The following is a 57,671-nucleotide window of genomic DNA, read 5'->3' on the forward strand; positions in this document are numbered from 1 at the left end:
CTGATCCTCCTAAGCCAATCAAACGCTCGTGTTCCAAATCATTCGATGACGGACAGATACTCGTTTCAGATGCGACGCGTGCCATGGTCGGAGGGCGAACCGATTTCTCATTTTCTGAAATAGAACCCAGACTCCTGAAAGGTCTACGCGGTCACCACGTCTTGTATCGGTTGGAGTGGCAAGATTGAGTTTGCGGCTGTCTTAACGCCGACAGATTACACAGATACCCCGCAGAGCTCAGTCGCAAAAGTCTTGCGGTACGCGCCACAGCTCACATCGCCAGCAATTCCTGATGAATTGCGACCATTGCCCAGGTGTCGCGCATGCAGCACGCAACAAGATCAGCATATACCTTAGGGCTGCAAGCGCAGTGGGAGAATTGAATTTGATGTGTCCTGGAAGTGAATTAGACTAACAACCAACTGTTCAGATAGCTCATTAAGAGGTCATCATGGCAGCCCCATTAGTCCAAAACTGGGAACTGACCGCCGCCATCCAGGACATAGCAGATTGGCTGGTTCAACAGGGCTTAGAGAATGCGCCTGTGGAGCTCTGGCTTGAAGCATTCTGCAACCGTCTTGTTTCGGCAGGGATTCCGCTTCAAAGAGCAAACATCACTGTTCGCGCTCATCATCCTGAGATTGGGACTGTCGCTTTTCGCTGGCACAGGGGTGGCGGTCATAAGCGAGAGAACTTTGTCCGAAGAACGGATGCGCCTGAGGAATACGTTCTAAGCCCAATTTACTATCTTTTGGCAAACAACGTTGAAGAGATCAGACAAGATCTGACAGTCGAAGAACCCGAGCTCAACTTTCCGATCTTCGATGAACTTCGCGAGCGCGGTGCAACTGACTACTTCGCTGTTAAACGGTTTTTCCTTATTCAGGACAATACTACGCCAGTCGATCCAATGCAGGCCTATGAAGGTGCTATAGTCTCGTTGACAACCGACGCGAGCGGGGGCTTCACAAGCGAGCAACTTGATGGTTTGCGTCAACTGATATCTCCACTTTGTCTGACGCTGAAATGTGGGGCTAACCGATTGATGGCTGAAGACATTACAGCCGCATATCTGGGCAAAGACGCCAGTAGGCGCGTTCTTTCCGGGGATATCACCCGAGGTTCATCGGAAACTATTTCAGCGGTGATTTGGTATTTTGACCTGCAAGGATTTACCAAATTGTCAGAGGCGCTTCCCGGGGGCTCAATCATAGAATTGCTAAACGACTACTTCGCGGAAGCTGTTGACGTAGTCGAACGCAATGGCGGTAACGTTCTGAAATTCATGGGAGATGGAATGCTTGCCATCTTCGATATCAATCAAGTTCCGGACGCTCGCCGCGTCGCAATTCACGCGGCCGCGGAGTTGCGAAATACCTTTGAGGAACTCAACCAACGACGGCAAGCTGATGGTTTGCCAACGACCGGCTTCACTCTCTCGTTGCACGCAGGCGATGTTCTTTACGGCAATATTGGCGGTAGGTCTCGCTTGGATTTCACAGTGGTCGGCCCAGCGGTAAATACAACTTCGCGCATTTTAGGCATGTGCAGCGCGCTTGATCAGAACATTGTGGTTTCCGATAAGGTGGCGGGTGACTTAGTGGGCTCCATTCCAAGTCTTGTTTCCCTGGGGCAATACAGATTGCGCGGTGTTGCTGAAAGACAGGAGCTGTTCACGATAGACTAACTGCCGCTATTTGGAAGCTGCCGCAATGGGGTGTTGACCTGCGTCAAAGCAAAGGTAGCCGGATTGCTACTAGGTTGGTTTGCACATGGAACAGAACTGTTGGATCAAGCACCCGCGAAGAGCGGCATTCTTGGTCATAGTGATTGCATTGTCAGGGTGCACGGGCAGGCACCACCAAGGCAATTGGCATGGCCACTGCTTAGAAGGTTGCTATGGACCTCACCACGACGTTGATCGCGAGGTCCATTGCCGAACGCTCGAGTGAACTTGAGCCATACGCGATGCAACTCACAAAACGTTTGGCGACCAGTGTTATTTGGATTGAGATTCAGATCTTGTATCGAAACTGCCCGTTTGATGCTCAGTCCGGTAACATTGAAAAATTTGGCCTTGGCACAATATCTTTGTAGTCCCATGAGGAAGCGGAGAAGAGACCAATGAAACGACGCGAATTTCTATTAGCGGGTACAGCAGCAGTGTTGGCTACTCCTTCCGTCGGACAAGAAGCCCCACTCATCAAAGTCTACAAGACTCCAACCTGCGGCTGTTGTGCCGCGTGGGTAGATCACCTGATTTCCGCAGGATTTCGTACCGATACGCTAGACGTAGGGCAGGAGCAGCTGTGGTCGCTTAAAGAACAAATGAAAATCTCAGATGAGCTTTCCAGTTGCCACACTGCATTTGTTGGGGGCTATTTTGTCGAAGGTCATGTCCCGGCAGAAGACATAAATCGACTTTTGTCCGAACATCCTGAAGGCCTCGGCCTAACAGTTCCAGGCATGCCGATGGGTTCACCCGGCATGGATTTTTCAGACGAACGAGAACCTTATGAAACCTTGCTCGTTGGTCTGGATGGGACGACGAGTGTGTTTGCTCGACACAGCTGAGAGAATGGATGAAGGGCAATCAGATTTTTCAGCTCCATGTCCAACATTAGTTTGCGCTGATTTCAAAAGGATTCAGCTGCAATCGTTGTGTTTTTTCCACATGGCTGGGTCGTGGCCTTCGGGCACATTGGAGCACGGGTCGTTCGCATACCCTCTTAGAATGCTGTACTGTTGGATTTGATCTGCGCTCAACAGTGGTGTTGTTTGCAGGTGCCGGGACAGATGAACCAGTCGCAACTCGGCCCTGGCAGTTTCGGCCGCTTCAACAAGTTTGTTTAGCTCGGCCAATTCAAGCTGGTCACCGGCAAACGCTTCACTTAACGCCGCCTCGGCCTCAATAAACCGCTCGCCTGCGACGACTGCCTGTACGCGCATTTCAGAATGGATCGCCTCAATTTTTTTCACCTGATCCTTCGAAAGTCCAAGTTCATCTTGCAATTCGAGCAAGTGTGCTGGGCCTGGTTTGCCATTCAGCTCCGCAGGTAAGGCAAAACCCCAACCTCCGCCGCGCCGCAGCTCTTCTAAATCGGTCTCAGATAAGCTCTTGATGGTCCTCGATTGCAGACCGGCGTACGGCGTGATTTCAGCGTCGTGAGTGTCACTTTGCGCGATGGCTAATTGAGAGTATTGAATCGTGCAAAGCACTGCTGCGAATAGAAAGTTAGGTATGAACTTGATCATGAATTCTCCTTGTGGGCTTACCAAAAATGCCTTCTTCGACATTGTATTTTAGCCCGGATACTGAACTTCGCACCGTCCCCTTATGGATTTATCGCAGACTTTTAAGACACCATTCATCAACTTTGATTTGCGGATAGCGCCTGATTAATTGAATTTTTTGCGTTCGTACCGTGCTTCCATCATGATGGCTGAAAGATGTGGATTCTCCGGTCCTTTAGTGACTAGATGGGAAACCTGTCTCAAGCTCTACTCAGACAACAAAGCGCCGCCCAGGTCAAAATGCTTCGGGAACATTGCCCGCAGAAAACGAAAAACGATTCTCATCGCTTCGTCGCGGTCAAATGAATCCGGGTGGAGTAGGTAATCGGTCCACATGCCTTCCAGCATTGCGAGTGTGCCGTGTGTAGCGTCCCTAGCAACTTGATTAGGGTGTTCGGCTCCGGCTTCTTTCGCAATTCGAGCGAAAGCGTTGAAAACCAGATTACGAAGCTTGGCGTCGCGGGTATCTGAAAACGCAGCGATTGCTGCTCTATTTCGGGCCTCGCCTCGAAACGCGTACCAAATGGAAACGTTTTTCTCATTGAGAATGGCTTCACTCAAGTCGCCCCGAACAATCTTCTCAATATGTTCCTGTCCGGTTTGTCCGGTCGTTTCCAACAGGTCGTAAATGCCATTGTAGTATTGTTCGGATGAGTAGCGCGCGGCCTCGTCAACCAAATTGTCTTTGCCGCCAAAATGAAGGTGAATCATGCCGCGGGACAGCTCGGCACGTTGGATGATTTCGCTGACGGAGGTCTCGGAAATCCCTTTCTCTGCGACCGAGTCGAGTACTGCCTCGATCAGGGAAAGGCGGTTTCGCTCGCGAATTTCTTGTCGTCTTCCAGTCATTGAATCAGGCGGCTCTGTTTGTTTTCAGTCTCTTGCGGTGCCTTCTAGCGGCCAGTGTGAAATTGGTCATCCCCGGTTGCGAAATTATCAGTTGACACAACTAGTCCAAAAATTCCAGATTTAAATGGACGATTGTCCATTTTTTGATCGACATGGTCGCGCCACCAAAAACTAAGTTCAGCAGGGAAGCATGGCCGGAGTACTACGAAGTGAAACGGGCAAGGGTCTGGCACTGAGCGCGCCTGCGACGCTCTACGTCGGTCTGCTTGTCGCCGTGCCGCTTTGCATTCTCGTCGCCTACAGTTTTTGGACCCAGACCTATGTCGAGATCGACCGGACCTTGACTTGGGCGAACTACCAAGAGGCCTTTACCGACCCATTGGTTCGACATCTAATGATCCGTTCGGTCGCAATTGCAGGTGCGGTGACATTGGCAACGGTTTGTCTGGCCTATCCGATTGCCTACTTCATCGCTTTTCGGACACAGAAGAAGACCCTCTGGTTGTTGCTGATCACTATTCCCTTTTGGAGCAGCTACCTTCTGCGCGTGTTCAGCTGGAAACTAATTCTTGGCTTCAACGGGGTGTTGAACTCGGCCCTGATTTCACTTGGTTTGATACAAGAGCCGCTGACATTCCTGCTCTACAACGAATTCGCTGTTGTCCTTACGCTCGCCCACGCTTGGGCACCGTTTGCTATCCTGCCGATCTATGTGTCGCTGCAAAAGATCGACCGCAGCTTGTTGGAGGCCGCGACCGATCTGGGGTGCAACAAACTGGAAAGATTTGTCCGCGTGACATTGCCCCTGACCGTGCCGGGGATCATTGCGGCCTGTCTGATCATCTTCATCCCAACGGTCGGCGACTACGTCACTCCGGCCTTAGTCGGTGGATCACAAGGCAAAATGGTGGCGAACTTGATCCAGGTGCAGTTTGGCGCTGCCAATAACTGGCCGTTGGGTGCAACCCTGTCTCTTCTTGCCATGCTTTCAGTCGGCTGCGTCGCAATCCTGTTCGTGGTGGTCGTCACCGCTTTGGGCCGGAGGATCAGATGACCCAATCATTTCGTATCTCGTGGTTGCTGGTTTATGCGATTGCCTATCTGGTGTTTCTCTACTTACCGGTTTTGCTATTGCCACTGTTCTCGTTCAACGACGGAACAATCGTAGCCTTCCCACTAAAGGGGTTCACGTTGAAGTGGTACGCGCAGTTGGGGCAGCAGGACACGTTACTACAAGCAATGGTAAATTCGCTGATCGTCGGCAGCGTCACTGCCCTGATGGCAACATCTCTGGGTCTCTTCGCAGCTCGTGCTTACGTTCGGTATCGTTTCACGGGGCGCGAGCTGTCTGAGGGACTGGTCATGCTTCCGCTGGTCATTCCCGGCATCATCGTTGCCAGTTCGATGCTGGTTTTGTTCATCAGCATCGGGCTGAAACCATCGCTGACCACCGTGATCCTTGGGCATGTGTTCGTGGCTCTGCCCTTTTCTGTGTCGATTATGAAATCTGCATTTGACGATTTCGACCAGTCCTTGGAGGAGGCCGCGTTCGACCTTGGTGAAAGCGTCGTGGGTACGTTTCGGCGTGTTACCTTGCCAATCGTCGCGCCGGGTATCATCGCAAGCCTTTTGGTCACGTTTACGGTGTCTTTTGACGAGTTCGTCCTGGCCTTTTTCCTGTCCGGAAACAGCCCGACGCTGCCTGTCTATATCTGGAGCCAGATCCGCTTTCCGGCAAAACTGCCCAACACGCTGGCGCTTGGATCGCTGCTTTTGCTGTCTTCGGTCTTGCTGTTGTTGATTGCCGAATACTTCCGCCGCCGTTCCATCCAATCCTCCGATTGAAGCCAAAGGAAACGATTAAGATGAGCGAACAGAACATCATCGAAATTCAGGGCGTCGAAAAACGCTTTGGTACTTTTGTGGCGGTGTCTGATCTGAACCTAACCTTGAAAGAGGGTGAGTTCTTTTCGCTGCTTGGGCCGTCGGGCTGCGGTAAGACAACAGCCTTGCGCATAATTGCGGGTTTTCAAGATCACGAAGAAGGCGAGATCTGGATCGATGGTCGAACGATGGGGGACGTGCCTGCCAACAAGCGCCCCACTAATATGGTGTTCCAAAGCTATGCGATCTTTCCGCACCTGAATGTCGGTGACAATGTCGGGTTCGGATTGCGCAAGACAAGACTCTCGCGAAACGAAATCAAGGAACGCGTTGCCGAGGCGCTTGAGATGGTTGAATTGGGCGGCCTGCAGGACCGTAAGGCCAACGAGTTGTCGGGAGGTCAGCGGCAACGAGTAGCGCTCGCCCGCGCGCTCGTCATGCGACCCAAGGTTTTACTGCTAGATGAGCCTTTATCTGCGTTGGACAAAAATCTGCGCGAAGCGATGCAATTGGAAATGCGCCGTCTTCAGCAGAAGCTTGGAATAACTTTTGTAATGGTCACGCATGACCAATACGAGGCGATGACCATGTCCGACCGTATAGGCGTCATGTTTGCGGGGCAGCTCAAGCAGGTGGATAAGCCAGAGGTCCTGTATTCCCAACCGTGTAACCGGGAAGTGGCTTCTTTCATCGGTGGAATGAACTTTCTGGATGCCGAAGTGACTGCAGAGAATGCTGAAACGCTTGAAGTCAACGTTAAGGGCTTAGGGAAGATGGAAATCGGGGTGAACCCCAACGTCCAGGTGCATGACAAGGAACTTCTTGTCGGCGTTCGTCCTGAGCAATTGGAAATCAGTGCGGAAAAGCCGGATGGGTACGATGCTCTTGTTCAGGGCGAGGTTTCGGACGTCGCCTTTTATGGAGAGAGTGTCCACTATTATGTGCGCGTCGATGGTCTGAAAGACAGTATCGCCGTCGCAGTACCAAACTACTTTCACACGGTCGATCACACGCGCGGCGATACCGTCTGGCTTGGCGTTCAAAGCGCCTCGGTGATTGACTTGGGTAAACGTGAATCTTTGGGAGGAGACAAATGAGTAAAACAGCATCACTTATGGCAGCAGTAGTTGCCACCTTTGCCGCCAGCCAAACTCTGGCGAACGCCGCTGATCTGACCGTTTTTGACTGGTCCGGATATGAGGATCAGGGTTTCTACGGCGACTATGTCGAAAAGTACGGCGGTGCGCCTAGCTACACCTATTTTGGCAGCGTGGAAGAAGCGTTCACAAAGCTTCAGTCCGGTTTTGAAGCTGATTTGGCCCATCCCTGCACAGATGCCCTGAGAAAGTGGGTAGCAGCAGACATGATCAAGCCGATTGACACCAGCAAGCTGGAAAACTGGGACAAGCTGATGCCCAAGATCAAAGAGGTCGATGGCATCACCATTGATGGGCAGACCTACATGGTTCCGTTCGAATGGGGCAATACTGGTCTTATTTATCGAACCGATATGATTTCGGCAGATGATGTTTCGCTGCAATTGCTTGCCGATCCTGCATATCAGGGCAAAGTCGCCATTCCGGACGCCGCTTCCAGTGCCTTTGCAATGGCGGCATTGGCAACTGGCGCCTCCAGCTATACCGATATGAGTGACGAGGAATTCCAAAAAGCGGCGGACTACCTGCGCGCGATTCATCCGAACGTGCGCTTTTATTGGTCTGACGCAGGCCAACTGGATCAGGCAATTGCCAGCGGTGAGGTCACGCTGGGTTGGGGATGGAACCAATCGGAACTGAACCTGATCTGGAACGAAACGCCAGCGGTCATGATGCGTGATGTAGACAAAGGTATCGCGACTTGGGTCTGCGGCTATGTGCATCTGAAATCTGCCAAGCAGTCGGATGAGCAAGTCTATGACATGCTGAACGCGCTCAGCTCTGCGGCAAGCGGTAAATACATTATTGAAAGCTGGGGTTACGCCCACGCCAACGAAGACGCTTTTGCACAGGCAGACCCAGAGCTGATCGAAACCTACGGGTTTTCGGATGTGGACAGCTTCTTTGAAGGCAGCCTGTTCTTTGACGCTGTTAACCCCGAGCTGGAGGCCAAGATGTTGAAGGAATTCGAGCGCATCAAAGCTGGCTTCTAAGGGCACTCTTACAACACAGCCGGGAATGGAGGGGATGTAGAAGTCCTTCCATTCCCACGAACCAAATTCCAATTTACTTGGAGGAAGCGCGGCAATGTCAGGCGCTGACGTATATTCTGTTCTCTTCGAACCGGTCAAGATCGGGCCAGTAACGGCTCGAAACCGGTTCTACCAAGTGCCCCACTGCAATGGTTTGGGTCATTTGCGACCTCAGGCCGAAGCTGCCATGCGGGCGATGAAAGCTGAGGGCGGTTGGGCGGTGGTGTCCACTCAGGAGGCCGAGATTCATCCGACTTCGGATTTGTCTCCTTATTCTGAAAACCGAATTTGGGACGATCAGGATATTCCTGCACTGCGTCTGATAACCAACTCAATTCATGAGAAGGGCTCGCTCGCGGCAATCCAATTGGCGCATAACGGGCACCATGCCCAAAACCACCTGACCCGAGCGCCTCTGCTGGCCCCATCAGAACTTGTCTTGCAGACTCCATACCCGAAACAGGCAAGGGCAATGGACAAGGCTGACATTCGAGAATTTCGCAAGTGGCATCGCGCGGCGGCTCGTCGCTCGCGCGAAGCCGGGTTCGACATTGTGTATGTCTATGCGGGGCATCACATGACATTGCCTCATCATTTTCTGCTGCCACAGTTCAATGATCGGACGGATGAATATGGAGGTTCGTTGGAGAACCGGGTGCGACTGACTCGCGAGCTTCTGGAAGAAACCAAGGAAGAGGTTGGAGATGATTGCGCCATTGCCCTTCGGTTTGCGGTTGATGAAATGCTCGGGTCAGAGGGTATGCAAGCGCAGGAAGAAGGCCGTGCAGTAGTCGAATTGCTGGCCCAGCTTCCAGACCTTTGGGATGTTAATGTGGCGGATTGGAGCAACGACTCTGCGACGACTCGGTTCGAGCCCCGCGACGGCTTTCAGACCTCATATATCGAGTTCGTGAAACAGGTGACTTCTAAGCCTGTTGTGGGCGTCGGGCGTCTTACGTCGCCGGACTTGATGGCGTCACTGGTCAGGAAGGGCATCCTTGATTTTATCGGCGCGGCGCGACCATCTATCGCCGATCCGTTTCTGCCCAACAAAATTAGGGAAGATCGCATCGAAGAAATACGTGAATGTATCGGTTGCAATATCTGTGTTTCATCCGACTCTCTAGGCGTCCCAATACGCTGCACCCAAAACCCGACTATGGGTGAAGAGTGGCGGAGGAAATGGCACCCTGAGATCATTGAGCGTCGGGTAAACGAGGAAGCCGCGCTTGTTGTCGGCAGCGGACCAGCCGGACTTGAATGCGCCATGCAATTGGCGCGGCGGGGCTACGAGGTAACTCTGGCGGAAGCAAAGCAAGAGTTCGGCGGCCGTGTGATGCAGGAAGCTGCCCTGACCGGGCTATCCGCTTGGAAGCGCGTGACAGATCACAGAATCTACGACCTGCAACAACGCGGGAACGTTCAACTGTTCACCGACAGCCGTTTGTCAGCCAGTGAGGTCATCGAGTTGGGTATACCGAACGTCTTTGTTGCAACTGGCGCAAAATGGCGGCGAGACGGGCGCGGGAAATCTGCATTTCACGGTGCACCAATCGGTTTAGGTTCTCAGATTTTCACTCCGGATGACATTGTGGCCGGAGTCATGCCGCAGGACGGCCCGATTGTGGTCTACGATGATGATCAAGCCTATCTCGGTGGAGTCTTGGCTGATCATTTGGCTCAGGTTGGGCGAGAGGTTGTCTTTGTAACGCCGGCCTCAATAGTTTCGCCGTTTACCGAATTGACGTTGGAGCAGACTAAAGTGCAACGCAGTCTGTTGGAAAAAGGCGTTCGTCTGAACCTGTCCCAGACCTTGGCCGGTGTCGCGCCCGGCCAGGCGACATTGCAGTGCGTCTACACGGGGCGAGAGAACTCCATTGAATGCAGCTCCGTGGTACTGGTGACGCAGCGAATGCGAGAAACCACTCTTTACGACGAGCTTTGCGGTTTGACAGCAAGTCCGCTGAAAACGTTGGAATTAATCGGAGATGCCGCAAACCCCGGCTTGATCGCGGATGCTGTATATTCGGGTCACATGGCTGCCCAGAATTTCGAACGTAACGCGGACGACATCGACCGTGAGTTCTTCCGCCGGGAAGTCATTTCCCTTGAATCTGCATGAGGTGCGCAATGCCAAAAGATGACCTGCAAGTAATGCGCGATTTGATGGACGCGCAACAGGAAGGGTTCGCCCTGCCTCGTCACTTCTATACGTCTCAAGCAGTATACGAGAACGATATCGGCGCGTTCTGGAACCGTAACTGGATCTGGGTCGGCCATGTTAGTCAGGTCGCAGAACCGGGGGACTATTTCCTGTTCGACTATGGGCCCGAGTCCATCATCATCGTTCGGGATCGCGAAGGTGAGGTGCGCGCGCATCTGAACGTTTGCCGCCACCGGGGATCGCGAGTTTGCATTGAACGGAAAGGCAAGGCACGCAATTTCATCTGCCCCTATCATGCGTGGACTTTTGATCTGAACGGCAAGCTACGAAACGGGCGTTCAATGGGGTCGAATTTCGACCCGGGCCAATACGGATTGTTCCCGGTTCAGGTGAAGATATTCCAAGGTCTGATTTTTGTCTGCGCAGCTGAAGACGCCCCGGCGCTAGATGCTGCGTTGGTGCAGTTGGCCCCACTGTCAAAACCATTCGAATTTGAAAACCTGAAGGTCGCTCATGAAGCCTCATACCCGGTTCCAGCAAATTGGAAACTGGCGTTGGAGAATTACCTGGAATGCTACCACTGCGCGCCGTCTCATCAGGACTATTCGCGCAGCCATTCGTTGAAAGACCCCGCTCAGGTTCTGGAGTTCAGCGGCGCACTTCATCAGCGGATGAAAGAAGCCGGAGTGCCCGTTGAGGAGCTGGACCTGACCGGAGATAACGCGCTCGCCCCGGGTGCAGATGTCTATTGGCGCCGCTACCCGCTGTTTCCCGGCTATTTGACCGGTAGTAAGGATGGCGCTTCGCTGGCGCCGCCTTTGGGTGAACTGAAAGGTCACGATGGCGGTGCCACCGATCTGGGGATCGGGACGCTGAACTACTTCCTTGTTTATGCAGATCACGTGGTTGGCTACCGGTTCGTCCCACGCGCGCTGCAGGAAACGGATATTCAGATCGTCTGGTATGTGCGCGGCGACGCAGAAGAGGGTCGTGACTACGATAAGGACGCGTTGATATGGCTCTGGCATGTCACGTCTCTTGATGATGAGCGGATCATCCGTCACAACCAAGAGGGCGTGAACTCCCACCGCTTCGTGCCGGGACCGCTGTCCGAGATGGAATGGAGTATTCCGGGTTTCTATCGAAATTACTTCAGCATGATCTGACACGCTCAGAATTCGGAGAAATACTATGACAGAATTAACGAAGCGCAGATCAAGACGGCGCGGGGGTGGGCGCGAAGCACGTGCAGCCGTGCGAACCAGCAACGTCGCTTCGCAAGCAATCTGGCCGGGCATTTCGGGGGGGCGCTACAAGCCCCTTTCAGATGCTGACATGTCAAATATTCACGAGGCCGCCCTTAGCATTCTGGAGCGTACGGGCGTCGGTGATCCAACGCAGGAAGTTCTTGATCTCGTGCTGCCTAAAGGGGCGACGGTGAACGAGCATGGTAGACTGTGCTTCCCTCGCGCGTTGATGGAAGATCTTTTGGCTAAGGCGGCCAGTGAGTTCTATGTCCATGCACGCGGATCGCGGGCCGGTAAGGATGACATGCACTGCACCAAAGACAAGGTGTACTATGCGAACTCCGGCACCGCTGTGACAACGTTTAATGCGGAAACTCGCAGTTACCGGCCGTCGACACTCAAAGACATTTACGATTTTACCCGGTTGGTTGACCGGCTCGACAACATCCACATGACCGGTGATACAGTTCTGGCAACGGATGTGCCGCAGGACTACGAGCACGACATGAGCATGCTCTACGCCATTCTGGCGGGTAGCGAAAAACCATCTTGTCTGACGTTCCGCACCCGAGAGCACATTCAGGACGCAATCCATCTTTTCGATCTGGCATCAGGCGGCGAGGGTAAATTCCTCGAGAAACCCTCGGTCATTTTTGGCGGTTGTCCCATAGTATCCCCGCTCCGGTTTGGGCGGGAAAACTTGGAGATCCTGATTGATACAGCGAAGATGGGGCTTGTCTGCGATTTGGCTGTTCCGCCACAAGCTGGGGCGACGTCGCCTGCGCCTCTGGCCGGGACTTTGGCGCAAGCCGTAGCCGAGACCCTATCTTGCGTCGCAATTGCCAATCTGATTAACCCGGGCACCCCCGTCGTCTTTGCAGCTTGGCCGTTTATTACTGATCTGCGAACTGGTTCATTCACGGGTGGCAGTGGTGAGCAGGCGTTGATATCCGCGGCAGCTATCCAAATGGGCAATTTCTACAACCTCCCGACCAGCGTCGGTTGCGGCATGACGGATTCCAAGATCCCTGACGCACAATACGGTCTGGAAAAGGCGTTAACTTTCGCATTGGCGGCCCATGCCGGGGCCAACAGGCTCTGCGAATTTGGCGGTATGCTTGGCAGCCTGATGGGCTGCAGCTTTGAGTCCATGGTCATCGACAACGAGGCAGCGGGCATGATCTCACGAACCCTGCGTGGTATCGAGGTGAGCGACGACACACTGTCGGTCGACGTCATCCACGAATGTGCAATTGATCCCGGTCATTTCCTCGGCAACACGCAGACCTTGCAATACATGGAGACTGAGTATGTCTATCCAACCCTGATGGATCGGGAGCTAACCGATACTTGGGAAAAAGCCGGTCGTCAGGATATGTTTGAACGGAGCCGGTCAGTCGTGGACGATATTCTGTCCAATCACTATCCAAACTATTTTGGCAGCAAGGCGGATGCGGAGGTTCGGTCCAAGTTCCCGATCAAATTGCCACCAGAGGTGATGCGGGCAGGGTAAACGCAGCGCACTTAAGCGAAGGTATCGCAACCATGAAAATTGCGATGGCGCGCCGAGGTGGTTCCTAAGGTTTAAACGTACCCTGCTGCTTTAGGTCTTCGGTTGCCAGCCGGATACCTTTTTCAAGGATGTCGAACATCTGGCTCAACTCACCTTCCGTAATGATCAGAGGTGGGGAAAACACGCACATGTTGATAATCGGCCGCAGGATCAACCCGTTCTCCTGACAATGATGATCAATCAGGGCGCCGACAGATTTATCTAGGTCCAGTGCATTATCTGCTTTTGCGTCTGCAACACATTCGACGCAGCCAACCAGCCCCATGCCGCGCGTATCACCGACGAGCGGCAAATCTGCCAGCGCCCGGAGGCGCTCTTCGAAGAGCGGCGTGATTGCACGGACATGTTCCAGAACGCCGTCGCGCTCCATGATTTCAATCGTCTTCAGGCCTGCCGCCGCGCTCACTGGATGGCCTGAGTAAGTGAAGCCGTTTGAAAACGTAGCGTTCTGTGCATTATTTCCGCTTACATCTGCAATCAGCCGGTCAGAGATGATACAAGCCCCCATGGGTACGTACCCAGACGTCATGCCTTTGGCGCAGGTTATGATGTCGGGCTTAATCCCAAAGACGTCTTCGGATGCAAACCAATGCCCAAGTCGCCCAAACCCGGTGACGACCTCGTCTGAAATGTAAAGGACATCGTACTTCCGGCAGATTTCAAGACAGCGCTGATGATACCCCCGCGGCGGCACGATGACGCCTCCAGAGCACAGGATCGGTTCTGCGATGAAAGCGGCGACTTTGTCTGCTCCAGTCTGCAGGATCATGTTTTCCAGATCCGCTATTTTTTCGTCCAGAAAATCGTCGACCGTCTGATCGGAGCGACGTGTATACGGATTCACATTCGGTAGGAAACGCGTCAGGTGACTTGCCTGGTCCAGCCAACCTTTGTCGCGCTCTTTTCCGGACACTGACGCCGCCAGATAAGTCGATCCGTGATAAGCTTTCTGTCGCGATATCACGATTTTCTTTTGAGGTTTTCCCAGCAGGTTATTGCGGAACTGTACAAATCGCAGCGCACTATCCACGGCCGTTGAACCACCGGTCGTGAAGAATACATGGTTCAAATCTCCCGGCGTTCTCTTGGCGATTTCATGTGCCAAACGGGCCGGAGTTGAGTTGGCGTTGTTGAAGGGCGAAAAATACGCCATCTCTTTCGCCTGCTGAGCCATAGCATCGGCAATCTCGGTGTTTCCATAGCCCAATTGAACGCACCACATGCCAGCAGGGCCGTCTATCAGGCGCTTTCCGTCCTCTGTGACGACATGAACGCCAAGTCCGCTTTCGGCAAAGGTTCGTTCATTTTGACCAAGGTGTGACATACCTTCCCACGGGTGCAGGAAATGTTCGTTGTCCCATTCTCGTATGGACTGAAAGTCGGAGTTGAAAAGGGTCATGCAGCACCTTAATGTAATATAGATCACAAAATGAACAAGCATTCATTCAATGTCAATCCTTGAACTGTCGTATTGCTAAATGCGAGAAGACAAAGGCGACTAACCCAGCGAAGGAGAAATAAGATTACTCTCGAGCGTGATACCCCAACCAATGCCCGAGATCTGGGTAAATTGCAGAACCGAAAGCTGCTGATCCAATCGGCTGCGGACGCCATTTATAGATACGGAATACGCGGAACAACTTCGGCAAGAATCCAAGAGTTGTCGGGACTATCGCAAGGGATGGTCAACCTACACTTTGGTTCCAAGGAAAAGCTGCTTCTTGCGGTGGCTGAGGAGTTGTCAGTCCGCTACGCGGAGCAGTGGAAGGCCATTGCAGTCCATCCAGAGTTAGACCCGGCAGACAAGCTAATCTCTATCATAAGAGCAGATTTCGACCCTTTGGTCCTTAATGCGCGGGACGTCGCGATCTGGTTTTCCTTTCGGGCTGAAGCGCTCTCAAACCCTCACATATTTCCTTTTATCGACTCGCGAGACAAAGGTTTCCGCGCGGTGATCCTGGAGTTGTTGGAACAAATAAAGCGCGAAGGCGAGTACGAGGATGTAAGCGCCAAACTTGCAACAGACGCGTTGGTTGCTTTGTTGGAAGGGCTTTGGACCGACTACCATTTGCACTCAGATATTTTCAAACCCTCGGAGGCTTTGAAGATCTGCCTGTTTGTGCTGCAGTCGATGTTTCCTAAACACTTTAAGCCGTCAGAGATTGACGAGAGGTGCTGTAGCACTGGTTAGGGTCGCCGTTGCAAACAGGATCAGGACAACGGCCAACAATTCTACCGAAGTTAACCGCCGGAAAATAATTGACACGCCGCGCTTCTCAGCCCTGAGAGCCGGAACAAGCCGCAGCTTGTTCAGCGCCGCTACGTCAAGAAGCATTCTGAAAACCATTTGTTTCATCATATCGAACTTTTTGGCTGTTCAGAACTCAGGCTGCCGACAACCGTTAAAGCTGCCGGCAGTCTTCAATCGTCAACTCGTCATGATTATTGGGCTATGGCGATTATCAGCCAGACTTCGCCATGAAGTCCGCGAACGCTTCCTTATAGTCTGGATGCCATCGGCTAAGAGGTGGGCGATTTTCAATGATGTCTCCAGCGCTCCAAGCGATGCGTTTCTCATCAGTGTCGCGTGAAACGTCATTGTCGGGGCAGAGGATGTAGAAATCCCCGCGGTTCACGCTTTCGACAAAGAAGTCGACAGTCTGCTCAGCGGTCCAGGCAGATGCAGGCTTCTCGGGCGCGGAGATCATGCCGGTATAGACGAATCCAGGGATCAGTAGATGCGCGGTAATCTGATGACCTGGACCCATTCTGAGCTCGTGGGACAGTGCCTCGGTAAAGGCTTTGAGAGCCGCCTTTGAGACATTGTAAGCCGGGTTACCTGGCGGGGTCGTGATGCCTTGTTTGGACCCTGTATTGATGATTGCGCCTGGTCTGCCACGGGCGATCATGTTTGGCGCGAAGATCTGGGTGCCGTGGATCGAACCCCACAGGTTTACACCCAGCATATTGTCCCAAGCCGCAGCGTCCCCAATGGTCGATGATTTGCCTCCGACACCGGCATTGTTCATCAGGATATCTGTCCCTCCGTAGCGGTCTGCCACCATCCGCTCCAACGCCTCTAACTGCGCACGATCACGGACATCTGTCTCAGACGTCATGACATCGGCCGCGCCAACGGCCGACACTATGTTTGCCGCGGCCGCCAGTTTCTCGGTGTCTCGATCAACAACAACAATGCGCATTCCCATTTGCGCGAACTTCACTGCGGCGGCGAGGCCAATGCCGGAAGCACCCCCGGTGATCACGGCCACAGAGTCTGAGGTAAATGCGGGGTGTGTCATCGGCCAAGCTCCTCCTAAGCCTGTCTTGGATCGAAAGGTCCGAAAAATCCAAACCTGCCTGATGGTATTAGGCAGCGTTGGCAACGTTAGTTTTCAGCTTCATCATACCTTCCATATCGTAGGCGGCGAATAGCACCTCGGTTGCCTTTTCCGTTTGCAAGCTTGTCGGAATGACAGGGTCTTCCATACCTCTCTTGTCCACTTCATTTTGGAATTTTTACTACCTAGGTGTGGTATTGGTTGAGTTTTGCCAATTAGAATGCACTTTTGATTGAGTTTGGTGCGTTCCAGTTGATCGAGCTAAGCTAAGTCAATCGAAAATTGAGCGTGTATGGTGAACCGTGCAAACTTATGGGCAAATCGTGTAAACTTATGCGCAATTGCTGTGCAAAATTATGGGCGACGACACCCAGATTTTCTGAATAAAATCAATGATAGGAATGAAGCGTTATGCGCGTCCCTACAGTTGTGTAGGTTTGCGCATAACACTTCGCGCACCCCATAAGTTTACGTAGTTCGCCCATAGTTTTGCGCTGCGCGTTTGTCTGCACTAGCGGCGAATTCAATCAGTTTATGGCTTAGTCGTCGCGGTTATGGCCCTTTGCATTGCTCAATCCCGCAAAGGGCCTCCCTAAGGAACCTTGGATTCTCGCGAAGGTCTGCGATGCGCAGAAAGCAGACTTTGCAAAGTCCGGTTGACCACATTGTCCACCAAAGGCGACAGTTCTGCTTCGCGACTGGGCTATACATAGCCCTCAAAGCGTATTGTTTGCGGGACTTCAGTTGCACCGTTTTCCTGAGCGAGTAGGGCGCGTGCTGACGAAAAGGTAGCAAGCGCAAAAAGAACAAGAAGGGCCTTTATCATCGTAGCGCCTCGGATCCGGGTTTTGAACTTGGGCCGGGGTTCACAAATGATCGCCCCGGCCAGCGTCAGGGCAAACGAGGTAGTTCTTGCCCTGAAACATCGTACTTTCGTCTAGTTGAGAAGATCACCGACGATGCCGACGGCATCGACAACAGTAGACAGATCATTCGTAACTTCGAGGACTTCGCCATCGACCTGAATGTAGCGGTTTCCTTTGCCGGGCTCCCCCAGCTTCCATTTGGAAAGGTCCCCAATATCCTCGAACTCCAGGTCAGATGGGAGCTTGGCACCGCGCGTGTAGCGCTTGATCTGTCCAGGTGGTACAGCTTTTGGGCCTTTGCCGGGTTTGTCTTCTATCTGAATGCTGACATCACCGTTCTTGCCCCCCTTGTTCGGCTTTTTACCCTTGTTGTCTTTGGCATGGGCATCGCTGCCTCCAAGGATGAAAAACACAACTGCTAAGGCTGCAAGAATTCCGTATGCAATCTTCATAGATTGTTCCTTTGCTTCCCAACTTCATTCGACCGGCGTTGAAAATTCCGGCACGCGCTTGATCTCTCTTAGTTGCCCTTTGGCACACCCCTTAGTGACTGCCTTCACCCCGCATTAGAAAACGATCCGGGTTCTTAGACCGAACAGGGTAATCCGGTCCTGATCGGGATTTAGAAGCGGGTCGGAAATGAATTGTACCGATGGCGTGATCTGCAGTCCGGGTGAGATTGAAAAGCGGTAGAAAGCTTCAAGCGTGAACTGATCGCCATCTATGCCTCTTGCTTCGGCCCAGTTTAGGCCCAGACCGGCCAAATCGGTGTTGCGACCATAGTAACCGAGACCGGCAGAAATCGACCGTTCATAAAGCGCTGCGGTTCCCTTCGAGGCCCCTGCACGGAAGAACGGCATCCATTTATTGTCAACAAACCATGCGGCGGAAAACGCTGCGCCGTAATCTTCTGCTCGACTGCCATCGTCAGCCGCATCCGCATGCCAGAGGGTCAGATGGATATTGTCGAAGTAGATGCGATCAAAGCCGGACGTGTACCCAAGTTCGAGCGACTTGAAGAGATTGCCGTCGCTAAACACATCAAAGTTTGGATCGGACGGGTCGGCGTTTGCGTCTGATACGCTGGCAACGGCGTAGAGGTTCTCGCTCAGCTTTACCCCACCGGCAATACCAAGGCCTTGGTTGGGCGTGTTGATTGTCGGGTTGGTATTGAAAGACAGGTTTTGAAAACCACTGTAGGGGCTTACCAACCCGTAGATATCCACAAAGTCCGTTACATCAATCTGGCCGACTTGCAGCGCCCACGACCCATTCTCAGCCCTTTGGGTCCAGAACAAATTGGTCAGAAGCAAACCGTTGTCATTGAAGGCTGTTCCCGTGATTGAAAGGGCTCCGCCATCCAGCCCGAGAAATTGCGGAGCAACGTCAGTATAACTGTGCCTGTCTTCGATCTTGAATGTCAGAGACCCCCGTTCAGTTGCCTGCCAACTGCCGTAGAACCGCGCAATTCCGCTGGCTGCTTCGCCGGTTCCCAGATCAGCATCCGTGGTTTGGCCCAATGCCAGGTAGTCAATGTTGAACCGAAAACCACCCTCAGCCAGTCGGTCTTTCCACTGAAACCAACCCGGTGCGATGTTGCGTGGAAAATCGGAACGATATTGCGGATCGGTGAGCCCGTCTCCGGGCGCAAGATCGGCTTCGACTGAAGATGGCCCGGATAGTCCCTGAGCCGACGCTGCGCCAGCAAATGCAATGCTCAATGCGGCAACCAGAAGTCTTATCATTTTGACGCCTGTGCCCCACCGGTCTTGCGATTTCCTGCCGCGCGGATGAGATCAGCAGCACGCTGCTTCCATTCCAACCTGTCTGCCTCGGTTTCCAGAGTTTCGACACGTTCCGCCTCTAGCTGGAAAGTCGCATTCATAGGCATGAGGCCATCCACAACCATCATATTATGAACGGAAGGATCGATAGTCAGCGTGCCTGTCAGCCGAACGGGTTCGTGGAAATAGCTAGGCGCCCAGTCCCCGTTCAACCGCACACGGATCATCTGGTTAGGCGGAGGTGGAGGCATGTGGCTGCACATCCCTCTTTCTGGCACCAAATACGCCACAGGCCGGCCGTCCGGATCGCTTGGAGCAGGAATGGCAAAGCCCGCGAGTGTGATTGTTCTGCCGTCGAATTGCGGGTTTCCGCTCGTTCCAGCCTTTCTTCGACGTTCAGTCACAACCTCGCGCTGATCGAGTAACCAGTCGACGTCAATTCCGTCTGACACCAAGGCGTCTTCGGTCTCTGCTAAAAGCAATTGCCATTTCTGCCGTTCTTCGGCGCTGCCAACCTCCTGCTGCAACCTGCCGCGTATACGCACAACGAAAAGAACATCGTCGAACTGTTCGGGGCTGAGTTCACGATAGGGGTCATCAAAGACCTGCGCAGACGGATCTGGCAGATCTGCCCAGTCCAACGCGGTTCCAGGCGTCGCCGCAGCATCATAACCGCACAAAACCAACCCTGCGAATACTGCGGAGCAAAACCAATTTCGCATGAATGCTCTCCGGCTGCTTTATCTGGTCAATCCAGTGTGTTTTTGTAGATCACACCGTCCTTCATGATCAGGCGGATTGTTTCCGGGCTGTCCGGCCTCGGGTCCGCACCGAACCACTGATCGCCTGTTCCAACGACAGAGAAGTCTTCGAGGGGGTTGCCGTCTATCAGCAGGATGTCGGCATAGGCGCCTTCTTCGATCACACCCAGTTTGCCTTCCGGATAGGGGTTCATGAAATCACCGCTAAGTGCCGCGATCTCGCCACCTACCGAAGTTAGGGTTACCATCGACGCATAGGGGCCGAAGAAATGGTTATTCAGATGTTTCTCGTAGGCGATCTGGATGTTGCACGCTTCGACCGAGCCGACGCAATCGGTTTGGAAACCGCGCGGCGCCGGGCATTCCTTCATACTTGGAATGTAGGCTTCGAAGGTCGCCGAGGCCGATTTGGCCTTCCTCAAACTGTTGGGGTTGTTTTTCACGGAAGGAACATCAAGTAGGCCTGGATCAAATGCTGTGATGTTCGTCGTGATGTACGCTCCTTTTTCTTTCATCAAAGCAGAAATCTCGCAGTCAAAGTGAAATCCGTGTTCAATGGTTCTGACCCCTGCATTCAGGGCATTGATGATCGCTTCTTTGCGGTAGGAATGTGCCATGACATAGGTGCCGTACTCGTTGGCAACCTGAACAGCGGCCTCGATCTCTTCTTTCGAACCGGCGAGCAACTGCCATGGATCGAATGCCGAAATCACCCCACCTGATTGCATGAACTTCAATTGCGTGGCACCCATGCGCAGGTTGTTGCGGCCATACATGTAAATTTCGTCAACACCGTTGACCTGTTGGGCCATATTCAGAGTCCCAAAGTTGGTCACCCCACCCGGCGGAGATGTGAAGGATGCGAAATCGGCGTGACCACCACGTGTTCCGAGAAATGCCCCGGAAGGATAAAAGCGGGGGCCGACGATCTGGCCGGCGTCAATTGCGCGCCGCAGCCCGCCGCCAGCGCCCCCGGCATCGCGAACGGTCGTGAAGCCCTGCATCAGGTACATTTCGGCCATCCGGGTCCCGTGGATGGCGAAATCCTCCCAGGTCGAGTTGGTTTCCATCTCGGCAATCGATGGCCCCATGAGCATCAGGTGCGCGTGATTCTCTATAAAGCCCGGTGTCAGAGTGCGCCCACCGCCGTCGATAACCGTCGCGCTCGGCGCATCAATGGCATCGGTTGAGACGGACTTGATCAGATTGCCCTCGACCAGAACACTGGCATTTTCAATGCGTTGCTCATTCACACCGTCGAAGACATGCACGTTGGTAAACAGCGTTTGGGGTTCTTCTTGATCCTGAGCCTGCGCGGTCGCCGAAAAAGAAAGAACTGCCGCGACAATTGCCGTCGAGCAAAGAGACATTCGTAAGCCGGACATAAGTACTCCCTTCATATTCATGTTTTGCCAACTATAGTCTGGAATTCATTGGCTCGGTTGCCCCTTTTGAATTAGGATGTACGAATGTGACTGCAAAAATGGCCACTTCTTAAAGCTAATCCAACAAGGGTTATGAGCTTGCCTTTCAACTCCACCTCCCGAGAGCATAGCGAGGGCTTTGTTCGCCTCTCTTTAGCCGCTCCCTTTCTGCAATATCTCACCGAACGTAAGATCAATCCGCAACCAGCATTGGATCAGGTCGGCTTGAAAGCTGAACTGATGACTAACCTATCCGTGTACGTTCACTCCGAGTTGGTTTACGGCTTGGTAAATGCTTTCTCAGAAGTATCAGGGGATCGATACCTAGGACTGAATGTAGGGGAAGCGTTTGACCTACAAGGATGGCCGCCCTTCGCTCAAGCCTTGCAATCTACAAAAACGCTGTTCGAGTTTTTTACCCGCTTTGTTGAGCTCGTGCCGCAGGAGTCCAATTCTGTGCGGCACAGCCTTGTCATTGAAGCAGACAAAGCGACTTATCGTATCGAGAGGCAACAGGAACCAACCGTCCCACCCATTCAGGTGACCGGTTTTGGTGCCGCAATCTATGTACGCCTATTGCAGACCGTCGTCGGAGATTCCTGGGACTCTTCCCGTGTGCGATGGGAAAGCAGATACATCAATGGGCTGCCTATCGACTACAAAGGGATCGAGGTTGGCCTTGGGACTGATCCCGGAATGCAAATTAGTTTTCCTGTGGAATGGTTGTTTTTGCACCACGTCTCTGAGGGTTCTGCCAAGCCCATAGCATCACTTCGACAAGATGAAGAAGTAACCGTGGTGGCAGCTTTGCGATCTGTCTTACGCGACAAACTGGATGAAACCGATTTGGGACCAGAGATGGTGGCTGGAATGCTGGGAATTCAACCGGAACGGTTTCTGAAAGCGCTTCAAAAACAAGGCACAACGCTACCGCGCGAAATCAAACGGCTGCGTATCGATGTCGCCAAGGAGCACCTCAAACAAAACCAGATGACAATTGCAGAGATCGGACTGATGCTCGGCTATTCTGACAAGTCCCATTTCACTCGCTTTTTCCGAGGTCAGACCGGAATGACACCGACCAAGTTCCGAAGCAAGTAAATGTGGTCGAGCCAAATGAACGCTTCGAAGATTAGGTCCTCGTGGGATCAGTTCGGAGAAGTTGTAGTGCGACGTTGAACAGGTTAGTCGACGACATGAATGGTTGGTTGCCACCGCCGATACAACCTCTGCAACTGGCCGTTTCGTTGTGTATTTCGGAGTTAGCAAAGCTTGGTTGCGAAGGTCCGCTTCGGGCTGGGAGGCGTCCTTCGAGCAATACCGGAACGCTATCTGATTGATCTACACGGTGGTTGTTTCGGGCTTTGAAAATGGGAGAGCAAGCTCTATTGAACGGCCCGCGCAAGAAGCCCCTGATAACGCAGATCTCCTCGAATTGGCTCCAGATCCGGGTCCGATTGAAACCACAGCAACAGGTTGGTGGCCGCCTTGTCGATCCACAGGTCCAGCATCTCGAAAGCGAGATCAATTTCACCCAGTTGAGCATAGGTGCAGGCGGCATTGTAGCGCATATGGTTGTCGTCTGGGTCGATCTCCATGGCCCGAGTCAGCCAAGATTTAGCCCGGTCGGGTTCGCCTATTCTGGCAAGAGCTGCTGCGCCCAGTTGAGCAGGCCTTGAGTTTTCAGGGTGTTGCCTGAGAGCTTCCTCAGCTCGCTTAATACCGATCTGCGCATAACGTGTCGCTGTTTCCAGCTGTCGCAACGAAAACAGAGCTTCGGACAACCTCAAAGGCGCTTGATAGTCGTCCGGACGAACTTCTGTTGCCCGGGTGTAGTGAACTACGGCACTCTCAAAATTGCCAATCGTTTCGAAGAATCGAGCAGAATAGAACAGAGCTTCGTAACTGTCCGGATCGATTGAAAGGGCTTGTTCGAAAGCTGAAATTGCTTCTTCCCGCCTGTCGTCAATCCACATTGCAGCTCCGCGGGCCGCATAGGCATCTGCCAAATCAGGATCAATGGCCAATGCCTGGTCAGTAATTGAGAGTATTTCCGCTACAGTAATGTCTGCGCCATGATGTGTTTTCAGCCACGTCGCGCAATTGGCCATTCCTGCGTAGGCTCTGGCATAGCCCGGATCAAACTCTACAGCTTGCGCAAACAGTTGCCTTGCACTCAGCAACGACGACTTGGTGCGGTTTCGCAGAAATTCGGCCCCGCGAAGATAGGCATTATACGCGTCCGTACTGTCTGTCTGCTCCCGTTCGATGGCCTCTTTTTCTTCTGGCAACAGAGTGACCTTGAGCTGATCTACAACGGCTTGCGTGATCTCGTCCTGAACAGCGAAGATGTCCGTCAGTTCTCTGTCGTACCGTTCCGCCCAGATCGGTTGATCTGTTGCGCCGACGACTAGCTGGACAGTGATCCGAACTCGATTTCCGGCCTTTCTCACCGACCCTTCAACCAGATAGGCCACCCCCAGATTTCTTGCGGTCTCCTCGAGGTTCAGCGCCTTGCCCTTCAGCGTGAACACAGTGTTCCGGCTGATGACCGAAAGACCAGAAACCTTCGAGAGGTCGGTGATGATATCTTCGGTAATCCCATCACTGAAGTACTCTTGCTCGGGCTCGTTGCTAACATTGGCGAAGGGAAGAACCGCGACAGAAGGAATGTCGGAGACACGTGTGACCTTCGCATCGCTCTGACGCTGGGATGTCGAGGCCGAAGCCCCGTCGAACAACTCGACGAAATACACGCGCAGCAGTTGAGACGCATTCTTGACCGCTATTTCACCTTGGTCGGCGAATTTCACATCCAGATTGCTTCCGATCTGACTGCGAGCAGTGGCCGAGCATGCAATTCCACCTGGCTTGGCCAATCCTTCCAGTCGGGTCGCTAGTATCACTCCGTCGCCATGGAAATCGTCACCATCCACAATCAGATCCCCGACATTGACGCCTATGCGGAACTTGATCTGGCGGTCTTCAGGAACCCCGGTATTGCGACCTGGCATACCCCGTTGGATTTCTACCGCGCACCGAACTGCGCTGGTAACGCTTGAAAACTCGACTAGGAACCCGTCTCCCATCACCTTGAAAAGGCGGCCACCATGTTTGGCCAGTGTCGGGTCGAAGAACTCGCGACGATGATGCCTCAGTGAAGCCAAAGTGCGTTCTTCATTGGCCTCCATCAAGCGCCCGAACCCGACAACATCGGCGGCGAGTATTGCGGTCAACCGGCGTTCGACTGGCTCTTCGTTCATTGGCACCTTCGAGTTGAATCACTGGAACTCTAGTGCTCCCAGTCCGAAATTGCCAAGGTCGATACCGCAATGGGATCTGATCAAAACTGGAGACGACCTTTGCTGCAATTGGACGGAGGGCAACCAATTCCGTTTACTAGCCTTTCAGTTGAAGTGGTTGAACGTCTGGCTCTTGTAAGAAAAAGCGTCATGCCAAATGACTTGTGTGGATGGCTCCCGCAAAGCAAGGCTTAAATGGGATTTCGTGTACCTTTTCAGAAGCGGTCTTGTGTCCGGCCTGTTTGCGCGGTTGGGACCGCTGGCCCTGATGGGATCCGCAGATCAGGTTCCTATCTGCTTTGCGGGCATTGGCACCCGAGTCATTCGGCGGAGTATCCTGATCGTTGCGGCTGAAGTGTGCACCATCACATCGTCGGTCTTGCTATCTCGTTGTTCCTTTTGTTTTCAGGCCTTATGCGGCATGTAGGGTTCGTTTCTGGTCAGTACGGCCCACATGATCCGAGCCGTCTTGTTCGCCATGGCGATGGTCGCAAGGCGCGTAGGCTTTCGTTGCAGCAAGTCCACGAGCCATGGATCGGCGCGGTCCGGATGATTGGCAACCTGTCGGACACGTGACGTCATGCCGACCACGATGAGCTGGCGCAGATACCTGTCACCCATTTTCGTGATCTTTCCCAACCGTTCTTTTCCACCACTGGAATGATTGCGTGGCGTGAGCCCCAGCCAGGCGGCAAACTCGCGACCACTTCGGAACTGGTGACCCGAACTCCGCCGCAAGGCTACGAAGCATGTTGATCAACTGAGTGCGCTGGCGGACCACGAAGTCACGTGCCCGGTGTAGGGACAGAAGCGCCTGCTGTTCTTCGGACTTGATCTCGACAAACCGCATCGTCGGACGTGTCACCGCCTCGCAGATGGCCTCTGCATCAACCGCATCGGACTTGCCACGCTTCACATAGGGTTTGACATACATCGGCGGCATTAGCCGGACGGTGTGACCCAGCCTCGACAACTCCCGCGCCCAGTAGTGGCTCGACGCGCAGGCTTCGACGCCGATGAGGCAGGGCGCAAGACGGTCGAAGAACGACAGAACCTGCGACCGGCGCAAAGGCCGATTGAACGCAATCCCGCCGTCCTCCGTGACGCCGTGTACATGGAAGATGGTCTTGGCCAGATCAAGGCCGACAGTGGTAACTTGCATGGGGTGGCTCCTCTCCATCGCAGATTGTGACACCTGCACTATGGCGCATTGCGACGCCGGGGAGCGGGAGCCATCCACCCCATCTGCTTCGGGCTGCCATCAGCCAATCACGAGTACCGCAGAGAATGACTAACTCGTGCCCTGAATACCGGGTGCTCCATTACGCACTAGAACCCGAATTATTCGAAGTCAGCCATAAACGTGACGCAAGGGAGGATGGTCTTTACGGAAGTCAACCTGCGTGATCCTGCATAAGAGTCCTAGCTTAGAACAACGTGTTTGTTGTTTCACTGGAGAGTGCACAGTGACGTGACCGCAGATGCTCAAGTGAGATTCAGGACTGGATCATTGTCAAAGCGGATCGGTCTACACGCTAGTTTCACGCCTTCCGGCCTCATTCGTCTTGTAGCACCGAGCCCGCTTCGGGGCGGAGAAGTACAGACAATACTCGGCGGTGAATACGATCTAGATCGTAATCGGTTAGTTCTAAACCCTCAGTCATCCGCGCTTTGAATGATTGAAAGTCTCCGCGAGTAATCTCGTCACGGTTTTTGTCGTCTCCGGCAAGTTGCTGCGCGAGTTTTTCCTTTCGGAAGTCCAGGAGAAAACGGGAAAATCGAGCGTTCAATTCGGAGTATTGAGGGGACTCCTCGATAGGCGATTTGTTTTTCATCAATTAGGTATCCGATAGCCATGGAACTGCCCGAGCGGTTTTGCTGGGCAAGTACAACATTCTGGTCAGCTTTTGCGTGTGACGCGTATGAGACGATTTGGTTCCATGGCCATAGTCTTGAGATTTTCAGGTTTTGGTCAATAGCGCGAATGTTATCGATGGTCGCCCAACGCAGAACAGTCTCAAAACTCTACAGTAATCTTTTTTATTTTATTTCAAAGCCTTAAGAATCTGTGGGCATTAAAGACCGTTCAACTGGGCGCAAAAATCAACCTTATGGGCTATTTATGCCCACCCAAACAAAAAACCACGAACGGCTTGGGCTATCCGCACTTGGAATGCCCGCAACTGCGGCAGGTCATGCAACCCTCGATCATCACCATGTCATACTGGCCACAGGACGGGCAGGCCTTGCCGCGTGGTGCATCCATGTTGACGACCTGCGCCTGAGGGTCTGATTTCAATCCCATGCCCTCACCTTCGAGGAAGCCAATATTGATCATGTGCTGCTCGATCACACCGCCAATCGCCGCCAAAATGGACGGGATGTATTTCCCTTGCACCCAGGCCCCGCCACGCGGGTCGAACACGGCTTTCAGCTCTTCAACCACAAAGGACACATCCCCACCGCGACGGAACACGGCCGAGATCATCCGCGTCAGTGCAAGCGTCCAGGCATAATGCTCCATGTTCTTCGAGTTGATGAACACCTCGAAGGGGCGGCGGCGACCTCCGATGACGATATCGTTGATGGTCAGATAAATCGCGTGCTCGCTGTCGGGCCATTTCAGTTTGTATGTGGACCCTTCCAACGCCTGCGGACGGTCCAGCGGTTCAGACATGTAAATCACGTCTCCGCCATCAACCTCATGCGGTGCATCTGCGCTTTCTCCGGGCGCTTTGTCGTCGCTTTCCGAAACGGTCAGGACCGAGCCGGTCACATCATTCGGGCGATAGGTTGTGCAGCCTTTACAGCCCTGATCCCAAGCCTGCATGTAGACGTCTTTAAAGGCATCAAAGCTGATATCCTCGGGGCAGTTGATCGTCTTGGAAATCGAACTGTCGATCCATTTCTGCGCCGCCGCCTGCATCTTGACGTGATCGGACGGAGACAAAGTTTGCGCGTTGACGAAATAGTCCGGCAGTTCTGTGTCACCGAACTTGTCGCGCCACATCTGCACCGCGTAATCCACGACCTCTTCTTCGGTCCGCGAACCGTCTTTCTGCAACACCTTGCGCGTGTAGGCATAGGCAAAGACCGGTTCGATTCCCGACGACACATTGCCCGCGTACAAAGAGATCGTCCCAGTCGGCGCAATCGAGGTCAGAAGCGCGTTGCGGATGCCGTGTTCGCGGATCGCATCACGCACATCCTCGTCCATCTGAAGCATCGTGCCGCTGGCCAGATATTTCTCGGCGTTGAACAGGGGGAACGCCCCTTTTTCCTTCGCCAAGTCGACCGACGCCAGATACGCGGCGCGGGCGATTGCGTGCAACCAGCGCTCGGTCTGACGCGCCGCCTCGTCCGAGCCATAGCGCAAGCCCAGCATCAGCAGTGCATCCGCCAGACCGGTTACGCCAAGACCGATGCGACGCTTGTCCTGGGCCTCGGCCTCTTGCTCGACCAGCGGAAATTTCGAGGCATCCACCACGTTGTCCATCATCCGAACAGCGGTGGCGACAAGCTTTTGCAAAGCCTCCTCGTCCAGATGGGCTGCGTCCTCAAACGGGTCCGCGACCAGCCGCGCCAAGTTGATCGAGCCCAACAGACACGCGCCATAAGGTGGCAGAGGTTGCTCGCCACACGGGTTGGTGGCGGCGATGGTCTCCACGTAGCTGAGGTTGTTGGCCTGATTGATGCGGTCGATGAAAATCACGCCCGGCTCGGCATAGTCATAGGTCGCCTGCATGATCTTGTTCCACAGATCACGCGCCTGAACGGTGTGATAGACCTTGTCGTCAAACACCAGCTCCCACGGGCCATCGGCCTTGACGGCCTCCATAAACGGGTCCGTCACCAAGACAGACATGTTGAACATGCGCAGACGGGCCGGATCGGACTTTGCGGTGATGAACTGTTCGATATCGGGATGGTCGCAGCGCATGGTCGCCATCATCGCCCCGCGGCGTGATCCTGCGGACATGATCGTGCGGCACATCGCATCCCACACATCCATGAAACTCAGCGGGCCCGAGGCATCCGCTGCAACGCCTTTGACGTCGGCACCACGTGGTCGGATGGTCGAGAAATCATACCCGATCCCACCGCCCTGCTGCATGGTCAGCGCGGCCTCTTTCAACATGTCGAAAATACCGCCCATGCTGTCGGGCACTGTGCCCATGACGAAGCAGTTGAACAGAGTCACCTGCCGCGCGGTACCCGCGCCCGCCGTGATCCGCCCCGCAGGCAGGTATTTGAAGTCCTCTAGCGCCTGATAGAACTCTTCTTCCCAATGAGCAGGGTCCTTTTCGACCCGCGCCAGATCGCGGGCAACACGCCGCCAACTGTCTTCGACCGTCTGATCGATGGGTGTGCCGTCCGCTTGTTTAAAGCGGTATTTCATGTCCCAGATCTGCTCGGCGATGGGGGCGGCAAAGCGGCTCATTGGTGATTCCCTGTTCTGAAAGAGGTATCCAGAGTACCCTAAATCACACCCAGACCACAACACCTTGATGACTGCGTACGACGAGCTACAATATAAAGATCGGCCTTGGGACGACTCTGTGGGAAAACTGTGGATAAGTACGTAAACCTCATAAAACTGTCGGTCGGATCGGAAAACGTCGACACACTGATGGCCTGGCAAGACAGCAGAAAGCCCCTGTATCAGGACGGCTGTCCGCGTCATGTGACCCGCATGTGGCCCAAGCGTGAGGCAGAGATTCTAAATGGCGGCTCGATCTATTGGGTGATCAAAGGCGTGATCCAGTGTCGTCAGCGCATCCTGCGATTGGATGAGGTGATCGGAGAGGACGGCATCCGCCGGTGTGCCATTGTGCTAGACCCCGAGGTCCATCGGACTCAGAACGCCCTGAAGCGCCCGTTTCAGGGATGGCGTTATCTCAAGCCTGAGGACACACCAGCTGATTTGCCCAAAAACCGCGAGCAGGACGATGCCCTGCCCGATGATTTGAACCGCGCGCTGGCAGAGATAGGCGTGCTTTAACGCAGCCGATCCAGCAGGTCAGACAGAACCGCCTTCTCTGCAGCGTCGTACTTCGCAACCCGGCTACGCCACAGCGTGGCCTGCGATTGCAGGATCAGACCGTCAGACAGGATCTTCAGGTGGTTGGCCCGCAGCGTTTCGCCGGTCGAGGTGATATCGGCGATCGCCTCTGCGGTTTCGTTCATCACCGTGCCTTCTGTCGCGCCCTGGCTATCGACCAGCGTGTAATCCGCGACGCCTGAATCGGTCAGGAACTCGCGCACCAGCCGGTGATACTTGGTCGCAATCCGAAGGCGGTGGCCATGGGTTTTGCGAAACGCCGCCGCCGCAGCATCAAGATCATCAAGCGTATCAACGTCCACCCAGCAGGCCGGCGTTGCAATGATCAGATCCGCCTTGCCGAAGCCCAGCTGCGAGATCTCTTCCAACTGCTGTTCCCAACGCGGCAGTTTCTCGTGCACCAGATCAATACCGGTGACACCCAGATGAATCCGCCCCGCCGCCAGTTCGCGCGGGATTTCTCCGGCAGACAGCAGAACCAGCGAGACCCCATCGATCCCTTCGACCTTGCCTGCATATTCCCGGTCTGATCCGCTGCGGGACAAAGCAATGCCGCGCTTTTCGAACCACGAGAAGGTCTTTTCCATCAACCGCCCCTTCGAGGGCACGCCCAGTTTAAGGCTCATTGCGCGCCCTCCTCGATCTCCAGCATCAAGTCGGGCCGCAGCACGCCCCCAACGGCCGGGATTTCGGCCCCGTTGCCCAGTTGCCGGGTCAGCGCATCATAACGCCCGCCGGTCGCGATCGGAGGCAGATCGGGTCGGCCTTCGGCGTAAAAACCGAAAACGAACCCGTCGTAATATTCCATCGAGGTCCGGCCATAGGCGGCCTCGAAATCCAAGCGCGCGACGTCGACACCACGCGCCTGCAACGCAGCCACGCGGGCCTCCAGCCGGTCCAGCGCCGACGTGATCTGCGGCAAATCCACAGCCACGTCGCGCAGTTGTTCCAACGCAAAGGGCATGGTCTCGCGTACATTCAGCAGCGTTTCCAGGCCGACAAGCTCACTATCAGAAATCGGCGGGGTCTCACGATCCTCGCGCAAAGCTTCGATACGCGCCTCGATTTCCGAGGCCCGACGTTTTCCGATCATAGGTGCGTCAAACACCATCGGTTCGGTGGCGTTCAGCAGATCAGACCGCAACTCGGGCTCTGGCGTTCGGCCCGCATAGCGGTCCAGCAAAACACGGAACCGGCGTGGCCGCCACAGATGGCGCATCAGCGCGGCCTTGCGACGTTCGGTCGTGCGCAACCCGGCCACAGCGGCCGTCAGGATACCAATATCCCCGGTGGCCGCACGCAACGGCAAGCCGCGCAGTTGCAGCGCAAAAAGCGAGAAGACCTCGGCATCGGCCCCGGCAGGATCGTTCCGGTCGAACACCTCATAGCCAACCTGAATGTATTCATTGGCCCGGTCCGGGTCGTGTTCCTGCCGCCTGAAAACCTCACCCGAATAGGTATAGCGCGCGGGCTCGGCCCCATCGCTCATGTGCATCTGCACCACTGGCAAAGTGAAATCCGGGCGCAGCATCTGTTCACCACGCAGGGCGTCCGACGTCACATAGGCGCGCGCGCGAATGTCTTCGCCGTACAGATCCAGCAGTGTTTCTGCCGGCTGCAACAGGGGCGTGTCCACGACCTGAGCGCCAGCCGCCTCAAACCGGACACGCATCATTGCGGCGCGGGCCTGTATCTGGGAACGGTTGGGCATGGGTCAGTCCTGACTGTCCAGAATTTCGCGCACCTTCGCGACAAGATCACCGCGCGGCACTTCGAACTGACTGGGGCGTTCTTTCCATTCCTCCAGCGTCGCGCTTTCGGCGATTTTGGCACCAAGGATCAAGTCCTTGATCTGCACGATGCCATTGGCTTTTTCGTCACCGCCTTCGATCACCGCAATCGGAGAGTTCCGCTTGTCCGCGTATTTCAGCTGATTGCCGAAGTTCTTGGGATTGCCCAGGTAGACCTCGGCGCAAATGCCAGCATTGCGCAGTTCAGCCACCATGGCCTGATAGTCGGCCATACGGTCGCGATCCATCACGGTGACAACCACAGGCCCCTGAGCCTGCGCGCCGATCCGGCCTTTTTCGCGCAACGCGGCCAGCAGACGGTCAACGCCTATCGAGATACCGGTCGCAGGTACTTCCTGCCCGGTGAAGCGTTTGACCAGATCGTCATAGCGACCACCGCCAGAGACAGACCCGAATTGTCGCTTGCGGCCTTTCTCGTCGAAAATCTCAAAGGTGAGTTCAGCCTCATAGACCGGCCCAGTGTAATAACCCAGACCACGCACGACCGAAGGGTCAATCTCGATCCGGTCCGAACCATAGCCACCTGAATCCAGCAGCGCGCCAATCTGTTCCAACTCGGCGATGCCATCCGCGCCGATCTTGCTGTTGCCCACAGCGGCGCGCAGGTTGGCCAGCGTCCCAGCAGTATCCGCAGCCTTTGAGGTCAAAAACGCAATCACGGGCTCGGCCTGATCGTCGCTCAGACCCACGCCGTCGATAAACGCACCTGAGGCATCCAACCGGCCCTTGGTCAGCAACTCACGCACACCAGCCTGACCCACCTTATCGAACTTGTCGATGGTGCGCAGAACGTTGTCGCGCGCGGCGGCGTCCTCGCCCAGACCCATCGCCTCCAACACGCCGTTCAGAACCTTGCGGTTGTTGACCCGGACCAGATAGTCGCCACGCGGAATACCTACAGTCTCGAGCGTGTCCGACAGCATCGCACAGATTTCAGCGTCTGCAGCCATCGAGGCCGTGCCGACCGTATCCGCGTCGCACTGATAAAACTGACGATAGCGCCCCGGCCCCGGCTTTTCGTTGCGCCAGACCGGACCCATCGCATAACGGCGATAGGGCGTCGGCAGATCGTTGCGGTGTTGTGCGTAGACGCGGGCCAACGGAGCGGTCAGGTCGTAGCGCAGGGCCATCCAATCGCCATTGCCGCCCTCGTCAAACTCCTGCCAGGCAAAGACGCCTTCGTTTGGGCGATCCACGTCGGGCAGGAACTTGCCCAGCGCCTCGACTGTCTCAACCGCGCTGCTTTCCAAGGCGTCAAACCCGTAACGATGATAGACACCCGCAATTGTCCGCAGCATCTCGGTGCGCTGCGTGACTTCCTCGCCGAAATAGTCGCGGAACCCTTTTGGCGTTACGGCCTTGGGGCGGGGCTGTTTCTTGGGCTTGGCCATGTGGGGCGTCCTCGGGAGTGTCCTTGTTCCGCGCGCGGTCTATCCCATGGCCCGCATCGGGGCAAGGCGCGCTTTCTCTGGCCATGGCGGCACAGGGTCGCTATGACCGGCGCATCAAGGAGAGCCCCATGCAGCATCTGGAAGAGCAGATCGCCCATCTGACCCGTACCGTGGAAGAACTGAACACGGTTGTGACCACGCAACAGTCCGAGATCGATCGCCTGACGCGTCGGGTCGAAATGCTGTTGCAACGCGAAGCAGAGCGCGCGCAAGAAGGTTCAGGCGGCGTTGTCTTTGGTGACGAACGACCGCCGCACTACTAAAATCCTACAGTCCCAGCGTCGTCTTGACGGCGTTGTCCACGACACCACCCAAAAGCGCGTTTTCATCACCGGCGCAGCCGTCTTTCAAAGCTGCCAAAAAAGTTTCGCGCAGCGCGGCCTTATCCTCATCCGACGCGGCATGTGCCTCGATATCGACCTGACGGTTGTACAGCGACAGGGCCGTCATTTTACCAACAACCTCCAGAATGTATTCTTCGTTCCCGTCGGCTTCTTCAATGACCGAGGTACAAGTGTGATACATAAGCGGCAGCGCTTCTTGCATCATCTGTTCAGCCTCTTCGTCGGCGAAAGCCATCCCGGGGATTGTGAAGATTCCGGCGGCGACAATCACTTTAAGCGAGTTAAAACGCATCTTTTTGCTCCTCCACTCACTTGGAATTTGCGCCAATCAGCGCACCAGCCACCGCGCCTGCGGCGGCGCCCTTGCCGTCACCAATCAAGGCACCGACACCCGCGCCGATTACAGCGCCCTTGATCGTGTTTTCTTTTTTCTTGTCATCCGCCAAGCTGGCTGAGGCTGAAACCAAAGCCAGCGACGCAGCGGCACCAAATACAACTTTTCTTAACGTGAGACCTGCAATCGCCATATCAACGCCCTCCCGTAGCATGACTTAAAGACATCTCTGTCAGTTCAGCCTACCCAGACGCCAACTATCTGGCAACAAAACGGCGTCAGATCTCTTCGACGGTCATAACGCCTTCCAGGGATTTGATCGCGCCCTTGATCTGTGGGTTGATCGGGAACGCGCGCCCCAGATCCATTTCAACTTCACCCGGCAGGCTTGGATCCATCAAAAGCAACTGGATTGGGCCCCGCGCAGCACCTTTGGTAGCGGCGGCTGCGTCTTCCAACACCTTGGCGACGGTTGGTACTGCCTGCGCTTCGTCGACAAAGATACGCAACCCGGTTGCCCCAGCCTCGGCCACAAGAGAATCCGCAGGTCCCACCGAACGCCCCAGCAGCTTAAGCTGATCAGCTTCCATCGTTGCCTCGGCGGTCAGCACCACTTGAGCGCCGGTTTCCAGAAACTCGCGACATTTCTCCAAGGTGTCTGAAAACAGCGTGACCTCATAAGCGCCAGTTGGGTCCGAGAGCTGCGCAAAAGCAAAGCGGTTGCCCTTGGCCGATTTCCGTTCCTGCCGTCCGGCGACAACACCGGCCATCTTGGCGATCAGTGGGCCAGAGCGGGCCTTTTCCATCACCTCATCCAACGTCAGGACCTGTTTTCGCTTCAGCGCGGGCATATAATCGTCCAACGGGTGTCCCGATAGGTAGAATCCAATCGCCTTAAATTCCTCGCTCAACCGTTCAGCAGGCAGCCAGTCCGGCGTCGGCGAAAGGCGAGGTTCAGGCAGGTCATCACCGGCTTCACCAAACAGAGACACCTGGTTCGAGTTCTTTTGTTCATGAATCGCCGCCGAATACTGCACCAGACGATCAAGGCTTTCGAACACACGGCGGCGGTTTTTGTCGAGCTCGTCAAACGCCCCGGCCCGCGCCAACATTTCCAACGGGCGTTTGCCGACTTTCTTCAGATCCACACGCCGCGCAAAGTCGAACAGGTTGACGAACGGTTTTTCGCTCTTTTCATCCTGCGCGCCTCCGGCGCGACGCCCCTCGACCACAAGGTTCATCGCCTCGACGCCCACGTTTTTCAGCGCGCCCAGCGCATAAACCAATTCACCGTTCACTACATCGAACGTCGCGATGGAACGATTCACACATGGCGGCACGTAGGGCAGTTCCAGCCCCTTGCGAACTTCTTCGAAGTAAACCGCCAGCTTGTCGGTCAGATGGATATCGCAGTTCATGACACCCGCCATGAACTCGACCGGGTGGTTCGCCTTCAGCCAGCCGGTCTGATAACTGACCACCGCATACGCGGCCGCGTGGGACTTGTTGAAGCCGTAGTTGGCGAATTTCTCCAGCAGGTCGAAAACCTCGCTGGCCTTCTTGGCATCCACGCCATTCTCGCCCGCGCCTTTTTCAAACTTGGGGCGCTCAGCGTCCATCGCCTCCTTGATCTTCTTACCCATCGCACGACGCAACAGATCAGCACCGCCTAGGCTGTATCCCGCCATGACCTGTGCGATCTGCATCACCTGTTCCTGATAAACGATGATGCCCTGCGTTTCCTCAAGGATATGGTCGATCAGTGGGTGAACCGAAGTGATTTTGCGAAGACCGTTCTTAACTTCGCAATAGGTCGGGATGTTTTCCATCGGACCCGGACGGTACAGCGCCACAAGGGCCACGATATCCTCGATACATGTGGGCTTCATACGCTTGAGCGCGTCCATCATGCCCGAGGATTCCACCTGGAACACTGCCACCGTCTTGGCTGCCGAGTAGAGCTTATACGTCGCCTCATCGTCCAGCGGGATAGCGTTGATCTGGTTCTCAGCCCCTTCAGCGGGTTCGTAAAGCTCGGTGCCATCAGCAGCAATGTGCAGTGGGCGACCGGACTTGAAGATCAGGTCCATGGCGTTCTGGATCACGGTCAGCGTTTTCAGACCCAGAAAGTCGAACTTCACCAAACCGGCCTGTTCCACCCATTTCATGTTGAACTGGGTCGCCGGCATGTCCGAGCGCGGGTCCTGATACAAAGGCACCAGCGCGTCCAAAGGCCGATCCCCGATTACAACGCCCGCTGCGTGGGTCGACGCGTTGCGTAGCAATCCTTCGACCTGTTGGCCGTAGGTCAGAAGGCGATCTACCACCTCTTCGTTCCGCGCCTCTTCCCGCAGGCGTGGCTCGTCTTTCAGCGCTTTTTCAATGGAAACAGGTTTGACGCCCTCAACTGGGATCATCTTGGACAAACGGTCCACCTGCCCGTAAGGCATCTGCAAAACCCGCCCGATATCGCGCACGGCGGCCTTCGACAATAGCGCACCAAAGGTGATGATCTGCCCCACCTTGTCGCGCCCGTATTTCTGCTGCACGTAACGGATCACCTCTTCTCGGCGGTCCATGCAGAAGTCGATATCGAAATCCGGCATCGACACCCGCTCGGGGTTCAGGAAGCGTTCGAACAGCAGCGAATAGCGCAACGGGTCAAGGTCGGTGATTGTGAGCGCATAGGCCACCAATGAGCCCGCACCCGAGCCCCGCCCCGGACCAACCGGAATGTCGTGATCCTTTGCCCATTGAATAAAGTCCGCAACGATCAGGAAGTAGCCGGGAAAGCCCATTCCTTCGATAATGCCAAGTTCGAATTCCAAACGTTCCTGATATTCCTCTGGCGTCACAGCGTGCGGGATCACAGCCAGACGTTTCTGCAACCCCTCGTTGGCGATACGGCGCAGTTCGGCCACCTCGTCATCTGCAAATTTTGGCAGGATCGGATCCCGGCGATAGGCCATAAAGGCGCAGCGTTTGGCGATCTCAACCGTGTTCTCGATCGCTTCCGGCAAGTCTGCGAACAGAGTCACCATCTCTTGCTGCGACTTGAAATAGTGCTGCGCGGTCAGTCGGCGGCGGCCTTCTTGCTGATCGACATAAGCCCCTTCGGCGATACAGATCAGCGCATCATGCGCTTCATACATATCCGAGGTTGGGAAATAGACGTCATTGGTAGCAACCAACGGCAGGTTTTTGGTATAAGCCATCTCAACATGGCCACGCTCGGTCAGCCGTTCTGCTTCCGGCTGGCCATCTTCACCCGGATGACGCTGAAGTTCGATATAAAGGCGATCCGGGAACATGCCCGCCAACCGATCCACCAGCGCCTCAGCCGCCGGACGTTGACCCTGTTGCAGCAGCATCCCAACCGGTCCGTCTGGACCGCCGGTCAAGCAAATCAAACCGTCCGACCGATCCGCAAGCTCGTCCAAAGTGACCTGCGGCAGCTGTCCACCTTTGTCCACGTAAAGGCAGGAACTCAGCTTCATCAGGTTTTCATACCCAGCCTCGGACTGCGCCAGCAAAACCAAAGGCGCGGGTACTTTGGGCTTTTCGCCGGGCTGAGCCTGCACGTAAGTCAAGTCAACCTGACAACCCATGATCGGCTGAACACCCGCTCCGCTTGCCGTGACCGAGAACTCCAAGGCCGAGAACATCGAATTGGTGTCTGTCACAGCGACGGCGGGCATCTCCATCTTCTCGCAAAGGGCAGGTAGCTTTTTCAGCCGCACGGCGCCCTCCAAAAGGGAGTATTCGGTGTGAACGCGGAGGTGAATGAATCGAGGATTGCTGCTCATGCCGCCTACGCTATCTCAGCCAGGCGCGCTGCAAAAGCGGGAACCGTGGCTTTGGAATGCATAAAAAATCGGCGCTGATTATTCGGCTTTTTCAGAAGGTGCTTCGGGATTGAGTGCCCGTCGCATTCAAAAAGCACTTTATTTACAAGCGCCTGCCTTTTACACAAAAGCAGGAAAAGCATGCTGCGCGTTCCAAATGGTACATCATATAGGCAGTTTTTCTTGCCAGATAAGCCGCGCAGTTTCTAACATCTTACGGCAAGCACTTCGCCCGCCGCTCTTTCTACGTCGCATCGAAGGAGGGTCCAATGGGCGCAACAGGGTAACGCGACGGGTTTCTCGAATGAATATCACGTTTCTTCTGAACGGAGAGACAGTGGAGCTGGCGGATATCGATCCAACGGCGACCCTGCTGGATTGGCTACGCGAGGATCGCGGCCTGACCGGCACCAAGGAAGGCTGCAACGAAGGCGATTGCGGGGCCTGCACCGTCATGGTCACGGATGTAGACGGCCATAAGGCCCTGAATTCCTGCATTCTGTTTCTTCCGCAATTGCACGGCAAAGCCGTCCGCACCGTCGAAGGTGCCAGGGGCCCGAATGGCGAAGCCCACCCGGTACAACAGGCGATGGTGGACCTGCACGGATCTCAATGCGGGTTCTGCACCCCCGGCTTTGTAATGTCGATGGTCGCCAGTCATGCAAATGGCGCAACAGATCACGACACCCAGCTTGCAGGGAACCTGTGCCGCTGCACCGGTTACGCCCCAATCATCCGCGCTGCCAAAACCGCCGAGGCTGAACCAACCCCAAAATGGATCACTGACGACCGGTCCTTCTCTTGTTCACAAATACCTCGGGGGGAGGCCGCAGGCCAGGGGGCAGAGCCCCCCTTCCTCCCCAACAGCGCTGACGAACTGGCGTCTCTGTTTGCCGAGCACCCTAGCGCCACCCTGGTTGCCGGCGCAACCGATGTAGGTCTTTGGGTCACCAAGCAGCTGCGTGATCTGGACCCGGTCATATTCCTCAACCGTTGTGATGACTTGAAAGAAATCACGATCACCGATACCGAAGCCCGCTTCGGTGCAATGGTCGACATGAACCGCATGGGAGAGGCCCTGGCCGACCTTCACCCGTCCTATGCCGAAATGATCCGACGCTACGCCAGCGTTCAGGTGCGCCATGCAGCGACCGTCGGCGGCAACATCGCAAATGGTTCGCCCATAGGGGACAATCCACCTGCGCTTATTGCGCTGGGTGCAAACCTACACCTGCGCAAAGGCGATGAGCGGCGCTCGATCCCCTTGGAAGAGTTCTTCATTGACTATGGCAAGCAGGATCGTGCCCCGGGTGAATTCGTCGAATCCGTCAGCTTCCCACGTCAGCCTGACAGGCTGAAGGCATACAAGCTCAGCAAACGGTTCGATCAGGATATCTCGGCCGTTTGCGGCTGTTTCAATATCACTGTTTCGGACGGCACCGTCACACAGGCGCGTATCGCGTTTGGCGGCATGGCCGGTATTCCGAAACGGGCAACCCATGTCGAGGCCGCACTGATCGGCAAACCCTGGACACGCGAGACCGTTGCGGCCGCGCTGCCATATTTTGCCGAGGACTATTCACCACTCACGGACATGCGCGCCTCGGCCATCTATCGTCTGGAAACGGCCAAAGCGATGCTGGAACGCTATTTCCTCGAAGACCAGGGCGAGATCACCAACGTGCTGGAGGTGTCGGCATGAGCGTGACCAAACCCCTCCCCCACGACGCGGCGCCGCTGCATGTGTCCGGCTCGGCGCGATATGTGGATGACATCCCGACACCCAAAGGCACGCTGCATCTGGCATTTGGTATCAGCCCGATTGCCAAGGGTAATATCACCGCAATGGATCTGTCGGGAGTAAAGGCCGCCGAAGGTGTTGTGATGGTGATGACGGCCGAGGACCTGCCTTTCGCCAACGACGTCTCGCCCTCGATCCATGATGAACCACTGCTGTCGGACGGCACGGTTCACTATATCGGCCAGCCCGTATTTCTGGTCGTCGCCACCAGCCATCTGGCCGCGCGCAAGGCCGCGCGCCTGGGCAAGATCGACTATGCCGAGGACACACCGATCCTGACGGTTGAAGAGGCGCTGGCCGCGGATAGCCGGTTCGAGGATGGCCCACGTGTTTACGCCAAAGGCGATGCGGATGCCGCCATCGCAGGTGCAGCACATGTGATCGAAGGCACGTTCGAACTTGGCGGGCAGGAGCACTTCTACCTCGAAGGCCAGGCTGCACTGGCCGTGCCAAATGAAGGCGCGGATATGTTGGTGCACAGTTCCACACAACACCCGACCGAAATTCAGCACAAAGTAGCGGACGCTTTGGGTGTCCCCATGCACGCTGTCCGGGTTGAAACCCGCCGGATGGGCGGCGGCTTTGGCGGCAAGGAAAGCCAAGGCAACGCGCTGGCTGTCGCTTGCGCCATAGCCGCGCGCGCCACAGGCAAAGCCTGCAAGATGCGCTATGACCGCGACGATGACATGATCATCACCGGCAAGCGCCATGCCTTCCGCATTTCCTATAAGGCCGGGTTCGATGAGCATGGGCATATTCAGGGCGTATCGTTCCTTCATTACGCCATCTGCGGATGGGCGCAGGACCTGTCTCTGCCCGTCGCCGACCGCGCCATGCTGCATTCGGACAATGCCTATCTGCTGCCCAACGCAAGGATCGAAAGCCACCGGTTGAAAACCAACACCCAATCCGCCACCGCCTATCGCGGCTTTGGCGGCCCGCAGGGGATGGTCGGGATCGAGCGGGTGATGGACCACGCCGCGCATAAACTGGGGCTGGACCCGGTCGAGCTGCGCCGCCGGAACTACTATGAACCCGCGCATGCGGTTGCTGAGGTCGCACCAACAGAGAAGCTTCTGGGCCATCCCGACCCGCATGAGGACCTGACCAGCCGCGGCGCGGTTGAAACCGGGAACGCGCCGGTGCGTCCCCTTCCTGCTGGTGGCAACACGACGCCCTACGGCATGGAGGTCAGCGATTTCGAACTGCACGAAATGACCGATGCACTGCTGAAATCCAGCGACTACTCCGCGCGCAAGGCGGCTATTGGAGAGTGGAACGCCAAAAACAGCGTTATCAAAAAAGGCATCGCCTTCTCTCCGGTCAAGTTCGGGATTTCCTTCACTCTGACTCACCTCAATCAGGCGGGTGCGCTGGTGCATGTATATCAGGACGGCTCGGTCCACCTAAACCATGGCGGCACCGAAATGGGTCAGGGACTGTTCCAGAAAGTGGCGCAAGTCGCAGCCTCGCGCTTTGGCATCCCATTGGAGATGGTGAAAATCACCGCCACGGATACAGCCAAGGTGCCCAATACCTCGGCCACGGCGGCGTCCTCGGGCAGTGATCTGAACGGCATGGCAGTGAAAGCCGCTTGTGATACGATCCGCGACCGGATGGCAGACTATCTGGCGGAACGGCATCAGGCTGATCCGTCGACGGTCAGTTTCTCCGATGGTCACGTAATGGTTGGGGAAGAAAAGTACACTTTTGCCGAAGCCGCAGCGCTGGCCTATCAGGGCCGGATAAGCTTGTCGGCAACCGGTTTTTACAAAACGCCCAAGATCGAATGGGACCGAATCGCAGGGCGCGGACGCCCGTTTTTCTACTTCGCCTATGGCGCGTCGGTCACCGAGGTAGCCGTCGATACTCTGACCGGTGAAAACCGCATTCTACGCACGGATATCCTGCATGACGCGGGCGCATCGCTGAACCCGGCGCTGGATATCGGGCAGGTCGAAGGCGGTTACGTGCAAGGCGCGGGTTGGCTGACGACCGAGGAACTGGTCTGGGATGACAAGGGCAACCTGCGCACACATGCGCCTTCGACCTACAAGATTCCTGCCTGCTCTGACCGGCCTGACATTTTCAATGTCGCGCTTTGGGATGGCGAGAACCGCGAAGACACGATCTATCGCTCGAAAGCGGTTGGCGAACCGCCCTTCATGTTGGGCATCTCAGCATGGTTGGCCCTGTCCAACGCGGTTGCGGCATGTGGCGATACCTACCCCGCGCTCGACGCACCTGCCACGGCTGAAGCAGTCTGGCGCGGTGTCCAAAGGATGAAGGGAGGCATCTGATGGGATTTGACCTGGAGGCTTTGAGGGAGGCGGTCGAAACCCATGGACGAGTGGTCCGGGTGGTTATTGCCGGCATCAAAGGATCGTCCCCGCGCGAGGTTGGCGCAGCCATGCTTGTCTGGAAGGACGGACAGTCCGGCACCATCGGCGGAGGGACGCTGGAATATCAGGCGGCCGAAGCGGCGCGGGCGCAAACCCGGTCTTCGCGTCTAACCCATCACGCGCTTGGGCCTGGGATGGGACAATGTTGCGGTGGCGCGGTTTCGCTGCTCAGCGAGGTCTATGACCGCGCGGCGCTGGAAACGCTGGATGAAACACTCATCGCACGTGCCACATCTGGCGAAGAGATGCCGCTGTCGGTCAAACGAGTGCTGGCAACCGCGCGTGGTCAGGGGATCACACCTGAACCCCAGATGGTTGACGGCTGGATGATTGAGCCAGTGCACAAACCAAACCGGAACCTTTGGATTTGGGGTGCCGGTCATGTCGGACGGGCTTTGGTGGATGTTCTCTCACCGCTGCCCGACCTTGCGATCACCTGGATCGACACCGGCTTGGATCGGTTTCCCGACACGATTGCCGCCGGAGTTACCTCGGTTCCAGCTACCAAACCGGCCGAACTGGTTCGACACGCACCGACCGATGCCGAGCATCTTGTGCTGACCTATTCACACAATTTGGACCTGGAGCTGTGCAACAGGCTGCTTTTACATGATTTCCGCTTTGCGGGACTGATCGGCTCGGCTACGAAATGGGCGCGATTCCGGTCGCGGCTGGCGGCCCTTGGGCACTCGCCCGAGCGGATCAGCCGGATCACCTGTCCAATTGGTGATCCGAACCTGGGCAAACACCCGCAGATGATCGCCGTCGGCGTCGCCGCGCAGCTGTTGCGCCCGGCCCGGCAGAACGAGTTGAAGAAGGACCTGAGCGCGTGACCACTCCACTTCTGAGCCTGCAAGGGCTGACCAAAGCCTATCCCGGTGTCGTGGCCAATGATCAGGTGTCTTTTGACATCGGCGAGGGCGAAGTTCACGCCCTGCTGGGGGAAAACGGCGCGGGCAAATCCACGCTGGTCAAGATTATCTATGGGTTGGTGAAGCCCGACAGCGGCACGATGCTGCTGCGCGGTCAGCCTTTTGCGCCGCCCGAGCCGCGCTCCGCGCGGGCGGACGGGATCGCGATGGTGTTCCAGCACTTCTCGTTGTTCGACGCTTTGAACGTGGCCGAGAATATTGCGTTGGGGATGGAGAACCCGCCGCCGATGGGCGATCTGGCCTCGCGAATCCGCGAAGTGTCCGAGACCTACGGATTGCCTTTGGACCCATACCGCACGGTTGGCGATCTGTCGGCGGGTGAGCGGCAGCGCGTCGAGATCATCCGTTGCCTGTTGCAGGACCCTAAACTGCTGATCATGGACGAACCGACGAGCGTGCTGACCCCGCAAGAGGTTGATATTCTGTTTGAAACGCTGAACAAACTGCGATCCGAAGGGACGTCGATCCTGTACATCTCGCACAAGCTGGAAGAAATCCGCACGCTGTGTGATCACGCGACGATCCTGCGGCTGGGCAAGAATGTGGGCGAATGCGTGCCTGCTGAAACTTCCGCGCGGGACATGGCCGAGATGATGGTGGGATCAACCCTGCAAACGCCTGAACGGTCGGGGCGTGAATTTGGTGAAGTTGCGCTGGATGTCAGTGGACTGTCCGTCCCGTCGCCCTCGGAATTCGGCACTGCGTTGAAGAACATTCACATGACCGTCCGCAAGGGTGAGGTTTTGGGCATCGGTGGCGTTGCCGGGAATGGGCAGGATGAATTGCTGGGCGTGTTGTCCGGTGAAATCCTGACCGCCGCGGATGCGATCAAGTTCAACGGCCAGCGGATCGGCAAGCTCGGCCCCACCGCGCGGCGCAAGCTGGGTGTGCTGACGGCCCCCGAAGAGCGGCTGGGTCATGCGGCAGCCCCGGATATGAGCCTGACGGAAAACGCCTTGCTGACCGGATCGGTGCGGGAAGGGCTGGAAAGCAACGGTTTCCTCAAGTGGGCCGAAACCAAGAGCTTTGCCGAAAAGATCATCAGCGCTTTTGACGTCCGCACGCCGGGTCCTGAAAATGCCGCCCGGTCTTTGTCTGGCGGGAACCTGCAGAAATTCGTGATCGGTCGTGAAGTGCTGCAAAACCCCGATGTTCTGGTTGTAAACCAGCCCACCTGGGGCGTGGATGCTGCTGCTGCGGCATCTATCCGGCAGGCCATTCTGGATCTGGCCGCCAAAGGGACTGCCGTGGTCTGCATCAGCCAGGATCTGGATGAGCTGATGGAAATCTCGGACAGCTTTGCGGCGTTGAATGAAGGACGGCTAAGCGCACCGCGCCCAACAACGGGTCTGACGGTGGACGAGATCGGGCTGATGATGGGTGGAGCCCACGGCATGGAGGTGGCGCATGTGTGACGCGTTGAACCGCCTCCGGCGGCCGTATTTGCAACAAGAAGAAGAGTTGGGGGTGTGAGCAGATGATTGTGTTGGAGAAACGGCCACAGCCGTCCAAGGCGTGGTCTTATGCCACCCCTTTGGTTGCGGTGTTGGCGACGATGGTGTTTGGCGGCATCTTGTTCGCCATTCTGGGCAAGAACCCAATTGAAGCCATTGGCACCATTTTCTGGGAACCACTGTTTGGCGAGTTCGCCTTCTACTACCGTCCCCAATTGTTGGTGAAAGGCGCGCCGTTGGTTTTGATCGCCATTGGTCTTTCGCTGGGCTTTCGGGCTGGCATCTGGAACATTGGGGCCGAAGGTCAGTACATCATGGGTGCCATTTTCAGCGCTGGTGCTGGGCTGGCCTTTTTTCCTATGGATGCGTTTTTCATCTTCCCGATCATGGTAATCGCAGGCGCGTTCGGCGGCTGGCTTTGGGCGATGATCCCGGCCTTTTTGAAAGTGCGCTTTGGCACCAATGAAATCCTGGTGTCGCTTATGCTGGTCTATGTGGCCGAGCAGATGCTTGCCTCGGTCTCACTGGGTCTGCTGAAGAACCCAGAGGGCTTTGGCTTTCCCGGTTCGCGCAACCTGCAGCAATATGACAGTGCGCACAACGCCGAGTTGATCGCCGGGTCAGGTATGCATTGGGGCGTCGTCACTGCACTGATTGCCGTGATCTTTGCCTATATCCTGCTGAACCGGCACATGCTGGGTTTTCACATCCGTTTGACTGGTGAGGCACCTCGTGCGGCGAAATTCGCGGGTGTGAATCCGGCGCGGCTGATTCTGTTCTGTCTGGGCCTCTCCGGGGCACTGGCCGGGCTGGCAGGGATGTTCGAGGTCTCAGGGCCTTCGGGCGTGGTCAGCATCGATTTCAACGTTGGCTATGGCTTCACCGCGATTATCGTTGCTTTTCTGGGCCGCCTGCATCCGGTGGGTATCCTGCTGGCCGGTGGCCTGATGGCGCTGACTTATATCGGCGGGGAAATCGCGCAATCGCAGCTGGGCCTGCCAGCCGCTGCCATTCAGGTGTTCCAGGGGATGCTGCTGTTCTTCCTTCTGGCTTTCGATCTTCTGACCAACTACCGCATCCGTGCGGCGCGTAGCGAGGTAGCATAATGGACCTTGGTGAAATCAACCCCGTCCTTCTGGTCGCTTCGCTGATGGTGGCCGCAACTCCCCTGCTGCTGGCCGCGATCGGAGAACTGGTCGTTGAGAAAGCAGGTGTTCTGAACCTTGGCGTCGAGGGCATGATGATCGTAGGCGCGATCAGTGGCTTTGCGATCTCGGTCGAGACCGGGTCGCCCTGGCTGGGCTTTGTCGCGGCGGCCATTGGCGGCGCGGTTCTGTCTTTGCTGTTTGTTTTGTTGACACAGGTGGCCTTGGCCAATCAGGTGGCAAGTGGCCTTGCACTGACCCTGTTCGGGCTGGGATTCAGCGCACTGATGGGGCAGAGCTATGTAGGCGTCAAACCCCCGAGTATGGGCGACATTCATATCCCGGTGATCAGCGATATCCCGGTCATCGGCCCAATCCTGTTCCAGCATGACCCGATCCTTTATGTCGGTATCGCTTTGACCGCAGCGGTCTGGGCGACGCTGAAATACACCCGCGTCGGTCTGATTCTGCGCGCGGTCGGCGAAAATCACGATGCCGCACACGCACTTGGCTATAAGGTCATCAAGATCCGCATCATGGCGATCCTTTTCGGCGGGGCCTGTGCGGGTCTGGGTGGCGCCTATATCAGCTTGATCCGCGTGCCTCAGTGGACCGAAGGAATGACCGCGGGTGTGGGCTGGATCGCTCTGGCGCTTGTGGTGTTTGCCAGCTGGAAACCATGGCGCGCCTTGCTGGGGGCTTACTTGTTTGGCGGCATCACTGTGTTGCAGCTTAATTTGCAGGCAGCGGGCGTTGCCATTCCTGTCGAGTATCTGGCAATGTCGCCTTATATCATCACGATCCTTGTGCTTGTGATCCTTTCGGCCGACAAGAGCAGCGCACCTGCCTCACTGGGCCGGACCTTCCATGCCTCGCACTAGGGGCCAACTGAACCAACTTGGGGAGTAACACATGAAATTCACTACACTTCTGGCAAGTGCCGCCATGGCACTGGGCCTAGCCACAGGCGCTATGGCCGAAGACAAAACCAAGGTCGGCTTCGTCTATGTCGGTCCGGTGGGCGACGGCGGCTGGACCTATGAGCACAACAAGGGCCGTCTGGCCGTCGAGGATCACTTTGGCGACAAGGTTGAAACCGTCTTTGTTGAATCGGTTCCCGAAGGTCCCGATGCTGAGCGTGTAATGACCCAGATGGCGCTGGAAGGCGCTGATCTGATCTTTACCACGTCGTTCGGCTATATGGATCCGACCATCAACGTGGCTAAGAAGTTCCCGAACGTAAAATTCGAGCACGCGACCGGCTATAAAACAGCCGACAACGTCTCGGTCTATTCAGCACGTTTCTACGAGGGCCGCGCTGTTCAGGGCCACATCGCGGGCAATATGACCAAGTCGAACATCATCGGCTATATCGGTTCGTATCCGATCCCCGAAGTGATCCGCGGCATCAACTCGGCCTATATCCACGCCAAGAAGGTGAACCCGGATGTCGAGTTCAAGATCGTTTGGGCCTACACTTGGTTTGATCCTGCGAAAGAAGCTGACGCCGCCACTGTTCTGATCGAACAGGGTGCAGACGTGATCCTGCAACACACCGACTCGACCGCGCCGCAGGCGGCTGCACAAGAGGCTGGCAATGTTGTCACCTTTGGTCAGGCGTCGGACATGAGCGAATACGCCCCGTTCCCGCGCGTCTCGTCGATCATCGATGATTGGGCCCCCTACTACATTGCCCGGACCCAAGCCGTCATGGATGGCACATGGGAAAGCGCCAACACTTGGGATGGCATCCGCGAAGGCATGGTTGCAATCGGCGAGATTTCAGACGCCGTACCGGCTGATGTGAAGGAAGAAGCCCTGGCACTGAAAGCCGCCATGGCGGCGGGCGAGTACCACCCCTTTACCGGTCCGCTGAAAAGGCAGGACGGCAGCGACTGGCTGACTGAAGGTGAAGTGGCTGATGATGGCACGCTGGCCGGCATGAACTTCTATGTCGAAGGGCTGGAAGGCGAAATTCCGCAGTAAGCTGCGGGCATAACTAAAAGAAAAGGCCCGACGAACGCGGGCCTTTTTTCATCGCAGTGTCTAGAAAACGCAGGTCAGGTGTACCGTTCTGAAATCTGATGAAGGGCATCGGCCCAGATCTCCAGAATGGGATACGCAATCGCCGCGGGTATCACCCAACAGCCAGCCGAAGGAAACGGCTTTTCAATATCGCTGGCTTTTAGCGCACGTGCCGCCTCTTCCACCTCAATCAACGTTGTTGGAACGACAAGGCCTGCCGCATGCAGAGCGGTCTTGTTGCACTACAGTTTTAACATTAGCCAGCTGAAAGAGTTATGCTGTAACTTATCGGCCCTGTTTTGCGGTTGTTTCTTCATATGAACCCTTAGAACCAATGGCTAAGCTCTGGCATGCGGATTCTCCGCCAATCGGGTAGGCCACCGCAAATGTGAAGGCGTTGATGGCAAATTGAGCCGACGCAAACGAACAGACAATGGGATATGATTGTCTGCACTGGTTCAGATCAAGGTGTTCAAGTTCCATCAAAAGATTTACTCATTTCGGGTCCGCTCTGCGCTGCTTTGCAACCGGTTGCGGGAGTTGACCGAAACTGCATAATGATCTGGCAATGAAAACCACCTCAAAATCCCTTTCCTTTTGCCGTTGGAGACGCCACCCGTGAGCGTGACCTTAAAAGACGTCGCTGCCCTTGCAGGCGTATCGCGATCTGCTGTCTCGCGCACGTTCACCGAAGGCGCTTCGGTCTCGGCAAAAACACGCAGCAAGGTCGAAAAAGCAGCCCGCGAACTTGGCTACAGCCCGAATGCACTTGCCTCGTCGCTGACCACCGGGCGCACTAAACTGATCGGGTTGATTTCGAACAACTTTCACAACCCCATTTTTCTTGAAGTCTTCGATCAGTTCACGCGTGCCTTGCAGGAACGCGGCCTGCGTCCGTTGATCGTGAACCTGACGGACGAGACCGAGCCCGCCAATTCGGTCCGAATGCTGCGGCAATATTCGGTGGATGCGGCCATCGTGGCGTCGTCGACGCTGCCACCTAGCTTTGCCAAGGCGTTTCATGATGCCGGCGTGCCGGTGGTGCATACATTTGGACGCTCGGCCACTTCGCCCGAAGTGCATGTCGTGGGCATCGACAACGTGGAATGCGGACGTATGGCCGCCCGCGAATTTGTGGCGCGTGGGTACACGCGTGTCGGTTATCTGGGCGGACCTGAGGATGCAACATCGGCCCTGGATCGGCATCGCGGTTTCATGGAGGAACTGGCAGACCACCCGGAGATTGAAGTAAGCTATTGCTTCGCAGGGGCTTACTCTTTCGAGGCAGGGCGGACCGAGATGCTGGGGCTGTTGGCCAATAATCCGGCCCAAGCTTATTTCTGTGGCGACGACATCCTGTCGATTGGCGCACTGTCAGCGTTGAAAGATCACAGTTTGCGGCCGGGCAAAGATGTCGGAATCATCGGCCTGAACGACATGGAAATGTCGCGCTGGGAAAGCATCGATCTGACGACGATTCACCAGCCGATCAAGCAGATCATTACCTCATCCGTCGATCTGGTTGTCGAGATGTTGAAAGAGCCCCAGCGCTATCCCGAGGCCCGTATTTTCCCTTGCCGGGTGATTGAGCGGGGCACGTTGCGGCCCCGCCCCTGATCAGCGAAACATTGGTGGACGGGCATCCTGCCACGCACCATCCGCTTTGCCCGAAGCAACAGCCGCATGGACAGCTGCGATGGACCTGACACCATCTGCGGCTCCGGGCAAGCCATCCCGGCTTTCACCGCGAATTGCATCGGCCAGATCGCAATAGATGTTGGCTACGGCCAAAGGGAACCCTTCTGGGTGCGCGATTGCGACCCGAGACAATCGCTGAACCTCGTCGTGAAGACCGCCCTCGCCCTTTTCGATGATCTGGGTACGCCCACCCACCGGGGTATAGATCAACTGATTAGGTTGCTCGGATGCCCAGCGCAGCCCGCCGGTTTCCCCAAAAACCTGAATATCAAAGCCATGTTGCCGCCCGATTGCCACCGATGACGTCCAGAGACGCCCGACTGTGCCGCCTTCCATCCGGAAGTTGATCATTGCATCGTCTTCCAGTTCACGACTGGCGATGGTCGAGGTCAGATCGGCGGAAAGGGTCTTCACCTCGTCATCGCAGATAAAGCTGGCCATGTGCAGTGCATGGATACCGCAATCGGCAAACTGCCCCGAGACACCTGCCATCGCAGGATCATAGCGCCAGCGAACACGCGGGTTGTCTGCGTCGGTCGCATCGCCATGATGACCATGGCTGAAATTGGTAACGACCAGACGCACCTTACCGATGTCGCCTGCACGCACCATCGCGCGGGCCTGACGTACCATTGGGTACGCGGAATAGCAGTAGTTCACCGCGCAGATCTTGCCCGAAGCTTCAGCGACGCGGACGATCTCTTCGCCCTCTTCTACCGTCATGGTCATCGGCTTTTCGCACAACACGTTGAAGCCCGCCTCGAGATACGCCTTGGCGATCTCGAAATGGGTCGAGTTTGGCGTGGCGATGGTCACCAGATCAATTCGATCATCCCGGTCTTTCTCGCTCGCCAGCATCTCTTGCCAGTTGCCATAGGCGCGATCGGCAGCAACGCCCAGTCGTTGCGCATACTCGCGGCCCGCTTCGGGCCGGTGATCCAGCGCGCCAGCAGCAAATTCAAACAGTCCGTCAGCCTGAGCACCCAAGCGATGGGCAGGCCCAATCTGGCTGCCTTCACCGCCCCCGATCATGCCCCATCTCAACTTAGCCATGGTCATCGTCTCTCTTTAGAATTTCATAGATTGAGCGATCAGAAATCGCTGATGTCTTTCCATTGCCGCTGGTCTGACGACGCCAAGGCGGCGGCCAGAACGCGGTTTACCTCATGCCCATCACGGAAGGTTGGCCAAATCGCTTCTCCGGTATGGATAGCCTGAAGGAAGTCCTTAGCCTCGATGATGATCTGGTCCTGATAGCCGGTGCCATGACCAGGGCCCTGACAGAAAGGTTCGTAGTCCGGGTGCGCAGGACCTGTCAGGATCTTAGTGAACCCGCGCGCAGCTTCGGGCCCCTCTCGCTTATACAGCCAAAGCGCGTTCTGGTCTTCCTGATCGAACCGGATTGCGCCTTTTGTGCCTGATATTTCATAAGCATAGCCCATTTTACGGCCCGTCGCGACGCGGCTGAAATACAGGTTGCCCATAACGCCGTTTTCGAACCGGCACATCATCTGGGCATGGTCGTCATTTGTGACCTCACCACCTGGCCGAGTTTTATGCACGGTTTCCACATCGGCCATCACCTGCGCAATCGGACCAACCAGGGCCATCGCTCCGTTCACCATATGCGGCGCAAGATCTCCTATTGTGCCATTGGCCATGCCCGTTGTCCGCCACGTGGCTGGTGCCTGAGGATCGGCGTAAAAGTCTTCGGTGTGCTCACCCCGGAACCACGTGATGTCGCCGATCTCTCCATCGACTATAAGCTGGCGGGCATACTGGCTGGCGGGTGTGCGAATATAGTTGAACCCTACCATGTTCACAGCGCCTGCAGCATCGGCCGCTGCTACCATGGCCTGACTGTCTTCAAGTGATGCACCCAAAGGCTTTTCACACAACACGGGCTTGCCCAGACTAAAGGCTGCTTCGGCGATCTGACGATGCGTGGATTGCGGTGAAGCGATCACAATGGCCTCGACCCTCGGGTCTTCCACCAAAACGCGCCAATCGTCGGTCGCGCGCGCAAAACAATAGGCCGTCCGGTAACGTTCGGCGCTTTCGGGGCTGGATGCACAAATGACCTCAAGCCGGGGCCTCAATGCGGTGTTAAAAACCGCGCCAACGGCCGACATGGCAACGGAATGAGCCTTGCCCATATAGCCGCCACCCACAATTCCAATTCCGATTTCAGGCATCTGCAACGGCTCCGAACATATTATTTGCAACCGGTTGCAAAATGAGTATCGTGTGAATCGATTCAACGCAAGGTCCAAACTTTGCCGACCCACTTTACCGGAGGACATGACTTGAGCGCTCTGATAGACGGTATCAAAGGAAACCGCTTTGCCGTTCTGGGACGCGCAGGAATGGACCTGTATGCAGATCCGATCGGCGTCAAAAGCGAGGATGCCGACACGTTCCATGCCGATCTGGGTGGTTCATCCGCGAACATTTGCGCCGGATTGGTTAAACTGGGCAGTCAGGCCTCTCTGATCACGTCAGTCTCAGACGATGCGGTCGGTCGCTTCTGCCTGAACCGTCTGCGCCACTATGGCGTAGACACCACCTATATCCGCGTTTTGGGCGGCGAATACCGCATGTCTTTGGCCGTCTACGAAAGCCGGATCGAGAACTTTCAGAATGTCATCTACCGCAATGGGGCTGTCGATTTTCAGGTCACTGAAGAGGACATGGACAAGGTTGATTATTCGTCCTTTTCGGCAGTCATATCGGCAGGCACAGTCTTTGCCTCCGAACCATCGCGCAGCGCCACATTCCGTGCGTTCGAAAACGCCCGAGCCGTTGACCTGCCAATCATCTTCGATATCGACTACCGCCCCTATAGCTGGCCTTCGCCCGAGGTGGCCGCCGAGGTCCTGTCACGGGCCGGTGAAGCCAGCGATCTGATCGTCGGCAATGACGAAGAGTTCGGGTTCATGGCTGGCGGTATCGACAAGGGCTTTGCCAAGGCCAAAGAGCTGGCGGAAAAACCCGGTCGGATCGTCATCTACAAAATGGGCGAAAAAGGTGCCGTCACGTTGGTGGACGGGCAAGAGATTGAAACCGGCATCTATCCGGTCACCGCTGTCAAACCCAATGGGGCAGGCGACAGTTTTATGGCGGGACTGCTGGCCTCTATTGCCGCGGGCCATGACCTGAAGGATGCTGTCATGCGCGGCTCAGCCTGCGCATCGATTGTGGTGTCTCAACCGGGCTGTGCGCCCGCCATGCCCACGACCGCTGAACTGGACGCGTTCCTTGCCTCACACCCCGGCCCGACCACATAGGAGACTCCCATGCACATCGCGCCCTTTGACAATCAGAACAAACCCATCGTTGACATCGATGACCCAGCGGTCCCGCTGAACTATTTCAACATCGTCAAACTGAAAAAGAGCGAGGCGTTCGAATATCAGGTTCCCGGCTACGAGACCTGCATCGTGCCAGCCACCGGCAGCGTCGATGTGGACGTCGAAGGCGTTGCCTTCCCGAAGCTGGGCAACCGGGGCGAAGATGTCTGGGATGGAGAACCCGAGGGCGTTTATGTGCCCGTCGGTGCGAAAGTGCAGATGGCCTGCGTGTCGGATGAAACCGAAGTGTTCATTGCCGGCGCCAAATACGACAAGGTCCTGGACCCGTTCGATGTGCGTGATCATGACCTTGTACAATACGGCAGCGACGACACCAAAACACACCGTAAGATCAAGCACATACTAGGCCAAAAGCAACACGACAAAGTCGGTCGCCTGTTGGTGAGTGAGCTGTTTACCGTCGGTCAGGGCGGCTGGTCGGGGTTTCCCAGCCACAAGCACGACACCAACCGCCTGCCGGACGAAACGCGACACGACGAGACCTATAATTTCCGTTTCAAACCCAACTGGGGTTCGGGGCTACAGATGCTGCAACGCGAGGACAACGAGCCCGGCGACGCCTATCACATCGTCGATGGCTCCACGATCTGCATCGACAAGGGCTACCATCCCTGCTGCGTTCTGCCGGGGTATGAGATGTATTACTTCACCATCCTCGGCGGGCTGAGCCAACGCTCGCTGGTGCAGTATTTCCAACCCACACATGCCTATCAGATCGAAACAATCCCAGGCATCAAAGACATGATCGCGAAGTTCAAATGACCCTGGTCACACTGAAAGACGTCCTGCAACCTGCCTATGAACAGGGTTACGCCGTTGGCGGGCTGGTTACACTCGGTTGGGAGGACATGCGCGCTTACGTGGCCGCTGCCGAAGCCGAGAATGCGCCAGTGATCCTGCAAGCCGGACCCAGCTGTCGCGAATACACACCACTGCCCATTCTGGGCAAAATGTTCCGCTATCTGGCCGAAAACGCTTCGGTTCCAGTCGTTGCGCATCTGGACCATGGTTACACATATGAAGACTGCAAGATCGCGCTGGACAGTGGGTTTACGTCCCTGATGTTCGATGGGTCGCGCAAGCCGCTTCAACAGAACATCGACGAGACCGCCGCGATTGCCGAAATGGCCCACGCAGCGGGGATTTCCTGCGAGGGCGAAATCGGCTTTGTCGGATATTCTGGCGGCGAAGGATCGAACGGAACGGACCCCGAGGAAGCCGCTATATTTGCTCGTGAAAGCGGGGTGGACGCGATGGCGATTTCAGTCGGCAATGTTCACTTGCAGCAGAACAAAGAAGGGGGCTTGGATGAGGCGCGCATCGCCGAGATTGATGCCTTGACCGAGGTGCCTTTGGTCATTCACGGCGGGTCAGGCGTGCCGGTGGAACAGCGCATGAAACTGGCGCGAGAGACCTCGATTTGCAAGTTCAACATCGGAACGGAACTGCGCATGGCGTTTGGTCACGCCATGCGTGACGCCGTCAATCGTGATCCTGAAAGGTTTGATCGGGTCACCATACTGAAGGAAACCCACGACCCGGTCGAGGCCGCTGCCCGCACCGTGATCCGTGCCTTTGGCGCGCCACCTCAAAGATAAAGCGCCCAAACATGCTTAAATTGTAAAGGCAGCCCGGAAGGCCTCAAGCGCCGTTTCCGGGTCGCCCGCCGCAAAAGCCTCTAGGCCGACAGGTCCGCGATACCCCATGTCATCCAACGCCCGTGCAACGGCGGCATAATTGATCTCTCCAGTTCCGGGTTCACACCGGCCGGGATTGTCAGCAACCTGAACTTCACCGATCCATGGCAGGCATTTCTTGCACCAACGGACAAGATCCCCTTCACCGATCTGCGTATGGTATAGATCCAGATTGATGCGCAGGTGTGAATGATTGACCGAGGACACAAGCGCCAGAACATCCCCGGTCGACCCAAAAGGACAGCCGGGATGGTCCAGCGGGTTCAGATTTTCCAACGTAAAAACAACATCTTCCTGCTCTGCCAGATCACAGATGCGTTGCAATGTGTCCCGTGCCTTCAGCCACATGTCTCCGGTCACGACCTCGTACTGCCGGATTGGAATTCCACCATCTCCCAAGCCTGTACCGTGCAGGTTCAGACGATCCACGCCCAGGCGCTTACCGATCTGAGCTGTCTCGCGCGCGGATCGCAGCAACATGTCAGCGCCTTCTTGGTCCGCAAGGCGACCCTGAAGATACCCGTTCATGATCGTATAGTTCGCACCAACGCGTTCCAGCTTGCCCAGATCCCAATCTGGCCAGTTCCAAAGCCCCACACCAAACCCCATCTCGGTCAGGCGCGCGGCACGCCAGTCCATGGGTTTGTCCGGCCACAGCATCTCGGCACATGCCGCAAGCTGAAAGGGTTGAGACATGTGAACGCTCCAATTTCCCAAAAGGTTCAGATCGAACCGCCCTCGACCATGAAGTTCCCGGCGCTGCACATGGCTGCGTCGTCTGAAGCTAAAAACAGAACCATTCGGGCGACATAAACCGGTTCAATCGGGTCCGGCAGGCACTGCCGGTCCACCTGCTTGGCCAGCGCTTCGGGCGTGACCCACAGGTCTTTCTGACGGTCGGTCATGATCCAGCCGGGCACGACCGCATTCACGCGAATGCGGTGATCCCCCAACTCGCGCGCCATGGTCCGTGTCAGGCCGTGGACTGCGGATTTGGCGGTGGCATAAGCGGGAAAACCCGCTCCGGCCTCCCACCATGAATTCGACCCGATATTTATGATCGAACCCGCACCCTTCGCAATCATGCTGGGAGCCACCGACTGAATGGCAAAAAACATGTGGCGAATATTGGTCGCCATACGCTCATCCCAATACTCGGGCGTCACATCGCGCCAGTCGTGGCGGTCATCATGGGCGGCATTGTTGACCAACACATCCGCTTCGCCCAACTCTTCAACCAATTGCCCCATCGCGGCGTTCATCGCCTCAATGTCGCGCAAATCGCATTGGGCAAACGCGTGCTCGCCCTCTAGATCCGACAACAAGGCAAGTCCGGCATCCGCATTGAGGTCCAGAAACCCGACCTTTGCCCCTTGTTCGGCAAAGGCCCGAACAGTTTCCGCACCAATCCCCCCGGCCCCTCCTGTAATGAAAACCGTCTTTCCTGCAAGGCATGGGTAATTGGCGAAATCTTTGCTCATCCGTCACGCTCCATGATCCATTCGACCTCGGGGGCCGGTACAAATCGCCATTTCCGCAGAGGTCCCGCCATGACGTTCAGATAGTACATCTCAAACCCATAGGGTGCGCCGCAAGGGTGATGACCGCGCGGGACGGTCACAACATCGCCATCGGATACGGCCATCGTTTCATCCAGCTGACCGTCATCGGTATAAACGCGCTGTATCCCGAACCCGTTCGCAGGGTTGAGCCGATGGTAGTAGGTCTCTTCCAGATAGGTGATCCTGGGGAAATCATCCTCGTCATGGCGATGACTGGGGTACGAAGACCAGTGCCCGTTTGGTGTGAAGACCTCTGTCACCAGCAGGCTATCGGTATAGTCCTCGTTCTCCATCGCGATGTTGTTGATATATCGCGTGTTCACACCCTTGCCACGTTCGGTGAGCGTGATGCCATCAGGCCCGATCCGGCGCGCTTGATGACCGCCCTTGCCCGGCGCTGAGCAGACGGCCAAAACGCAATCGGTCTCGGCGACAGCTTCCCATTCGGTGCCGTTGGGCAGGTACAGACAATGCGGTGGCGTCTTTTCGAATACGTTCATCCGCTCGCCCAACACACCCCAATCCTGACCTGCCCCGGTGATTTTCGCCTTGCCTTCGACCATCACCAGAATGACTTCGCGGTCCCCCGTGACCTCGGCTGCCCGGTCCCCGGCCTTTAGGTGATACAACCCAAAACCCACGTACCGCCATCCGGCGCTGGCAGGCGTGATGTCATGCACCTTGCCACGGGTTCCGAAAGGTTTCTTGAGCAGGTCAGCCATTCTTTTTCTCCTTATTGGGGCGGGCTTTCAGGCCCGCCCGTTTAGGCCTTAGGCGGCCTGTCGTGATTGCAAGGCGGACAGCGCGTCAGACAGCTGTGCCTTGGTCCAGCCATCCGATACAGCTTGGTGCAAAATATCAGCCTGACTGTCGGGCGCGTTGCCGCCAACCGGTGGGTCCGTGTCCAGGTTGGTCGGAAACGGATAGCCCTCAGCAGTTGCGGCAATCGCTGCATCCAACTCTGCCGTGCCCAGCTCTCCACGTTGCTTCAGAGCGGCAAGGGACGAGAACACTGCCAGCGACATGGCATGCCGATCAATCATCTCCATCGCGCGCCCGAAAGGGGATGATATCTGCAGAAGGTTCGCCATCCGCTGAATATCCGCGCTGCTGTTCTCACCCGCCGCATGAAACAACGCCGGGTTGAAGAAAACGGCGTCACCCTTTTCAAGCGGCAACTGAATGTAGTTTTCCTCGAAATATGCGCGGTGAGCTGCGTCGTGAAAAGCCAGGTATCCCGGTGGGTAAAGCTGAGAGAACGGCAACAGTTTGGTTGGTCCGCTTTCCACTGGCATGTCACAATGCGCAACTGCCCCCTGCAAGGTCAGCGACGCTGTCACCAGATGGGCATGCGCCGGATACCGCGCAGCGCTCTCGGCCGTTTGGAAGCCCAAATGGTAATCCCGATGCGCCTGCTGTGCTTTACCGCCCGGGCGCACCTGATTGACCTGCGCGGTCACTTGGTAATTTGGCCCCAGCCATGCTTCACAGGCCGCAGCAATGGCCACATTCCCGAAATAAAGTGCAAAGCCTTCGGGGTCGCGAAAGCACTGTTTTTGCAGCGCATTCCAAATTCGGTCATTTGCGCCCGAGGCCGCAAAATGGTCACCTTCCCCACCCGCGCCCTGACGTTCTTCTTCAATAATCTGTTGGAAAACGTCAGTCGCCCGATCGATCACGGACGTGTCCGCAAAAGCGCCCTTAAGAACAACTACGCCCGCCGACTTGTCCAGCACGCGCGCCCATTCTGCCAGCAGAGATCTTCTTTCATCCGCCCACTCCAACGCAGGACGCAGAGCGTGCATATCGTAGACTGGCACGTTCTTTTCCACCGACGCCGTGTGTGGGACCGCATCGGCTGTCAGGTTTTGTGAGGTCAACACCTTGAATTCATCCAGATCGCAGGATTCCCGGTCGAAATAGCCGACATACCTAAGTTCTTGATGGACCATGACATACTCCTCTCTCATGGCTTCGGTGTTGCCCCGTGGGGCGATGATTTAAGCGCTGATTTCCAAACCTGCTTTGCCGCAAACCTCGACGATGTGATCGTATCCCAT

48 protein-coding genes and 1 pseudogene (1 of these 49 running past the window's edge) are annotated in these 57,671 nt (G+C 56.0%); 24 read left to right on the plus strand and 25 right to left on the minus strand.

The genetic code is table 11. From position 1 onward, the window contains the following. Positions 1 to 451: 451 nt before the first annotated feature. Both GOV89_RS21025 and GOV89_RS21030 read left to right on the plus strand, forming a co-directional pair. The gene (locus GOV89_RS21025) at positions 452 to 1,687 is read left to right on the plus strand and encodes an adenylate/guanylate cyclase domain-containing protein (protein ID WP_171239030.1); all 1,236 of its coding nucleotides are present in this window, start codon (positions 452 to 454) and stop codon (positions 1,685 to 1,687) included. A gap of 437 nt (positions 1,688 to 2,124) precedes the next feature. Continuing rightward, on the plus strand, positions 2,125 to 2,574 hold the full coding sequence (locus tag GOV89_RS21030; RefSeq protein ID WP_171239031.1) for a DUF411 domain-containing protein: 450 nt from the start codon (positions 2,125 to 2,127) through the stop codon (positions 2,572 to 2,574). A 72-nt stretch (positions 2,575 to 2,646) separates the two neighbouring features. Here GOV89_RS21030 and GOV89_RS21035 read toward each other — a convergent pair whose 3' ends face one another. Both GOV89_RS21035 and GOV89_RS21040 read right to left on the minus strand, forming a co-directional pair. After that, positions 2,647 to 3,255 carry a Spy/CpxP family protein refolding chaperone gene (locus GOV89_RS21035; RefSeq protein ID WP_174827344.1) on the minus strand — a complete coding sequence of 203 codons (609 nt, stop codon included), beginning with the start codon at positions 3,253 to 3,255 and terminating at the stop codon, positions 2,647 to 2,649. Between the two features lie 246 nt (positions 3,256 to 3,501). Next, the gene (locus GOV89_RS21040; protein WP_171239032.1) at positions 3,502 to 4,143 is read right to left on the minus strand and encodes a TetR family transcriptional regulator C-terminal domain-containing protein; all 642 of its coding nucleotides are present in this window, start codon (positions 4,141 to 4,143) and stop codon (positions 3,502 to 3,504) included. A 190-nt stretch (positions 4,144 to 4,333) separates the two neighbouring features. On the opposite strand from GOV89_RS21040, the gene GOV89_RS21045 reads away from it, so the two are divergent. The 7 genes from GOV89_RS21045 (at position 4,334) to GOV89_RS21075 (ending at position 13,139) form a co-directional block, all read left to right on the plus strand. After that, a complete protein-coding gene (locus GOV89_RS21045; protein ID WP_171239033.1) occupies positions 4,334 to 5,197 on the plus strand; it encodes an ABC transporter permease in 864 nt (287 codons plus the stop codon). Further along, positions 5,194 to 5,988 carry an ABC transporter permease gene (locus tag GOV89_RS21050; RefSeq protein ID WP_171239034.1) on the plus strand — a complete coding sequence of 265 codons (795 nt, stop codon included), beginning with the start codon at positions 5,194 to 5,196 and terminating at the stop codon, positions 5,986 to 5,988. Before GOV89_RS21045 ends, GOV89_RS21050 begins: the two co-directional genes overlap by 4 nt. A gap of 20 nt (positions 5,989 to 6,008) precedes the next feature. Continuing rightward, entirely contained in the window at positions 6,009 to 7,124 is a 1,116-nt protein-coding gene (locus tag GOV89_RS21055) for an ABC transporter ATP-binding protein (protein WP_171239035.1), read from the plus strand. Continuing rightward, positions 7,121 to 8,176 carry a PotD/PotF family extracellular solute-binding protein gene (locus GOV89_RS21060; RefSeq protein WP_171131200.1) on the plus strand — a complete coding sequence of 352 codons (1,056 nt, stop codon included), beginning with the start codon at positions 7,121 to 7,123 and terminating at the stop codon, positions 8,174 to 8,176. Before GOV89_RS21055 ends, GOV89_RS21060 begins: the two co-directional genes overlap by 4 nt. A 94-nt stretch (positions 8,177 to 8,270) precedes the next feature. After that, positions 8,271 to 10,337: an FAD-dependent oxidoreductase gene (locus tag GOV89_RS21065; protein ID WP_171239036.1), complete on the plus strand. Its 2,067-nt coding sequence runs from the start codon at positions 8,271 to 8,273 to the stop codon at positions 10,335 to 10,337. An 8-nt stretch (positions 10,338 to 10,345) separates the two neighbouring features. Then, positions 10,346 to 11,545: an aromatic ring-hydroxylating dioxygenase subunit alpha gene (locus tag GOV89_RS21070; protein WP_171239037.1), complete on the plus strand. Its 1,200-nt coding sequence runs from the start codon at positions 10,346 to 10,348 to the stop codon at positions 11,543 to 11,545. A 25-nt stretch (positions 11,546 to 11,570) separates the two neighbouring features. Further along, positions 11,571 to 13,139 carry a trimethylamine methyltransferase family protein gene (locus GOV89_RS21075; protein WP_171239038.1) on the plus strand — a complete coding sequence of 523 codons (1,569 nt, stop codon included), beginning with the start codon at positions 11,571 to 11,573 and terminating at the stop codon, positions 13,137 to 13,139. A 64-nt stretch (positions 13,140 to 13,203) separates the two neighbouring features. Here the strand turns inward: GOV89_RS21075 and GOV89_RS21080 are convergent, their stop codons facing one another. Beyond that, positions 13,204 to 14,598, minus strand: a complete 1,395-nt coding sequence (locus GOV89_RS21080; RefSeq protein WP_171239039.1) for an aminotransferase — start codon at positions 14,596 to 14,598, stop codon at positions 13,204 to 13,206. Between the two features lie 171 nt (positions 14,599 to 14,769). Here GOV89_RS21080 and GOV89_RS21085 point away from each other — a divergent pair, with 171 nt between their 5' ends. Next, the gene (locus GOV89_RS21085; RefSeq protein ID WP_171239040.1) at positions 14,770 to 15,390 is read left to right on the plus strand and encodes a TetR/AcrR family transcriptional regulator; all 621 of its coding nucleotides are present in this window, start codon (positions 14,770 to 14,772) and stop codon (positions 15,388 to 15,390) included. A 271-nt stretch (positions 15,391 to 15,661) separates the two neighbouring features. On the opposite strand, the gene GOV89_RS21090 is transcribed toward GOV89_RS21085, so the two are convergent. The 5 genes from GOV89_RS21090 to GOV89_RS21110 all read right to left on the minus strand — a co-directional run bounded on the left by GOV89_RS21090 (position 15,662) and on the right by GOV89_RS21110 (position 21,336). Next, positions 15,662 to 16,501: an SDR family oxidoreductase gene (locus GOV89_RS21090; protein ID WP_171239041.1), complete on the minus strand. Its 840-nt coding sequence runs from the start codon at positions 16,499 to 16,501 to the stop codon at positions 15,662 to 15,664. A gap of 976 nt (positions 16,502 to 17,477) precedes the next feature. Then, positions 17,478 to 17,858: a hypothetical protein gene (locus GOV89_RS21095; RefSeq protein ID WP_170412890.1), complete on the minus strand. Its 381-nt coding sequence runs from the start codon at positions 17,856 to 17,858 to the stop codon at positions 17,478 to 17,480. 114 nt (positions 17,859 to 17,972) lie between these two features. Beyond that, the gene (locus tag GOV89_RS21100; protein ID WP_170337128.1) at positions 17,973 to 19,151 is read right to left on the minus strand and encodes a carbohydrate porin; all 1,179 of its coding nucleotides are present in this window, start codon (positions 19,149 to 19,151) and stop codon (positions 17,973 to 17,975) included. Then, a complete protein-coding gene (locus GOV89_RS21105) occupies positions 19,148 to 19,912 on the minus strand; it encodes a DUF3299 domain-containing protein (protein ID WP_170412886.1) in 765 nt (254 codons plus the stop codon). The genes GOV89_RS21100 and GOV89_RS21105 overlap by 4 nt, the downstream gene beginning before the upstream one ends. 26 nt (positions 19,913 to 19,938) lie before the next feature. Then, positions 19,939 to 21,336 carry an amidohydrolase family protein gene (locus tag GOV89_RS21110; protein ID WP_170337131.1) on the minus strand — a complete coding sequence of 466 codons (1,398 nt, stop codon included), beginning with the start codon at positions 21,334 to 21,336 and terminating at the stop codon, positions 19,939 to 19,941. 132 nt (positions 21,337 to 21,468) lie between these two features. On the opposite strand from GOV89_RS21110, the gene GOV89_RS21115 reads away from it, so the two are divergent. Further along, the gene (locus tag GOV89_RS21115; RefSeq protein ID WP_170689385.1) at positions 21,469 to 22,476 is read left to right on the plus strand and encodes an AraC family transcriptional regulator; all 1,008 of its coding nucleotides are present in this window, start codon (positions 21,469 to 21,471) and stop codon (positions 22,474 to 22,476) included. Between the two features lie 284 nt (positions 22,477 to 22,760). On the opposite strand, the gene GOV89_RS21120 is transcribed toward GOV89_RS21115, so the two are convergent. The 4 genes and pseudogenes from GOV89_RS21120 to GOV89_RS21135 form a co-directional block, all read right to left on the minus strand. Next, on the minus strand, positions 22,761 to 24,638 hold the full coding sequence (locus GOV89_RS21120) for an adenylate/guanylate cyclase domain-containing protein (RefSeq protein WP_171239042.1): 1,878 nt from the start codon (positions 24,636 to 24,638) through the stop codon (positions 22,761 to 22,763). Between the two features lie 444 nt (positions 24,639 to 25,082). Continuing rightward, a pseudogene (locus GOV89_RS21125) lies at positions 25,083 to 25,839 on the minus strand (IS110 family transposase). Positions 25,840 to 26,233: 394 nt separating this feature from the next. Next, positions 26,234 to 26,512: a hypothetical protein gene (locus GOV89_RS21130; protein ID WP_170332125.1), complete on the minus strand. Its 279-nt coding sequence runs from the start codon at positions 26,510 to 26,512 to the stop codon at positions 26,234 to 26,236. A 323-nt stretch (positions 26,513 to 26,835) separates the two neighbouring features. Beyond that, entirely contained in the window at positions 26,836 to 29,118 is a 2,283-nt protein-coding gene (locus tag GOV89_RS21135; protein ID WP_171239043.1) for an adenosylcobalamin-dependent ribonucleoside-diphosphate reductase, read from the minus strand. 129 nt (positions 29,119 to 29,247) lie between these two features. On the opposite strand from GOV89_RS21135, the gene GOV89_RS21140 reads away from it, so the two are divergent. Beyond that, the gene (locus tag GOV89_RS21140; RefSeq protein ID WP_171179377.1) at positions 29,248 to 29,679 is read left to right on the plus strand and encodes a DUF1489 domain-containing protein; all 432 of its coding nucleotides are present in this window, start codon (positions 29,248 to 29,250) and stop codon (positions 29,677 to 29,679) included. Here the strand turns inward: GOV89_RS21140 and hisG are convergent. The 3 genes from hisG to hisS are packed head-to-tail and all read right to left on the minus strand — an operon-like array spanning position 29,676 to position 32,941. After that, complete coding sequence (gene hisG, locus GOV89_RS21145; RefSeq protein ID WP_171179375.1) at positions 29,676 to 30,365, minus strand: ATP phosphoribosyltransferase; 690 nt, start codon at positions 30,363 to 30,365, stop codon at positions 29,676 to 29,678. The genes GOV89_RS21140 and hisG overlap by 4 nt on opposite strands. Beyond that, a complete protein-coding gene (locus GOV89_RS21150) occupies positions 30,362 to 31,450 on the minus strand; it encodes an ATP phosphoribosyltransferase regulatory subunit (RefSeq protein WP_171239044.1) in 1,089 nt (362 codons plus the stop codon). Before GOV89_RS21150 ends, hisG begins: the two co-directional genes overlap by 4 nt. Before the next feature lie 3 nt (positions 31,451 to 31,453). Beyond that, positions 31,454 to 32,941, minus strand: a complete 1,488-nt coding sequence (hisS, locus tag GOV89_RS21155; RefSeq protein WP_171239045.1) for a histidine--tRNA ligase — start codon at positions 32,939 to 32,941, stop codon at positions 31,454 to 31,456. A 128-nt stretch (positions 32,942 to 33,069) separates the two neighbouring features. On the opposite strand from hisS, the gene GOV89_RS21160 reads away from it, so the two are divergent. Next, on the plus strand, positions 33,070 to 33,264 hold the full coding sequence (locus tag GOV89_RS21160; RefSeq protein WP_170352274.1) for a SlyX family protein: 195 nt from the start codon (positions 33,070 to 33,072) through the stop codon (positions 33,262 to 33,264). A 4-nt stretch (positions 33,265 to 33,268) separates the two neighbouring features. Here the strand turns inward: GOV89_RS21160 and GOV89_RS21165 are convergent, their stop codons facing one another. From GOV89_RS21165 to dnaE, 3 genes are all read right to left on the minus strand, one after another. Beyond that, complete coding sequence (locus GOV89_RS21165) at positions 33,269 to 33,637, minus strand: hypothetical protein (protein ID WP_171179368.1); 369 nt, start codon at positions 33,635 to 33,637, stop codon at positions 33,269 to 33,271. Between the two features lie 16 nt (positions 33,638 to 33,653). Beyond that, positions 33,654 to 33,872: a hypothetical protein gene (locus GOV89_RS21170; RefSeq protein ID WP_171179453.1), complete on the minus strand. Its 219-nt coding sequence runs from the start codon at positions 33,870 to 33,872 to the stop codon at positions 33,654 to 33,656. Between the two features lie 85 nt (positions 33,873 to 33,957). Then, entirely contained in the window at positions 33,958 to 37,485 is a 3,528-nt protein-coding gene (dnaE, locus tag GOV89_RS21175) for a DNA polymerase III subunit alpha (RefSeq protein WP_171179366.1), read from the minus strand. 343 nt (positions 37,486 to 37,828) lie between these two features. On the opposite strand from dnaE, the gene xdhA reads away from it, so the two are divergent. The 8 genes from xdhA to GOV89_RS21215 all read left to right on the plus strand — a co-directional run bounded on the left by xdhA (position 37,829) and on the right by GOV89_RS21215 (position 48,900). Further along, entirely contained in the window at positions 37,829 to 39,226 is a 1,398-nt protein-coding gene (gene xdhA, locus GOV89_RS21180) for a xanthine dehydrogenase small subunit (protein ID WP_171179364.1), read from the plus strand. Next, positions 39,223 to 41,625: a xanthine dehydrogenase molybdopterin binding subunit gene (xdhB, locus tag GOV89_RS21185; protein WP_171239046.1), complete on the plus strand. Its 2,403-nt coding sequence runs from the start codon at positions 39,223 to 39,225 to the stop codon at positions 41,623 to 41,625. Before xdhA ends, xdhB begins: the two co-directional genes overlap by 4 nt. Then, a complete protein-coding gene (gene xdhC / locus GOV89_RS21190; RefSeq protein WP_171179360.1) occupies positions 41,625 to 42,560 on the plus strand; it encodes a xanthine dehydrogenase accessory protein XdhC in 936 nt (311 codons plus the stop codon). Before xdhB ends, xdhC begins: the two co-directional genes overlap by 1 nt. Further along, the gene (locus tag GOV89_RS21195) at positions 42,557 to 44,074 is read left to right on the plus strand and encodes an ABC transporter ATP-binding protein (protein ID WP_171179358.1); all 1,518 of its coding nucleotides are present in this window, start codon (positions 42,557 to 42,559) and stop codon (positions 44,072 to 44,074) included. The genes xdhC and GOV89_RS21195 overlap by 4 nt, the downstream gene beginning before the upstream one ends. 62 nt (positions 44,075 to 44,136) lie before the next feature. Further along, positions 44,137 to 45,219, plus strand: a complete 1,083-nt coding sequence (locus GOV89_RS21200; RefSeq protein WP_171239047.1) for an ABC transporter permease — start codon at positions 44,137 to 44,139, stop codon at positions 45,217 to 45,219. Beyond that, positions 45,219 to 46,139, plus strand: coding sequence for an ABC transporter permease (locus GOV89_RS21205; protein WP_171093445.1), 921 nt, complete (start codon positions 45,219 to 45,221; stop codon positions 46,137 to 46,139). The genes GOV89_RS21200 and GOV89_RS21205 overlap by 1 nt, the downstream gene beginning before the upstream one ends. A 31-nt stretch (positions 46,140 to 46,170) precedes the next feature. Beyond that, complete coding sequence (locus tag GOV89_RS21210) at positions 46,171 to 47,244, plus strand: BMP family ABC transporter substrate-binding protein (protein ID WP_171239048.1); 1,074 nt, start codon at positions 46,171 to 46,173, stop codon at positions 47,242 to 47,244. A 657-nt stretch (positions 47,245 to 47,901) separates the two neighbouring features. Then, positions 47,902 to 48,900, plus strand: a complete 999-nt coding sequence (locus GOV89_RS21215) for a LacI family DNA-binding transcriptional regulator (protein ID WP_171179351.1) — start codon at positions 47,902 to 47,904, stop codon at positions 48,898 to 48,900. On the opposite strand, the gene GOV89_RS21220 is transcribed toward GOV89_RS21215, so the two are convergent. Together GOV89_RS21220 and GOV89_RS21225 are read right to left on the minus strand one after the other, a co-directional pair. Next, positions 48,901 to 50,034 carry a Gfo/Idh/MocA family protein gene (locus tag GOV89_RS21220; protein ID WP_171179349.1) on the minus strand — a complete coding sequence of 378 codons (1,134 nt, stop codon included), beginning with the start codon at positions 50,032 to 50,034 and terminating at the stop codon, positions 48,901 to 48,903. A gap of 38 nt (positions 50,035 to 50,072) precedes the next feature. Continuing rightward, a complete protein-coding gene (locus tag GOV89_RS21225) occupies positions 50,073 to 51,176 on the minus strand; it encodes a Gfo/Idh/MocA family protein (protein ID WP_171179347.1) in 1,104 nt (367 codons plus the stop codon). A gap of 111 nt (positions 51,177 to 51,287) precedes the next feature. Between GOV89_RS21225 and iolC the strand changes: the two genes are divergently transcribed. Genes iolC through GOV89_RS21240 form a run of 3 tightly spaced genes read left to right on the plus strand, consistent with a single transcriptional unit; the run spans position 51,288 to position 53,950 of the window. Further along, entirely contained in the window at positions 51,288 to 52,268 is a 981-nt protein-coding gene (iolC, locus tag GOV89_RS21230; RefSeq protein WP_171179345.1) for a 5-dehydro-2-deoxygluconokinase, read from the plus strand. A 9-nt stretch (positions 52,269 to 52,277) separates the two neighbouring features. Further along, positions 52,278 to 53,114 carry a 5-deoxy-glucuronate isomerase gene (locus GOV89_RS21235; protein ID WP_171239049.1) on the plus strand — a complete coding sequence of 279 codons (837 nt, stop codon included), beginning with the start codon at positions 52,278 to 52,280 and terminating at the stop codon, positions 53,112 to 53,114. Further along, positions 53,111 to 53,950: a class II fructose-bisphosphate aldolase gene (locus tag GOV89_RS21240; protein WP_171179340.1), complete on the plus strand. Its 840-nt coding sequence runs from the start codon at positions 53,111 to 53,113 to the stop codon at positions 53,948 to 53,950. Before GOV89_RS21235 ends, GOV89_RS21240 begins: the two co-directional genes overlap by 4 nt. Positions 53,951 to 53,965: 15 nt before the next feature. Here GOV89_RS21240 and GOV89_RS21245 read toward each other — a convergent pair whose 3' ends face one another. The 5 genes in view from GOV89_RS21245 to iolE are tightly spaced (at most 48 nt apart) and all read right to left on the minus strand, a layout consistent with a single transcriptional unit that may run on beyond the window. Further along, a complete protein-coding gene (locus GOV89_RS21245; RefSeq protein ID WP_171179338.1) occupies positions 53,966 to 54,745 on the minus strand; it encodes a TIM barrel protein in 780 nt (259 codons plus the stop codon). A gap of 26 nt (positions 54,746 to 54,771) precedes the next feature. Then, positions 54,772 to 55,530: an SDR family NAD(P)-dependent oxidoreductase gene (locus GOV89_RS21250; protein WP_171179336.1), complete on the minus strand. Its 759-nt coding sequence runs from the start codon at positions 55,528 to 55,530 to the stop codon at positions 54,772 to 54,774. Continuing rightward, on the minus strand, positions 55,527 to 56,333 hold the full coding sequence (iolB, locus tag GOV89_RS21255; RefSeq protein ID WP_171179334.1) for a 5-deoxy-glucuronate isomerase: 807 nt from the start codon (positions 56,331 to 56,333) through the stop codon (positions 55,527 to 55,529). Before iolB ends, GOV89_RS21250 begins: the two co-directional genes overlap by 4 nt. A gap of 48 nt (positions 56,334 to 56,381) precedes the next feature. Beyond that, the gene (locus GOV89_RS21260) at positions 56,382 to 57,563 is read right to left on the minus strand and encodes a phytanoyl-CoA dioxygenase family protein (protein WP_171239050.1); all 1,182 of its coding nucleotides are present in this window, start codon (positions 57,561 to 57,563) and stop codon (positions 56,382 to 56,384) included. A gap of 48 nt (positions 57,564 to 57,611) precedes the next feature. After that, positions 57,612 to 57,671, minus strand: the 3' end of a protein-coding gene (gene iolE, locus GOV89_RS21265) for a myo-inosose-2 dehydratase (protein ID WP_171179331.1). The gene runs 840 nt beyond the window's last position; only the last 60 of its 900 coding nucleotides appear in the window; the start codon falls outside the window, past its right edge; it ends in the stop codon at positions 57,612 to 57,614.

This window comes from Ruegeria sp. HKCCA5763, from assembly GCF_013034545.1.
Lineage (GTDB): Bacteria > Pseudomonadota > Alphaproteobacteria > Rhodobacterales > Rhodobacteraceae > Ruegeria.

Coding starts and splice junctions, on each gene's coding strand:
- GOV89_RS21105 (WP_170412886.1), bottom strand. CDS start 19,912: ATGCGAAATTGGTTTTGCTCCGCAGTATTCGCAGGGTTGGTTTTGTGC.
- GOV89_RS21100 (WP_170337128.1), bottom strand. CDS start 19,151: ATGATAAGACTTCTGGTTGCCGCATTGAGCATTGCATTTGCTGGCGCA.
- GOV89_RS21060 (WP_171131200.1), top strand. CDS start 7,121: ATGAGTAAAACAGCATCACTTATGGCAGCAGTAGTTGCCACCTTTGCC.
- GOV89_RS21080 (WP_171239039.1), bottom strand. CDS start 14,598: ATGACCCTTTTCAACTCCGACTTTCAGTCCATACGAGAATGGGACAAC.
- GOV89_RS21045 (WP_171239033.1), top strand. CDS start 4,334: ATGGCCGGAGTACTACGAAGTGAAACGGGCAAGGGTCTGGCACTGAGC.
- GOV89_RS21120 (WP_171239042.1), bottom strand. CDS start 24,638: ATGAACGAAGAGCCAGTCGAACGCCGGTTGACCGCAATACTCGCCGCC.
- iolB (WP_171179334.1), bottom strand. CDS start 56,333: ATGGCTGACCTGCTCAAGAAACCTTTCGGAACCCGTGGCAAGGTGCAT.
- GOV89_RS21035 (WP_174827344.1), bottom strand. CDS start 3,255: ATGATCAAGTTCATACCTAACTTTCTATTCGCAGCAGTGCTTTGCACG.
- GOV89_RS21210 (WP_171239048.1), top strand. CDS start 46,171: ATGAAATTCACTACACTTCTGGCAAGTGCCGCCATGGCACTGGGCCTA.
- hisG (WP_171179375.1), bottom strand. CDS start 30,365: ATGAGCCTTAAACTGGGCGTGCCCTCGAAGGGGCGGTTGATGGAAAAG.
- GOV89_RS21025 (WP_171239030.1), top strand. CDS start 452: ATGGCAGCCCCATTAGTCCAAAACTGGGAACTGACCGCCGCCATCCAG.
- GOV89_RS21240 (WP_171179340.1), top strand. CDS start 53,111: ATGACCCTGGTCACACTGAAAGACGTCCTGCAACCTGCCTATGAACAG.
- xdhA (WP_171179364.1), top strand. CDS start 37,829: ATGAATATCACGTTTCTTCTGAACGGAGAGACAGTGGAGCTGGCGGAT.
- GOV89_RS21075 (WP_171239038.1), top strand. CDS start 11,571: ATGACAGAATTAACGAAGCGCAGATCAAGACGGCGCGGGGGTGGGCGC.
- GOV89_RS21040 (WP_171239032.1), bottom strand. CDS start 4,143: ATGACTGGAAGACGACAAGAAATTCGCGAGCGAAACCGCCTTTCCCTG.
- GOV89_RS21115 (WP_170689385.1), top strand. CDS start 21,469: ATGAGCTTGCCTTTCAACTCCACCTCCCGAGAGCATAGCGAGGGCTTT.
- GOV89_RS21030 (WP_171239031.1), top strand. CDS start 2,125: ATGAAACGACGCGAATTTCTATTAGCGGGTACAGCAGCAGTGTTGGCT.
- GOV89_RS21220 (WP_171179349.1), bottom strand. CDS start 50,034: ATGGCTAAGTTGAGATGGGGCATGATCGGGGGCGGTGAAGGCAGCCAG.
- xdhC (WP_171179360.1), top strand. CDS start 41,625: ATGGGATTTGACCTGGAGGCTTTGAGGGAGGCGGTCGAAACCCATGGA.
- GOV89_RS21150 (WP_171239044.1), bottom strand. CDS start 31,450: ATGCCCAACCGTTCCCAGATACAGGCCCGCGCCGCAATGATGCGTGTC.
- GOV89_RS21260 (WP_171239050.1), bottom strand. CDS start 57,563: ATGGTCCATCAAGAACTTAGGTATGTCGGCTATTTCGACCGGGAATCC.
- GOV89_RS21110 (WP_170337131.1), bottom strand. CDS start 21,336: ATGTCCGGCTTACGAATGTCTCTTTGCTCGACGGCAATTGTCGCGGCA.
- GOV89_RS21070 (WP_171239037.1), top strand. CDS start 10,346: ATGCCAAAAGATGACCTGCAAGTAATGCGCGATTTGATGGACGCGCAA.
- hisS (WP_171239045.1), bottom strand. CDS start 32,941: ATGGCCAAGCCCAAGAAACAGCCCCGCCCCAAGGCCGTAACGCCAAAA.
- GOV89_RS21250 (WP_171179336.1), bottom strand. CDS start 55,530: ATGAGCAAAGATTTCGCCAATTACCCATGCCTTGCAGGAAAGACGGTT.
- GOV89_RS21050 (WP_171239034.1), top strand. CDS start 5,194: ATGACCCAATCATTTCGTATCTCGTGGTTGCTGGTTTATGCGATTGCC.
- GOV89_RS21165 (WP_171179368.1), bottom strand. CDS start 33,637: ATGCGTTTTAACTCGCTTAAAGTGATTGTCGCCGCCGGAATCTTCACA.
- GOV89_RS21200 (WP_171239047.1), top strand. CDS start 44,137: ATGATTGTGTTGGAGAAACGGCCACAGCCGTCCAAGGCGTGGTCTTAT.
- GOV89_RS21135 (WP_171239043.1), bottom strand. CDS start 29,118: ATGAGCCGCTTTGCCGCCCCCATCGCCGAGCAGATCTGGGACATGAAA.
- GOV89_RS21205 (WP_171093445.1), top strand. CDS start 45,219: ATGGACCTTGGTGAAATCAACCCCGTCCTTCTGGTCGCTTCGCTGATG.
- GOV89_RS21055 (WP_171239035.1), top strand. CDS start 6,009: ATGAGCGAACAGAACATCATCGAAATTCAGGGCGTCGAAAAACGCTTT.
- GOV89_RS21245 (WP_171179338.1), bottom strand. CDS start 54,745: ATGTCTCAACCCTTTCAGCTTGCGGCATGTGCCGAGATGCTGTGGCCG.
- GOV89_RS21160 (WP_170352274.1), top strand. CDS start 33,070: ATGCAGCATCTGGAAGAGCAGATCGCCCATCTGACCCGTACCGTGGAA.
- GOV89_RS21130 (WP_170332125.1), bottom strand. CDS start 26,512: ATGAAAAACAAATCGCCTATCGAGGAGTCCCCTCAATACTCCGAATTG.
- GOV89_RS21225 (WP_171179347.1), bottom strand. CDS start 51,176: ATGCCTGAAATCGGAATTGGAATTGTGGGTGGCGGCTATATGGGCAAG.
- GOV89_RS21090 (WP_171239041.1), bottom strand. CDS start 16,501: ATGACACACCCCGCATTTACCTCAGACTCTGTGGCCGTGATCACCGGG.
- GOV89_RS21170 (WP_171179453.1), bottom strand. CDS start 33,872: ATGGCGATTGCAGGTCTCACGTTAAGAAAAGTTGTATTTGGTGCCGCT.
- dnaE (WP_171179366.1), bottom strand. CDS start 37,485: ATGAGCAGCAATCCTCGATTCATTCACCTCCGCGTTCACACCGAATAC.
- GOV89_RS21065 (WP_171239036.1), top strand. CDS start 8,271: ATGTCAGGCGCTGACGTATATTCTGTTCTCTTCGAACCGGTCAAGATC.
- xdhB (WP_171239046.1), top strand. CDS start 39,223: ATGAGCGTGACCAAACCCCTCCCCCACGACGCGGCGCCGCTGCATGTG.
- GOV89_RS21095 (WP_170412890.1), bottom strand. CDS start 17,858: ATGAAGATTGCATACGGAATTCTTGCAGCCTTAGCAGTTGTGTTTTTC.
- GOV89_RS21235 (WP_171239049.1), top strand. CDS start 52,278: ATGCACATCGCGCCCTTTGACAATCAGAACAAACCCATCGTTGACATC.